The 57671-nt window shown below is 35.3% G+C and carries 41 protein-coding genes and 2 tRNA genes (1 of these 43 running past the window's edge); 24 read left to right on the top strand and 19 right to left on the bottom strand.

The window, feature by feature from the left end:
• The 4 genes from AC27VX_RS13200 to radA form a co-directional block, all read right to left on the bottom strand.
• Window positions 1-499: the 5' portion of an acyl carrier protein phosphodiesterase gene (locus tag AC27VX_RS13200; protein WP_236856072.1), read on the bottom strand. It extends 95 nt beyond the left edge of the window; the window shows 499 of its 594 coding nt (coding positions 1-499); it begins with the start codon at window positions 497-499; its stop codon lies off the left edge, out of view.
• Window positions 496-1203 (bottom strand): VanW family protein, encoded by a 708-nt coding sequence (locus tag AC27VX_RS13195; RefSeq protein ID WP_236856071.1) that lies wholly within the window; start codon window positions 1201-1203, stop codon window positions 496-498. The genes AC27VX_RS13200 and AC27VX_RS13195 overlap by 4 nt, the downstream gene beginning before the upstream one ends.
• Window positions 1200-1868, bottom strand: coding sequence for a class I SAM-dependent DNA methyltransferase (locus tag AC27VX_RS13190; RefSeq protein WP_236856070.1), 669 nt, complete (start codon window positions 1866-1868; stop codon window positions 1200-1202). The genes AC27VX_RS13195 and AC27VX_RS13190 overlap by 4 nt, the downstream gene beginning before the upstream one ends.
• A 223-nt stretch (window positions 1869-2091) precedes the next feature.
• Window positions 2092-3441: a DNA repair protein RadA gene (gene radA, locus AC27VX_RS13185; protein WP_236856069.1), complete on the bottom strand. Its 1350-nt coding sequence runs from the start codon at window positions 3439-3441 to the stop codon at window positions 2092-2094.
• Window positions 3442-3570: 129 nt separating this feature from the next.
• On the opposite strand from radA, the gene AC27VX_RS13180 reads away from it, so the two are divergent.
• Window positions 3571-4140, top strand: coding sequence for a YceI family protein (locus AC27VX_RS13180; protein ID WP_488695985.1), 570 nt, complete (start codon window positions 3571-3573; stop codon window positions 4138-4140).
• Window positions 4141-4196: 56 nt separating this feature from the next.
• Here AC27VX_RS13180 and AC27VX_RS13175 read toward each other — a convergent pair whose 3' ends face one another.
• Complete coding sequence (locus AC27VX_RS13175; protein ID WP_236859472.1) at window positions 4197-5048, bottom strand: IS3 family transposase; 852 nt, start codon at window positions 5046-5048, stop codon at window positions 4197-4199.
• Between the two features lie 14 nt (window positions 5049-5062).
• Window positions 5063-5497 (bottom strand): transposase, encoded by a 435-nt coding sequence (locus AC27VX_RS13170; RefSeq protein WP_488695983.1) that lies wholly within the window; start codon window positions 5495-5497, stop codon window positions 5063-5065.
• Between the two features lie 283 nt (window positions 5498-5780).
• On the opposite strand from AC27VX_RS13170, the gene pyrG reads away from it, so the two are divergent.
• Window positions 5781-7388 carry a CTP synthase gene (gene pyrG / locus AC27VX_RS13165; protein ID WP_236856067.1) on the top strand — a complete coding sequence of 536 codons (1608 nt, stop codon included), beginning with the start codon at window positions 5781-5783 and terminating at the stop codon, window positions 7386-7388.
• A gap of 179 nt (window positions 7389-7567) precedes the next feature.
• Window positions 7568-9391: a membrane protein insertase YidC gene (yidC, locus tag AC27VX_RS13160; protein ID WP_236856066.1), complete on the top strand. Its 1824-nt coding sequence runs from the start codon at window positions 7568-7570 to the stop codon at window positions 9389-9391.
• A 127-nt stretch (window positions 9392-9518) separates the two neighbouring features.
• Here yidC and rnhB read toward each other — a convergent pair whose 3' ends face one another.
• Complete coding sequence (rnhB, locus tag AC27VX_RS13155) at window positions 9519-10103, bottom strand: ribonuclease HII (RefSeq protein WP_236856065.1); 585 nt, start codon at window positions 10101-10103, stop codon at window positions 9519-9521.
• Window positions 10104-10404: 301 nt separating this feature from the next.
• On the opposite strand from rnhB, the gene AC27VX_RS13150 reads away from it, so the two are divergent.
• From AC27VX_RS13150 to AC27VX_RS13130, 5 genes are all read left to right on the top strand, one after another.
• Window positions 10405-13434: a SusC/RagA family TonB-linked outer membrane protein gene (locus tag AC27VX_RS13150; protein ID WP_488695980.1), complete on the top strand. Its 3030-nt coding sequence runs from the start codon at window positions 10405-10407 to the stop codon at window positions 13432-13434.
• 15 nt (window positions 13435-13449) lie between these two features.
• Window positions 13450-15033: a SusD/RagB family nutrient-binding outer membrane lipoprotein gene (locus AC27VX_RS13145; protein WP_488695978.1), complete on the top strand. Its 1584-nt coding sequence runs from the start codon at window positions 13450-13452 to the stop codon at window positions 15031-15033.
• Between the two features lie 421 nt (window positions 15034-15454).
• Window positions 15455-18412 (top strand): SusC/RagA family TonB-linked outer membrane protein, encoded by a 2958-nt coding sequence (locus tag AC27VX_RS13140; RefSeq protein ID WP_236856060.1) that lies wholly within the window; start codon window positions 15455-15457, stop codon window positions 18410-18412.
• A gap of 3 nt (window positions 18413-18415) precedes the next feature.
• Window positions 18416-19876 (top strand): SusD/RagB family nutrient-binding outer membrane lipoprotein, encoded by a 1461-nt coding sequence (locus AC27VX_RS13135; RefSeq protein WP_236856058.1) that lies wholly within the window; start codon window positions 18416-18418, stop codon window positions 19874-19876.
• A gap of 54 nt (window positions 19877-19930) precedes the next feature.
• A complete protein-coding gene (locus AC27VX_RS13130; protein ID WP_236856057.1) occupies window positions 19931-20380 on the top strand; it encodes a lipocalin-like domain-containing protein in 450 nt (149 codons plus the stop codon).
• A gap of 62 nt (window positions 20381-20442) precedes the next feature.
• On the opposite strand, the gene AC27VX_RS13125 is transcribed toward AC27VX_RS13130, so the two are convergent.
• Window positions 20443-20598: a bacteriocin-like protein gene (locus AC27VX_RS13125; protein ID WP_236856056.1), complete on the bottom strand. Its 156-nt coding sequence runs from the start codon at window positions 20596-20598 to the stop codon at window positions 20443-20445.
• Window positions 20599-20818: 220 nt separating this feature from the next.
• On the opposite strand from AC27VX_RS13125, the gene argS reads away from it, so the two are divergent.
• Window positions 20819-22579, top strand: coding sequence for an arginine--tRNA ligase (gene argS / locus AC27VX_RS13120; protein WP_488695974.1), 1761 nt, complete (start codon window positions 20819-20821; stop codon window positions 22577-22579).
• A gap of 85 nt (window positions 22580-22664) precedes the next feature.
• Here the strand turns inward: argS and AC27VX_RS13115 are convergent, their stop codons facing one another.
• From AC27VX_RS13115 to ccoN, 5 genes are all read right to left on the bottom strand, one after another.
• Window positions 22665-23597, bottom strand: a complete 933-nt coding sequence (locus tag AC27VX_RS13115; RefSeq protein ID WP_488695972.1) for a YihY/virulence factor BrkB family protein — start codon at window positions 23595-23597, stop codon at window positions 22665-22667.
• Window position 23598: 1 nt separating this feature from the next.
• Window positions 23599-25926 (bottom strand): translocation and assembly module lipoprotein TamL, encoded by a 2328-nt coding sequence (gene tamL / locus AC27VX_RS13110; RefSeq protein ID WP_300688658.1) that lies wholly within the window; start codon window positions 25924-25926, stop codon window positions 23599-23601.
• Entirely contained in the window at window positions 25926-30956 is a 5031-nt protein-coding gene (locus AC27VX_RS13105; RefSeq protein ID WP_488696190.1) for a translocation/assembly module TamB domain-containing protein, read from the bottom strand. The genes tamL and AC27VX_RS13105 overlap by 1 nt, the downstream gene beginning before the upstream one ends.
• A gap of 292 nt (window positions 30957-31248) precedes the next feature.
• On the bottom strand, window positions 31249-32136 hold the full coding sequence (locus AC27VX_RS13100; RefSeq protein ID WP_488695970.1) for a cbb3-type cytochrome c oxidase N-terminal domain-containing protein: 888 nt from the start codon (window positions 32134-32136) through the stop codon (window positions 31249-31251).
• Window positions 32137-32155: 19 nt separating this feature from the next.
• A complete protein-coding gene (gene ccoN / locus AC27VX_RS13095) occupies window positions 32156-34435 on the bottom strand; it encodes a cytochrome-c oxidase, cbb3-type subunit I (protein WP_236856051.1) in 2280 nt (759 codons plus the stop codon).
• 185 nt (window positions 34436-34620) lie between these two features.
• On the opposite strand from ccoN, the gene AC27VX_RS13090 reads away from it, so the two are divergent.
• From AC27VX_RS13090 to AC27VX_RS13065, 6 genes are all read left to right on the top strand, one after another.
• A complete protein-coding gene (locus AC27VX_RS13090; RefSeq protein WP_236856050.1) occupies window positions 34621-34914 on the top strand; it encodes a helix-turn-helix domain-containing protein in 294 nt (97 codons plus the stop codon).
• Between the two features lie 291 nt (window positions 34915-35205).
• Entirely contained in the window at window positions 35206-38175 is a 2970-nt protein-coding gene (locus AC27VX_RS13085; protein ID WP_488695967.1) for a sensor histidine kinase, read from the top strand.
• Window positions 38172-38786: a response regulator transcription factor gene (locus AC27VX_RS13080; RefSeq protein WP_488695965.1), complete on the top strand. Its 615-nt coding sequence runs from the start codon at window positions 38172-38174 to the stop codon at window positions 38784-38786. The genes AC27VX_RS13085 and AC27VX_RS13080 overlap by 4 nt, the downstream gene beginning before the upstream one ends.
• 180 nt (window positions 38787-38966) lie before the next feature.
• A complete protein-coding gene (locus tag AC27VX_RS13075; RefSeq protein ID WP_488695963.1) occupies window positions 38967-39908 on the top strand; it encodes a hypothetical protein in 942 nt (313 codons plus the stop codon).
• 206 nt (window positions 39909-40114) lie between these two features.
• Window positions 40115-41533, top strand: a complete 1419-nt coding sequence (locus AC27VX_RS13070) for an amino acid permease (RefSeq protein WP_236856046.1) — start codon at window positions 40115-40117, stop codon at window positions 41531-41533.
• A gap of 292 nt (window positions 41534-41825) precedes the next feature.
• A complete protein-coding gene (locus AC27VX_RS13065; RefSeq protein ID WP_236856045.1) occupies window positions 41826-42458 on the top strand; it encodes an HdeD family acid-resistance protein in 633 nt (210 codons plus the stop codon).
• Between the two features lie 64 nt (window positions 42459-42522).
• On the opposite strand, the gene AC27VX_RS13060 is transcribed toward AC27VX_RS13065, so the two are convergent.
• From AC27VX_RS13060 to AC27VX_RS13050, 3 genes are all read right to left on the bottom strand, one after another.
• Window positions 42523-43775, bottom strand: a protein-coding gene (locus AC27VX_RS13060) for an IS3 family transposase (protein ID WP_488695961.1) whose coding sequence is annotated in 2 segments (ribosomal slippage) — window positions 42523-43448 and window positions 43448-43775 — 1254 coding nt in all. Because the reading frame shifts where the segments join, the coding sequence is not laid out codon by codon here.
• 239 nt (window positions 43776-44014) lie between these two features.
• Window positions 44015-44085: transfer RNA gene (locus tag AC27VX_RS13055), tRNA-Gln, on the bottom strand.
• A gap of 156 nt (window positions 44086-44241) precedes the next feature.
• Window positions 44242-44312 (bottom strand) — tRNA-Gln (locus tag AC27VX_RS13050).
• Window positions 44313-44410: 98 nt separating this feature from the next.
• On the opposite strand from AC27VX_RS13050, the gene AC27VX_RS13045 reads away from it, so the two are divergent.
• The 5 genes from AC27VX_RS13045 to AC27VX_RS13025 all read left to right on the top strand — a co-directional run bounded on the left by AC27VX_RS13045 (window position 44411) and on the right by AC27VX_RS13025 (window position 48448).
• Entirely contained in the window at window positions 44411-45439 is a 1029-nt protein-coding gene (locus AC27VX_RS13045; protein WP_488696188.1) for an AMP-binding protein, read from the top strand.
• A 47-nt stretch (window positions 45440-45486) separates the two neighbouring features.
• On the top strand, window positions 45487-45879 hold the full coding sequence (arfB, locus tag AC27VX_RS13040) for an alternative ribosome rescue aminoacyl-tRNA hydrolase ArfB (RefSeq protein WP_488695959.1): 393 nt from the start codon (window positions 45487-45489) through the stop codon (window positions 45877-45879).
• 51 nt (window positions 45880-45930) lie between these two features.
• On the top strand, window positions 45931-46575 hold the full coding sequence (locus tag AC27VX_RS13035) for a hypothetical protein (RefSeq protein ID WP_488695957.1): 645 nt from the start codon (window positions 45931-45933) through the stop codon (window positions 46573-46575).
• A gap of 298 nt (window positions 46576-46873) precedes the next feature.
• A complete protein-coding gene (locus AC27VX_RS13030; RefSeq protein WP_236856042.1) occupies window positions 46874-47254 on the top strand; it encodes a GreA/GreB family elongation factor in 381 nt (126 codons plus the stop codon).
• A gap of 219 nt (window positions 47255-47473) precedes the next feature.
• Entirely contained in the window at window positions 47474-48448 is a 975-nt protein-coding gene (locus tag AC27VX_RS13025) for a deoxyhypusine synthase family protein (RefSeq protein ID WP_076354641.1), read from the top strand.
• Window positions 48449-48646: 198 nt separating this feature from the next.
• On the opposite strand, the gene AC27VX_RS13020 is transcribed toward AC27VX_RS13025, so the two are convergent.
• Complete coding sequence (locus tag AC27VX_RS13020; protein WP_236856041.1) at window positions 48647-48793, bottom strand: hypothetical protein; 147 nt, start codon at window positions 48791-48793, stop codon at window positions 48647-48649.
• Window positions 48794-48890: 97 nt separating this feature from the next.
• On the opposite strand from AC27VX_RS13020, the gene AC27VX_RS13015 reads away from it, so the two are divergent.
• Both AC27VX_RS13015 and AC27VX_RS13010 read left to right on the top strand, forming a co-directional pair.
• Entirely contained in the window at window positions 48891-49187 is a 297-nt protein-coding gene (locus tag AC27VX_RS13015) for an MGMT family protein (protein ID WP_236856040.1), read from the top strand.
• A 107-nt stretch (window positions 49188-49294) separates the two neighbouring features.
• Window positions 49295-50092 (top strand): alpha/beta hydrolase, encoded by a 798-nt coding sequence (locus tag AC27VX_RS13010; protein WP_300686828.1) that lies wholly within the window; start codon window positions 49295-49297, stop codon window positions 50090-50092.
• Between the two features lie 67 nt (window positions 50093-50159).
• Here AC27VX_RS13010 and AC27VX_RS13005 read toward each other — a convergent pair whose 3' ends face one another.
• A complete protein-coding gene (locus AC27VX_RS13005) occupies window positions 50160-50555 on the bottom strand; it encodes a helix-turn-helix transcriptional regulator (protein WP_300686830.1) in 396 nt (131 codons plus the stop codon).
• Between the two features lie 378 nt (window positions 50556-50933).
• On the bottom strand, window positions 50934-52826 hold the full coding sequence (gene htpG / locus AC27VX_RS13000) for a molecular chaperone HtpG (protein ID WP_488696186.1): 1893 nt from the start codon (window positions 52824-52826) through the stop codon (window positions 50934-50936).
• Between the two features lie 155 nt (window positions 52827-52981).
• Between htpG and AC27VX_RS12995 the strand changes: the two genes are divergently transcribed.
• Both AC27VX_RS12995 and AC27VX_RS12990 read left to right on the top strand, forming a co-directional pair.
• Window positions 52982-55882, top strand: coding sequence for an alpha/beta hydrolase family protein (locus AC27VX_RS12995; RefSeq protein ID WP_488695953.1), 2901 nt, complete (start codon window positions 52982-52984; stop codon window positions 55880-55882).
• Between the two features lie 186 nt (window positions 55883-56068).
• Window positions 56069-57502, top strand: coding sequence for a hypothetical protein (locus AC27VX_RS12990; RefSeq protein ID WP_488695951.1), 1434 nt, complete (start codon window positions 56069-56071; stop codon window positions 57500-57502).
• The last annotated feature ends 169 nt before the right edge of the window (window positions 57503-57671 follow it).

Here is a 57671-nt window from a genome sequence, read left to right as displayed (position 1 = left end):
TCTCTAAAAAAGCTTCAAAAACAGGGATATCTTTGTCCAGATATTTGGCCTTATTAAGCACATTTTGAATACTGAATTTAATTCCCCAGTCTTCACGGTAGTTATAAAGCCAGTCGTCATGTTCCATCTTAACAAGCATTCCTTTAAAATTATCCGGCAGCCATTTTTCATGGGCATTCAATACACGGTAAACCTGGAGGGAATGATTTTTCCATTCTTCCGGAGAGTGTAAAGAAAGATCGTTTGCTACAAAATAATCCATGGAGACGTCTACAAATGCCCCAGCATAAAGCCTCACCAGTGGAGCAAATGCATGCTTTGCCTCAAGAATTGCAGGATGTGAATCTGTAAAAGTATCTATGGCTCTGTGCAGGGTAATACCGTCCTGAATATCTTTCGGAAAAGAAAAACGGTCTTTGTTTCGGATAAAATCTTCCAAAAACTGACCCACGATCTGCCCGTCAGTGAAAGAAAGAAAAGAGTGAGCCAAATAATTCATAAACGAATATAGAAATTTTTAAACAAAGTTTTACTATTGCTTAAGGTTTCTACCCAAATACCTTTTTCTGTTTCAATATATTTAAATTGAATTTCCTGTAAACCTAATTCAATGGCAGAAATCAGGCTGAGGTGAAGCTCGTCATCAGTAATCGTGCATTGAAGCTGAACAGGAAACGGAAAAATATTTTGAATTTGCAGATCCTTATAGCCATAAACCACTGTACAGTCTGAACCCAGGGGAGTAAAACGTTCCTCTTCCTTATATATATCTATAGAATGCGGAAATCTTTCTAAAATTTTCAATCCTGACTGAAGAGCGAGATAATATAAAATTGAAGAAAATTGACAGATTCCACCGCCAATATCACTTGAAATATGGTTTTTAATCAGGTTTCTTCCCTCCTTAAAATTATTTTTTTTACTTGGTTTTCCTGTTATTTTCCAGAAAGAAAATACTTCATCGGGATAAATCACCAGATTATTGATCTTATTTCCTACAACTTTTAAATTATGGATTTTATTCTGATGAAATGTCCCTTTCTTAATGATCTGCTGAAGTCTAATAGAATGCGTACCGATGTTTTCTGAAATATATTCCTTAGGGTAGGAATGGTTGTTTTTCCTTTCATCAGCATACCGCTGCAGAAGCTTCAATTTTAGTTTCCACGAGTGGGGTATCCAGTTTTTTAGTTGCTGTTTCATATCTTTTCTAAAACTGTAATATGATAAGATGCCCAGTTTCTCAGGAAAGTTCTGCACAGTAGAATATCCAGTGGCAGAAAGAATTTTCTTACGGCCTTTGGTAATCTGTGAATTGGAAAAAAGAGGATTCCTGTTGTATTTTTTACTTTCCACAGGTCTCCTGAAAGCCGTAAAATTTCTGAGGATGAAAAGCTATTTCCCGCATGCCAGTCTTCCTGTGGAGAAATTCCTTTTTTTCTGGTTTTCACAGGGTAATCGAAAATTAAAGTTCCGTTTTTACTTAATTTCTGATGACATTCATTCAGGAAAGATTTTGTCTCTTCCTGGTTTTGGTGCATAATGACATGGAAACAGAAGATGCAATCAAATTCGCTGTTAAAAGGAATACTTGAAATTTCCCCTGCAGCCAGAATCTTTTCAGGATGTTTTCGACGGGCAATATGCAGCATTTTCTCGCTGAAATCTGTTCCATGAGTAGCAAAATTAAGCAGCCGGCCTGTTCCGCACCCCAAATCCAGAATCTTAGTATATTTTTTATTTTGAAAATATGAGGTTAAAAATGATCTTTCCTGTTGATCAATATATTTTCCATAGGAATTCCCGAAACGGTTTTCATCATAGGATTCTGCAAGGTTGCTGTAATATTCACGGATATTTGCTTTCATGATTTAAAAAGTCCTCTGTTAAGATCTTTAATTTTGCTGACTTCTACAATATTTGTTCCGATGTATTGAAGTTTAAAACCGGAAGACCTGCTATCTCAAACCTTTTCCAAAAATACAACACTGAAAAAACAGAAAATTTGGTATGAAGATCTGCCTCACAAAATCAAGAGTATTTTGCGAAATGAAAATAACCATTCTTCATTTTTAACTTTCAATTTTCACCTTAAAAAAGTCTTTCATGAAAATCTTCAATCTTACTCACTTCCTCAATTTTGATTCCGAATTTTCTCTTCGGAATTTTGTTAAGATTAGAGACAAATATCTTTTCATATCCCAGCTTTTCTGCTTCAGTGATTCTTTGCTCAGCTTGAGCTACAGGGCGTATTTCGCCACTCAATCCAATCTCTCCGGCAAAGCAGTAGTGCTCTGAAATAGCAATGTCTTCATTGGATGAAAGTACGGAAGCCACTACGGCAAGATCTAAAGCCGGATCATCTGTTTTTATCCCTCCGGTAATATTCAGGAAAACGTCTTTCGCTCCAAGTTGGAAACCTGCTCTTTTTTCCAGAACAGCCAAAAGCATATTCAGTCTTTTAGAATCAAAACCTGTGCAGCTTCTCTGAGGAGTACCATACACTGCTGTACTTACCAATGCCTGAATTTCCAGAAGCATAGGACGGTTTCCTTCCAAAGTGACCGCAACAGAATTTCCGGAAAGTTCTTCAAATTTTTTGGTAATAAGAATTTCTGAAGGGTTTTTAATTTCTTTCAATCCCTGGGATACCATTTCATAAATTCCAATTTCGGAAGTGGAACCAAAACGGTTTTTATTCGCTCTCAGTAATCGGAAAAGGTGATTTCGGTCTCCGTCAAAATTTAAAACGACATCCACCATATGTTCCAATACTTTTGGGCCGGCAATCTGACCATCCTTAGTGATGTGTCCTACCAGAAATACAGGAGTATTGTTTTCTTTGGCATACTTTATAATTTCATTGGAACATTCTCTGATCTGCGAAACTGTTCCGGGTGAACTTTCTATCAGCTGGGATTGCAGCGTCTGAATAGAATCTATGATCATGAAATCCGGTTCCAGTTTTTTGGCTTCATGGAGAATTTTTTCCAATGAAGTTTCAGTAAAAAGAAAACAGTTGGGGTTTTGAATATCAGTTAATCTATCAGCCCTCATTTTAATCTGAGAAGCACTTTCTTCACCGGAAACATAGAATATTTTTTTCTTCATTTTCAACGCAAGCTGAAGAAGAAGAGTAGACTTTCCTATTCCGGGTTCACCTCCGATAAGAGTAACAGATCCCAGAACAATGCCTCCGCCCAAAACACGGTTCAGTTCCTCAGATGGTGTTTTGATTCTTGGTTCTTCACTTGTTTCTACTTCAACAATATTGATGACATGTTGCTTAGTCTTTGAAAATGGAGGTGTTTTATGGGATGGTTTTTCAACCACTTCTTCTACTAATGTGTTCCATTCTCCACAGTTTTTACATTGCCCCATCCATTGAGGATACTGGGTTCCGCAGTTTTGACAGAAATATGCTGTTTTCAGTTTTGCCATACTGCGAAGTTATAAAAAAAGCATTTCTTTTAGATCTTTAATATTAAAAACTGACACATATACATTCTGTGAATTTCTTTCATATCTTAGCTTCATTCAATTTAAATAGTAATGTAAAATATAATTACAATGAAAAAAGTTTTTTTATCTTTTGTATTTGCCCTTTTTAGTGTTGTAGCATTTGCACAAGGGAGCTGGGAAGTTGATCCAATGCATTCTTCAGTTAATTTCAATATTAAACATATGGGAATTAGCTTCGTACAGGGAAGATTTGATAAATTTGAAGGAAGAGTGAATAACAACGGTGCTAATTTGGATAATGCCGATTTTAAATTCGGGGTAAGTATTCGTTCTATCAACACTGGAGTGGATGCACGAGACAGACACCTTGTAAGCCCGGATTTTTTTGATGCTGAAAAATATCCTGCCATTGAATTTAAGAGTACTTCCATTACGAAGGATAAGAATAACAACTATATTCTGAAAGGGAAGCTGAATATGAATGGAATTGAAAAAGAAATCAGTGTTCCTGTAATATTTGGTGGGATTACAAAGAATAAAGAAGGAAAGGAGATCATGGGGATTCAGGCAAAATTCACGGTTAACCGTTTAGATTATGGAATTAAATATGATCCAACCGGAGCGGGAATTGCAAAAGACGTTGAAGTAAGTCTTTATTATGAGCTTATTAAGCAATAACTAAAAAATGACTAGTCCTGAAAATCTGATACAGATTATAAGACAAAAATAAATAATTAAACCAGAGCAAATTTTCTTTTGCTTTGGTTTTTATTTTTATAAGTTCTCATTTTAATTTTCGACTGTGTATGCATCTGATTTGGTGTTAAATAATAATTCGAAAAATGAGGACGCAGACCATTGTAAATTTCAATGGATTCATCCACTAATTTTCTTCTTAAAGCATTGTTTATAGAATTCCTGTCAATATTAAATTCCTGCTTTAAAATACCATTAATCCTTTCTGCTACTGCATTTTCATAAGGATCAGAGTTTTGTGTCATACTGCATTTTAATTGATGTTTTTGCAAAACTTTCTGATATTCATTCGAGCAGTATTGTAAGCCACGATCAGAATGATGGATTAATGAGCCTGCCATACCTTTGTGTTTCTTTAAAGCTCTTTTCAATGCTACAAGACTACTCTCTGTATTTAAATTATCTGCTACAAAATGTCCCACTATTTTCTTGGAATATGCATCGGTTATTAAACTTAAATAACTTGGATTTTTCCTGTTCCCAATATAAGTAATATCTGCAACCCAAACCTGATTGGGTTTTGTTATCTGATAGTCCAGGATCAAATTTTTATGCTTTCTGAAACGATGATGGGAGTTGGTAGTAACATGGTAATTTTTCTTGGGTATAATCAATAAATGATTCGCTCTTAGGATGTCAAAAAATTTATCTCTTCCTACTTTGATAGAACTTAGTGATTCTTTTAAAATAAAATATAGTTTCCTTGCTCCTAATCTGGGCATTTTAATACGAATACCCTCCACCAGATCTACAACCTCTGAAGCCCTGTTCCTACAGACTTTTGTACGCTTGATACTTCTATAATAGATTTGTCTATTTAACCCTAACAATCCACAAGTAAAAATCAAAGTTTCTTTTTCTTTACTGCGGAAGTAATCGATTGTTCGGGTGGTGAATTTTTTCGAATATCAATGTGATATTCTTTCTCTGCAAGTTGAATCATCATATCAAAAAATATCACTTTTTTATCAGCAATATAAGCCTGTTTTTCCAAGAAGGCTTTCTGTTTTTCAAGAAGCTTAACTTCTGCTTCTAATTCCATAATACGTTGTTCAGGTGTCTTTTCCATAGCATAAGGTCTTTGGTTTTCCCAATCAAAGTTACCATATTTTCTCAGCCAATTTAAAATAGTCCCGTGGGATTGTATACCATACTTCTTGCGACTAGTGGTAATGGTAGATTCTCCAGATTCAACTTCTTTTACTATTTGAAGTTTTAAACTTAAACTGTAATCTTTTTGTGTACGTTTGATGTACACAGATTTTAATTGTTCTTCCATAACGATTTGTTTTTATGTATCGCTATTTCAGGACTAGACAAAATATAAAGCTATAAAAAGGGTTTCCAAAAGGATTGGAACCCTTTTTTTTGTCGCAGGTATTTAAGGTTTAATTGATCTGTCGAAATGATGATGATTATAGCTTTGTTTCATTTGCTTATATGTAACGCAGATATTTTTTTTATCAGGTTTTATAATTGTTTGAGAGATGTTTTACCATTTTCAAAATGTAAAAGATTGCTTTGTATCTCTTTTTCCCATAACTTTGCACAAACCTAATCTAATGAGTAAAAAGAATACAAAGTACATCTTTGTGACAGGAGGTGTAACTTCATCTTTGGGAAAAGGAATCGTGTCTGCTTCTCTGGGACTATTGTTAAAATCACGTGGTTTTAACGTTACGATCCAAAAACTTGATCCATATATCAATATCGACCCGGGAACGCTGAATCCTTATGAGCACGGAGAGTGTTATGTGACTGAAGATGGTGCGGAGACGGATCTGGATTTAGGCCACTATGAGCGTTACCTTGATGCTCCAACATCCCAAAACAACAACGTTACTACAGGAAAAATCTACCAGACTGTTATCGAAAAAGAAAGAAAAGGAGACTTCCTTGGAAAAACAGTTCAGGTAATTCCTCATATTACTAACGAAATCAAACGTAGAATTAAAATCCTTTCAAAACAGAACTACGATATCATCATTACAGAGATCGGAGGTACTGTAGGGGATATTGAATCTTTGCCATACATTGAAACTGTTCGTCAGCTGAAGTGGGAATTGGGAGAGAAAAATACGATGGTAATTCACCTTACTTTATTGCCGTATCTGGCTTCAAGTGGTGAATTAAAGACAAAACCATCTCAGCATTCTGTTCGTCAGTTGATGGAAAGCGGAATTATGGCAGATGTTTTAGTATGTAGAACTGAACATAAAATCCCTAAAGATCAGAGAGCTAAACTGGCTCAGTTCTGTAACGTTCCTTTGGATAACGTTATTGAATGTAAAGATATGGAGACGATCTATGAAGTTCCAATGTATCTTCAGAAGCAGAACTTTGATGATGTAGTATTGAAAGAACTTGATCTGAAGAGCGATAAAGATGCTGATCTGAAAGACTGGAAGACCTTTGTGAAGAAATTCCAGAATCCAAAGAGAACTGTAGAAATTGCACTGGTAGGAAAATATGTTTCTCTTCAGGATTCCTATATTTCTATTGCTGAAGCCTTCAAGCATGCTGGTGCAGACCTTGAAACCGAGGTGAAAGTAAGATGGGTATACAGTGGAGATATCACAGAAGAGAATATTACAGAAGTACTAAAAGGAGTGAATGGTATCCTTGTGGCACCTGGCTTCGGAGACAGAGGAATTGAAGGAAAAGTTCTTACTGCAAAGTATGCAAGAGAAAATAAAATTCCAATGTTGGGAATTTGTTTAGGAATGCAGATTATGACTGTAGAGTTTGCCAGAAATGTTTTAGGACATACAAAAGCGAATTCAGTAGAATTTGATACAGCGACTCCAGATCCTGTGATTTCATTAATGGAAGAACAGAAAAATGTAGTAGATAAAGGTGGAACAATGCGTCTTGGAGCATGGAAGTGTGCTTTGAAAAACGGATCTAAGCTATCAGAAATCTACGGAACCAAAAATATTTCTGAAAGACACCGTCACCGTTATGAATTTAACAGTGAATACCTTCAGGAATTTGAAAAACACGGTTTCCTTGCTACAGGTACCAACCCTGAAACAGGATTGGTAGAAGCACTTGAACTTCCTGATCATCCATTCTATGTGGGGGTTCAGTATCATCCGGAATATAAGAGTACGGTAGCTACACCGCATCCTTTATTCAGAGCTTTCATTAAGGCTTGCGAAAAGAAATAAGGTAAATTTTTATCATAAACGTCTAAACATAAACTCAGGCTGATTATTCTCAGCTTGAGTTTATTATATAGTAACGTGGTAAAGCATAGAGTTTTGATAAAAAAACAGTATTTTTGTCAGCTCAAAATTATGTACATAGAAGGTACATCCTAAGTTTAAAATTTTAATATAAAAATAAAATGCAACAAAACAACGGAATCGATAAGAAGCAAATGATTAGTTTCGCGGTTTTATGCCTGGTTCTCTTTGGTTTTATGTTCTATTTCCAGAACAAACAAGCGAAGGAAGAGGAGTTAAAAGCTCAGCAGCAGAAAACGGAACAGGTAAAAAATGCCGTAAAACCAACTCAGGCAAGCAATATCAATCCAGGTGTAACTCCTAATGCAATCCAAACGGCAAGTATTGGAAATAATGAATTGAAACTTGAGTTTTCAAGCCTGGGAGGTCAGGTTTCCAAAGTAGAGCTTTCAAGATACAAAGCATACGACCACAAAACGGATAACGCAGATCAGCCACTTTATCTGATCAACAAAAATAACTCAAAGTATGGGTTCCAGTTTAAGGATAAAACGGGAAAAATAATCAATACTAAAGATTTAGTTTTCTCTCCTACAGTGAACGGAAGCTCTGTTACATTAACGGCTGATTACAATGGAGCAATCATTCAGTTCATTTATACTTTAAATAACGATCCTAAAGCACCGCTAAAAGATCAGTATGCTTTAGATTTTAAAGTAAGAACTCAGGGACTTTCCAAAATTACTTCAGACAACAAAGCTGATTTCATCTGGGATTATAATGTAAGAAACTTAGAAAAGGGTAGAGCTCAGGAGCAGTCACACTCAGAATTCTCTTATGCTTTCAATAATTATAAAGACTATGATTATGATGGGAGAACTACAATGGAAGAAGAAAAAGAAACGCTTAACTGGATTGGGGTAAAACAGCAGTTTTTCTCTTCAGTAATCGAAGCTAAAAACGGATTTACTCATAGTAAAGGAAATCAGGAAAGTGTAGAAGAAGGAGAATATCTGAAAAAATTCAACTATGAAGGTTTCGTTCAGATGACCGGAAGTGAGTTGAATCAGGATTTTACCTGGTATTTTATGCCATTGGATCTTCCATTACTAAAATCTTACGATAAAAACTTTGATGAGATTCTTCCATTAGGATGGTCATTCATTGGAGCAATGAACCGTTATTTCTTCATGTGGTTGTACAGTATTATCGCTGCCTGGGGATTATCTGCAGGTTGGGTAATTTTTGTAATGACTATCATTGTTAAATTGATCCTGTCACCAATTATGTATAAACAGCATAAATTGAGTGCAATGATGAAGGTGATCCGTCCGGAAATTGATGAGGTAAATGCTAAATTTAAGGATGCAGATCCGATGAAAAAGCAGCAGGCAACAATGGAGGTTTACAGAAAGGCAGGAGTGAATCAGATGGCGGGATGTTTACCGGCATTGGTTCAGATTCCGATCTTCTATGCATTGTTTCGTTTCTTCCCGAACTTTATTGATTTAAGAGGGCAGGGATTCTGGTTTGCAAAAGATTTGACAGCATATGATGATTTGATCAAATTACCATTTAAAGTACCTTTCCTGGGAGATCATTTGAGTATTTTTGCGCTGGCTTGTACAGTGGTGATTCTAATATATACTGTAATGACTTCAGGAAATATGCAGCAGCCTCAGCAAGAGGGAATGCCAAATATGAAGGTGTTAATGTATATTTTCCCAATTACATTCCTATTCTTCCTGAATACTTCAGCATCTGGTCTTTCATGGTATTATTTTGTATCGAATGCAATTAATATTCTTATTATTCTAGTTATCAAATACTGGATTTTAGATGAGAAGAAAATTCATGCTCAGATTCAGTCGAATAAAGAAAAACCAAAAACAGAAGGTAAGTTCCAGAAAAAAATGAGAGAAATGATGGAAAGCGCTCAACAGCAGCAGCAATCTCAGGAACAGCAAAGAAATAAAAAGAAATAATTTATTATTCCTTTATGATTCCAAAAAGAGAAGCAATTAATAATTGCTTCTCTTTTTTTTGTTATTTAGAAAGAATTCAAATTTCTGATGCAGCTATGGAAATACAATAATTAATAATGAGCTGTTTTTAGTCATATTTCAGTCTGAAAGACTGTCTGTGATATTGGGTCGGGCCATATTTTATGAGAGCTTCCTGATGCTTTTTCGTGGCATAGCCAAAGTTCGTATCCCAGCCATATTCAGGGTGTTTATCATGAAGTTCGATCATAAGTTTATCCCTGTAATTTTTTGCAAGAATAGAGGCCGCAGCAATTGATAATACTTTAGAATCTCCTTTTATGATACATTGATGAGGAATATAGTTATAGGGATGGAATTTATTGCCATCTACTAAAATAAGCTCTGGTGTTATGGCTAATTTGTCTAACGCACAATGCATAGCATGAATACTTGCATTAAGGATATTATGCTCATCAATAAAGGAAGGAGGGAGCTCTGCTATAGCATAGCTTTTTACATTTTCCTTGATATAGCTGTCCAGTTCCACTCTGGTTTTAAATGTTAATTTTTTTGAATCATTAACCAGGTTTTGTTGAAAATCATCATCCAAAATTACGGCAGCTGCAACTACCGGCCCGCTTAAGCATCCTCTTCCCACTTCATCACATCCCGCTTCGATATAAAGATTTGACCAGTTTTTTATTAACTCCATGAAGTTGTTTTTTGATGCTGCAAAAGTATGGAATTTAAAAAGAAACGGTATTATGGAGTTTTAATTGGTTTTTATATTATGGTAAAAGTATTTCATTTTTAGGTGTTTTATTTGTTTTTATTAATAATTCTATTGGATTTTATTTTTTTTAAATATTGTGTTTTTTTGTTGTTTTATCGGCTATTAGCAATTGTTTTTTTTGTAGTGTTTTAGTGGAATTATGAAAAATTAACACTTTTACTTGGTGATTTTAAGAAAGTTTCACATATTTGTAGGCAATAAAAAAATAATCAAAATAAACATGAAGAAATTAACAACAAGTGTACTTATTGTAGCACTTTCTTCGCCGTTTTTTATCGTTAGTGCCCAGCAAAAGGGAGATACGATAAAAACTAAAAATATTGAAGAAATAGTAGTTACAGGGGCACTGGGATTAAAAAAGAAAGCTGATGCTGTTACTAATGCTCAACAAATAGTAGGATCCAAAGAATTAAACCAGGCATCATCCCCTAATGCTGTACAGGCATTAACGGGAAAGGTTTCTGGATTGCAAATTACACAAACAGATAATAGTGTAGGTGCTACGAGTAGAATTATAATCAGGGGAAATAAATCCATTTCAGGAAATAACCAAGCTTTAGTTGTCATTGATAATGTTATTTCTAGTGCCAGTATTCTTGCTCAGCTTCCACCAGATATCATTGAAAACGTAAACGTTATTAAAGGATTACAGGGTGCTGCACTTTATGGGCAGCAAGGAGTAAATGGTGTAATTATAGTAACTACTAAGAGGGGAACAAAAAGCGAAAAGATGCAATTTACTTTGACCTCTTCCGTTGAGATGACCCAAGCTTTCATGTTTCCAAAAGTTCAGACTAGGTACGGTAAAGGGGTTACAGGAGAACAAGTATATCCAGGTGGAGATATAGATTACAATGGAACCAGCTATGTACCTTGGGAGAATACGTCATGGGGGCCAGCATATGATGATCCTAGAATTTCAGGACAACTTATGCCATCAGGACTTGCACAGGCAGATAATCAATTTATCTATGAAAAATATGCTCCTATAAAAAATCATTTTTCTAAATTTTTTAAAAATGGACTTATTTTACAGAATGGTTTAACAGTTACTTCTGGAGGATCTGATTCTTATGCAACCTTGTCTTTAAATAGAGTAGAGAATAACTTTGTTGTTGATCAGGATAAGCTTACGCAAAACAGCTTTTTATTTAAGGCAGGTAAAAAATTTGATAAGTTAAGAATTGATGGAACGGTAAATTATATCAGTAAAATTATTGATCAAACCAGTTCGGACTTGTACAGTGATGTTCTTCAGGTACCAACGATGAATGATATCCGTAACTATAGAAATTCGGGCATTGATGGGTTCCTTTCTGCATTTACAAAGAACCCTTATTATCAGATAGAACATACAAGACAAAAAACGGTAAATGACTATTTATCGGGGATTTTATCGTTACAATATGATTTTAATAAAAATATTAATTTAACCTATACGGGGAACGTATTTTTAAATAATTCACGTCAGGACAGCCATGATGATGGTTTTGTTGCTAGCAGGGTATATGAAAATACAGGAACAGTGCTGGATGGTGGTACTATTCAGGATTATTCTCAAAATGCTAATTTCGCTTCTTACTACATAAATCGTACTGTTAGCACACGTAGTTATTATGGAGATTTAATGTTAAATTTTAACTATGATCTTACGGATGATATCAATTTGAAGTTAAATATTGGTAACAACATCCAGGATAGCTATAGAACAGCAAGATCAATGGGAGGAAGCGGATTGATTGCTCCAGGTTGGTATGATATTAGAAATGTGAAAAATCTTATTCAACCTGGAAATCCAAAGGGGGCTAATGTATTGGATAATTTAGGGTTTGAGAATACCACTACAAGACAAAGAATTATTGCAGGGTTTGCCAATTTAGATTTATCATATAAAGATTACTTATTCTTAAACTCTACCATTAGAATTGAAGAAAGTTCCGTGTTATCTACGTTTTATAATAACGAATTACATAATAAACCATACCCTTATTATTCAGTAGGTCTTTCATTCATTCCTACAAAAGCTTTTGAAGGGCTTAAGGGAGGGGTTATAAATCATATTAAAATTGCACCAAGTTTTACGAAAGTAGGAAACACATCGGCAATATTACCATATGATACTTCAAATGTTGGGATTGCTCCTGCAGGATTTCCTTACAATGGTCTGCTTGGTTATGCTATCAATACAAACCCAACGAATAGAACAATTCAGCCAGAGTTTATATATACCACTGATTTAAATGTTCAGATTGGTTTCTTTAATGACCGTATTACTCTTGAAGGGTCAATATATCAGTCTGATACCCAGAATTTAATTACGAATGCCAGTATTTCTAATGCATCAGGGATTGCTCAATTAAAGGACAATTTTGGAAAAACAAGAATGAAAGGTTTTGAAATTGATTTAGGAGCTACTCCATTCAAATCAAAAGACTTTACCTGGAACTTGAGAGCTGGTATTGCAAGTTCAAGAACTAAAGTATTGGAACTTCCAGAAGGATTGGATGAGGTTGCACTTGCCATACCGTATGCAAATTTTGGTATTGGAGTGTTTGCTGTAAAAGGAGAGGATTTTCCAGTTCTTAAAGCCACTAGTTTTGAGAGAGATGATCAAGGTAGAATTATTGTAGATAAAGATGGTGTTCCACTTATTGGCAGTCAATTTAAAAATATGGGTAGAGTAACTCCGGACTACACCCTTACCTTTAATACAAGTTTTAGATATAAAAACTTTACACTTTCGGGAACAATGGATTTCCGTAAGGGAGGTAAGTTTGCAGCAATGGGGAAAAACGTTCTTCAGTTTGCAGGACTTACAGACGAAACGGCAGGTTTTGACAGATCTCAGGGATATGTAGTTCCGAATTCTGTTCAGCTTGTTAATGGACAATATGTAGCAAACAATACACCTGTAAATGGAACAGCGGACTATAATGGGGTTGTTAACTATTATACGTCACAGGCTATGCAGTCATTAGGAGAAACTATGGTCTTGGATGCAACAGCATTTAAAGTAAGAGAAATTGCATTATCATATGATTTACCTAAATCTGTTTTAGCATCTACTTTTGTGAATAGTCTGAGTGTTGGGCTTTTCGCAAGAAATCCATTCTTTGTGTATTCTAAAGAAAATAGAAATTATGCGGATCCGGAAAGTGCTTATTCAAGTGGTAATGGTGCAGGTATTGCCATTACAGGACAATATCCATCCCAGAGATCTTTTGGTGTTAACTTAAAAGTTTCTTTCTAATAAATTAAAAACAATATGAAAATTATAAAAATAGCAACAGTATTTTTATCTCTGTCAATGATGTTGACAACAGTGTCTTGTGATAAATATCTTGATATTAATGAAGATCCTAACAATATTCCGTTAGACCAGGTTAGTCCGAATGAAATGCTTCCAGCTGGAATTACTTTATGCTACTATACCCAAGGAAGAAGTTTAAATAAGTTTGGTAGCGTAGTAATGAATGCTACAGCAGGAAATTCATTGGTATATGGGGCTCCATTTGTAGATGATTATAAACCTAATGTAACCAATATATTTTATAATAATGTTTGGGACGGTTTATATAAAGGAATCGCCAATTTGGATAAAATCAATTATTATAATGATCCGACCAATAAATTTGTTCAACATAAGGCAATGGCGAAGATCATGAAAGCTAATTACATACAGATTTTAACAGATCTTTATGGAGATATGCCATATTCACAAGCATTTCAGGGACAAAACCTATTGACTCCAAAGTATGATAAAGGTGAAGATATTTATAAAGCTTCTATTGCTGATATAGATGCTGCAATTGCTACCTTAGAATCAGGAGCTGGTGAAATACCGGAAAATGATATTGTATTTAAAGGAGATACGGATAAATGGATAGAATTTGCTAATACTTTAAAGCTGAGATACCTGTTGAGAATGTCCAATGTTACAGGAAGTATGGCAGCTTATAGAGATCAAAAGCTGGCAGAACTTAGTGGTGCTGATTTCATTGATGAAGATGTTCTGGAAAACCCTGGATATTCTTCTGCCAATGATGACCAGCAGAATCCATTTACAAACTTTTATGTAATTCTTTCTTCGGGTACTCAGGCGGCCAATTTTTCTGAAAATGTAGCCTCTGAGAATGTAGCCATTATTTTGAATGGGAATGTAGAAAACGATTCTCGCCCTGTTTATCAAAAATTTAATGGAATTGTTGATGGAAGGAGAGCCAGAATGTTTGGTCTTGTTGGAGGAAAAGTTTTAGGAATCAGACAAGGAAATGTACCTGGCCAGCCAGGAGTGCCATCAGGAACAGCAGTCTCTAGATTTGGATACGGAATTACTATTGGAAAAACTTCTCCTACAAGCACGAGACAACTTATTGATATGACATCTGCAAAGTCTGGACCTATCATGACAAGAGCTGAATCTAAATTCTTACAGGCTGAAGCTGCTCTAAGATATCCTAGTCTTTTCTCAAATGCTGCCGGTAATTTTACCGATGGTATTACAGCTTCTTACAGCTTCTTTGGGGCGAGTGGATCTGGAGCATATATTACTGCTATACAGAATGTTCCAGGTTTAGGATGGACAGGATCTAATACTAATAAAATTGAAGCGATTATGACTCAAAAATGGATTGCTTTAACAGGAGTTAATCCGGAGCAGTCGTTCTTTGATTATACTAGAACAGGATTCCCTGTTACGCTTTCTGCTACTATTGCAAGTAATCCGAAACCAAATAGATTAATGTATCCCCTGTCTGAGTACATTGCTAATGCAAGTAATGTTCCAGGGATTAGTAATTCTGATGTGTTTTCAAAAAATCAGTATACGCCATTCTGGGCGAGAAACTAATTTAGATTTAAAATTTTAATATATTTTTTATAACCGCCTTCGGGCGGTTTTTTTTGTATAAATAGGTATACTACCAGATCTTTTTTCTGGTAAATACTATATGTGCAGCATTGTAATTTTATGATGATAATTTTATTTTTATTAATAAAATTAGTTCACTGTATTGAGAATCAGTATTTTGTATAGATGTTTGTGCTAATGTTATATAGATAATATCAATTTAAATAACTGTTATTATTTCTTAAAAAAATGTAGTATATAAATATTTGATTTTTGTTAAATGTGTTGTTTTTAACATATTTTATTATTTTTTAATCACTTTTTGTTTGTGATTTTTGATTATATAATATTTTTTTGAAATTTTTCTTTGTGATATTAATAAAGTTTTACAAATTTGTACAGTCACAAAAATTAATTTGATATGAAGAAACTAACAACAGGTCTTCTTGTTTTGGTGTTGTCTTCCTCTATTGCTGTTGCTCAGGCTCAGCAAAAGAACGACACTCTTAAAACAAAAGAAATTGAGGGGGTAGTAGTAACTGCACTCGGCATCAAGAGGGAGAAAAAATCTCTGGGTTATGCTTCAGAAGAAGTAAAAGCAGCAGAATTAACCGGTGGAACAACTAATACCGGTAACGTAGCATCACTTCTTTCAGGTAAGGTAGCCGGACTACAGGTAAATACAAACAATAACTTTGGCGGATCAGCAAACCTTCTAATCAGAGGGTACAAATCTTTATCCGGAGGATCTCCACTTATTGTTATTGATGGTTCACCTGTTAATAACACATCAATATCTACAGGTGCTTCATTTGATTATGGTAACTTTCTATCTGATATCAATCAGGAAGATATTGAATCCATTAACGTTCTGAAAGGTGCAGCTGCCTCTGCTTTATATGGTGAGAGAGGTAGTGATGGGGTAATCTTAATTGTAACTAAAAGTGGAAGAGGAAATAATGACGGCAGTTGGGGAGTAACTTTGACTTCAGGAATTACAGCTGGTTTTATTGACAAATCTACTTTCCCGAAATATCAATCAAAATATGGTGCAGGATATACCAGCAAATTTAATAGTCAGCTTTCTCCTGATGGATACAACTATGCCAACTTTGGGGATGATGCTTCTTATGGACCTGCATTTGACCCCAGTCTTTTAGTCTACCAATGGGATTCATATGATCCTTCTTCTCCTAACTATGGAAAACCTACACCTTGGGTTGCTGCTAAAAATGGACCTATAAAGTTCTTTGAGACACCAGTTACATACGTTAATACCGTTACTATTGAAAAGGGGAATAAAACTTCCAATTTGTCCCTTTCATATTCCAATATGCTTTCTAATGGCTTAATGCCAAATTCTGAACTGAGAAAGAATACCATATCTGCAAAATTTAATCATGATTTTACAGATAAATTACATGCTTCAGTTTTTACTACTTTAACTTTACAAGACACAAAAGGACGTAATGAAACAGGGTATTCAGATAATATTATTTCAGGATTCAGACAATGGTGGCAAACAAATGTGGATGTAGCTGCATTAAGAAGTGCTTATGCGAATAATGGGAACAGTAATTTTTCATGGAACAGAACTTCACCAACAAATGGAACCCCACAGTTTTGGAATAACCCTTATTTTCAAAGATATCAGAACTATCAGTCCGATGACAGAACAAGAGTATTTAGCTATGCTCAGTTGAAATACGATATATCTAAAAACTTTGGAATCACAGGTAAATTATCTTATGACGATCTGCAAATGGTAATTGAAGAAAGATTAATGAACGGGTCTTTACCACAGCCTTTTGGTGCTTCAGGTCTGAATGTAAACTCGGGATATGCCAGAACTAATGTAAAAAATACAGAGCTTAACTTCGATTTATTCGCTAATTACAAATTTAATATTACTACTGATCTGAATGTGAGTGGTATTGCCGGAGGAAATGTTAGAAGAAATCTTATTGATAACATATATATGAGCACTGAGGGAGGTTTATCAAAACCTGGATTATTTGCCATTTCAAATTCAGTAAGAACAATACTTCCTCCTGATGAAAATTATGAAAGATGGCTTACTTCCAGTTTATATGCTACAGCATCTTTTGGATATAAAAATTTCTTGTTTGTGGATGGTACCTATCGTGTTGACAAATCTTCAAACCTGCCAAAAGGTAACAACAGCTATGGCTATCCTTCTGTAACTGGAGCAATCATATTATCTGAATTTGTGAAACAACCATGGATGAGTTTTTGGAAAATAAGAGCAAACTATGCTGAGGTGGGATCTTCCACGACAAATTACAGATTAGTCAACATATTTAAAGCAAGAGGTGAAGGTCTGTTCGATCAGCCTTATTTCTTAGCTAATCCCAACCTAAAACCACAAAGATCAAAAGAAACAGAATTTGGTATGGAGGCTCAGTTTTTCAAAAACAGACTAGGGTTCGATATCGCAATTTATAAAACCAGAACATTTGATCAGATCATCAATTTACCAGTATCTCCTGCTACAGGATATAGAACATTTTTGGTAAATGCAGGTCAGATTGATAATAAAGGTGTAGAAGTACAACTAAATGGAGCTCCTTTTAAAACTAATGACTTTTCATGGGACGTAAATATTAACTGGTCTAAGAATGAAAATGAAGTTATCGCATTAAACGGAAATTCTCAGAATTACTTATTAGCAAGTTATCAGAATAACGTATCACTGAATGCTAGAGTTGGACAAGCTTTTGGAGCTTTGGTAGGGTCAGATTATGTATATGATGCCAATGGAGAAAAAGTAATCAATGCAACTACCGGAAGATACTTGAAAAATAACAACCAGATTATTGGTAATATCACCCCGGATTGGGTAGGAGGTATTAGAAACAGTTTCCGTTATAAAGATTTCTCATTTAGCTTTCTTATTGATGTGAAAAAAGGAGGAGATGTATTTTCACCAGATATGGGATATGGAATTTCAACAGGTCTGTATGAAGAAACTGCTGACTATAGAGTAAACGGAATTGTATACCCCGGTGTTAACCCTAATGGAAATGTAAATACCACTCCTACTTCTCAACCTGGAATAAGTGGTCGTGTAGATGGGTACAATGCAATGCCAAATAAGAGATTTGTATATGATGCTTCATATGTGAAACTAAGAGAAGCTAGTATTGGTTATAACTTACCAAAGTCACTTTTAGCCAATACCGGTATTCGGGATGCTAAAATTTCAATTGTGGGAAGAAACCTTTGGATTATTCACAAAAATTTACCCTATGCAGATCCGGAAACAGGGACAGGTAACGGTCTGGCTGCTAAAGGTCAGTCGATAGGATCATTACCTACGACTCGTGATATTGGTATTGATGTAACTTTAAAATTCTAAAAAATGAAAAAATTATTTTTAATTATAGGTTTTGCTTCATTAACATTAACTTTTACCTCGTGTGAAAGAGATGTTACTTCCTTAAATGAAGATCCAAAACATCCAACAGAAGTTCCTTCAGGGGTACTTTTTGCAAGTGCTGAACAGGCCTTACTTAATCAGACATTAAATGCGAGCGTAAACCGTAACATAACAAGATTTTTTACTCAGCAATGGGCAGAAACTACGTATGTAGATGAGAGTAATTATAATATGGTATCCAGGCCAATTCCGAGAAATCATTACAGTCGTATGATGGCTTCTTCTTCGGCTACGGTAAGTTCTCCGGGAGTTCTTTCTGCATTAAGAGATGCCAGAAGATTTTTGGACACCGAAGGAGTGGATCCTGTTAAAAAGAATAATAATATAGCCATGATAGAATTGGTGAATGTGTACGCATGGGCCAATTTAGTTGATACTTTTGGTGATATTCCTTATTTTGGAGCATTGAAAGCTACAGCCGAAAATCCTGGCGATGCAGAAATTCCTTATGATGATGCTAAAACAATTTATTTAGATCTTATCAAAAGAATCGATGCTGCAATTGCCATGATGAATATTTCTACACCTGGATATTCCAATGATATGATTTATAAAGGAGATATGTCTAAATGGAAAAAAATGGGAAATTCTTTGAAATTTAGACTAGCAGTTAGTTTAGCAGATGTAGAACCTGCACTTGCCAAAACTTTTGCAGAAGCTGCTTATAATGGAGGTCTATTTACAGAAAAATTAGATAATTTTGGATTGCAGACTTTCCCGTCAGGACTCTTGTCTAACCCTGTTTATCAGGATGTAATTCAGTCAGGACGTAACGACTTTATTCCTTCGGATGTTTTGATGAACTTTATGAATGCTAAAAATGATCCAAGGAGGGATATTTGGTTTACAAAAGTTGGAGGAGCTTTTGTAGGTGGAGAATATGGTTCTGAAAATGAATTTAATGATTTTTCCCATTTTACAGATGCTATTTCCGGAGAAAATGCCCAAGGATATTTACTGGATTATACAGAGATCATGTTTTTAAGAGCAGAAGCGGCTCAGAGAGGATTTAGTGTAGGAGATACAGCCCCCAATTTATATTCTGCAGCAATCAGAGCTTCGATGGAAGAGTATGGGGTAAACAATGCTAGTGCAACGGCATATATCGCAGCTAACCCGTATGACGCTGTCAACTGGAAAAAATCATTAGGAGAACAGTCTTGGATAGCTATGTTTAATAAAGGATTTCAAGCTTGGAACTTTACTAGAAGGTTAGATTTCCCGGTATTTGTAAATCCTGCGGGCTCATTGGTAGAAGGAGTTCCTGTCAGAATGTTCTATTCAGACCAGGAATATCTTTTAAATGCAAAATATGTGAATGCCGCTGCAGCAAAAATTGGAGGAGATAAGGTAACCACAAAAATATTTTGGGATAAGTATTAATAAAAATAATAAGATATTTAGACAATTTTTTGTTTAATAGTATAAATATAATATATGAAATTTTTTATAGGAATTCTTTTTTTATTAAGTTTTGCTTCATGTTCTAGTGATGATAATAGTGATGTATTCAATGAAGAAATAAAGATAAACGGAAGCTGGAAACCATATAAGTACGAATTCAGAGGCAAAGATATTATGGTAAATGATTGTACACGCAGAGGACAATTGTTTATTAATGCAAATTTCTCTGGCCTCTATGAAAGATATGATATGGTAGAATCATCAGGGAACTGCAATAAAGTTGATTCCTTTACAGGTAGCTGGAGTTTTGATAAATTATATAGTACCCTTACTCTTAGCTATATGGAAGCAGGCGTTTCTAAAATTATGAAAAAAGAAATAGATTCATATTCAGATACTGAACTTAGGTTATATGATAACAGTCAAAACCTTGATAATGTGCCTGGAAATGATGAAGCAATACTAGTTTTTAGAAAAGAGTAAATTATTATAATACGTACCACGTAGCACAAAAGATCGCAGTAATGCGGTCTTTTTTTACTTTTTTATCCTCCACAAGTTACTGAGTTTGGAAGGCAGGCTCCCCAGGCATGGCATTGTTTGTAACCTTCAGGGCAGTTTCCCCAGGGTTCACAGCAAGGAGCATTTCCAGCAGTAATTTTTTTTAGTTCAGTTTTAGTGATTTTTTTTAGATTTTTCATGATAATTATGTTTAATTGGTGATATGAATATAGATAAAATATAAATAGTATGTCATTTTAATAAATAAATAGTCGAAATTAGAGGTGGATAATTGGAGGTCTGTTATCTTGTTGTATAGGGTGGTCTTTTTTATTTCACTAAATTTGTACTTCAAAATTCTGAGATGGGACATTATAAAGAAGTGTTTTGTCTTTAGCCATTAAAATTGAACGTAAGAACATGAATATTAAAGATATTATAGAAGAAAAACTTTCAGAGGTTATTTTAAATGTATTTCAGTTAAAAGACATCAAGCTGGAAGTTCAGGAAAATAAGACGGAATTTGAGGGTGACTTTACAATTGTTACTTTTCCGTTGGTGAAGCAATTGAAGAAAAATCCTGAAGCTATCGGAGTAGAATTAGGTGGAGCTTTGACAGAGCTGACAGAGCTATTGGAAAGCTTTAATGTTGTCAAAGGATTCCTTAACGTTAAAGTTAAAAATCAATTCTTTGTAGATAACTTCAGATCTGTAAGCAAAAACTTTTCTGTTATAGAAAAGAAAAATGCTACCGTAATGGTAGAATATTCTTCACCAAATACCAATAAACCTTTACACTTAGGGCATATCAGAAATAATTTATTAGGATTCTCTGTTGCACAAATCTTAAAAGAGGCAGGATATGATGTGATCAAATCACAGATTATTAACGACAGAGGAATTCATATTTGTAAATCAATGTTGGCATGGGAGAAATTCGGAAACGGAGAAACACCTGAAACTACCCATACCAAAGGAGACAAATTTGTAGGAAATTACTATGTGGAGTTTGATAAAAACTACAAAAAAGAAATTGCAGACCTTGTAGCTCAGGGAGTAGAAGAGGAGCAGGCTAAAAAAGAAGCGCCTATGATCAAGGAAGCACAGAAAATGCTTTTAGACTGGGAAAGTGGAGATGAGACTGTAAGAACGCTTTGGGCAGAAATGAATTCCTGGGTATACAAAGGATTCAATGAAACCTATAAAAGATTAGGGGTAGATTTTGATCAGGTTCAGTACGAAAGCAATACTTATATTTTAGGAAAAGACCTTATTCAGGCAGGTTTGGATAATGGAGTTTTATATCAGAAAGAAGATGGGTCTGTTTGGTGCGATCTTACAGATGAAGGACTTGATCAGAAACTATTGTTGCGTTCTGACGGTACATCCGTATATATGACTCAGGATCTGGGAACTGCTGTTGAACGTTTTAAGGAAAATAATATTCAAAAGCTGATCTATACCGTAGGAAACGAACAGGACTATCATTTCCAGGTTTTATTTAAAGTTTTAAAGAAACTAGGATATGAGTGGGCAGACCAGTTATATCATCTTTCTTACGGAATGGTAGAACTTCCTGAAGGAAAAATGAAATCCCGTGAAGGAACAGTTGTTGATGCTGATGATCTGATGCAGGAAATGTATGAAACAGCAAAATCTAAAGCACAGGAACTTGGGAAACTGGAAAACCTTTCCGAAGAAGATAAGGAAACATCCTATGAAACCGTAGGATTAGGAGCATTGAAATATTTTATGCTGAAAGTGGATCCAAAGAAAAAAATGCTTTTCAACCCTGCAGAAAGTATCGATTTCAACGGAAATACAGGGCCGTTCATACAATATACCTATGCGCGTATTCAGTCTTTGCTGTCTAAAGGAAATAATGTAAACAAAGAAACTGCTGATATTGAGTTAAATCAGTCAGAAAAAGAATTGATTATGCAGGTGGCGAACTTTAAAACGGTAGTATCAAGAGCTGCAGAGACTTTAAGCCCTGCTTTAGTAGCCAATTATGTATATGACCTTGTAAAAGCATACAATTCTTTCTATCAGAATAATCCAATTCTGAATCATGAAGATGAAAACGTAAAACAATTCCGTTTGAATATTTCAGACCTGACCGCCAAGACGATCAAAAAATCGTTAGAGCTTCTGGGAATCGGAACAGTAAACAGAATGTAAAAATAGAAAACCTCCTGAATTTTCAGGAGGTTTTTTTGTATTTATGTAAAATGTATTAGTTTGGTAATGATTTACAGATACCTGATCATTCCTTCTCTTTATTAGTCTGTTTGAGGCTGTCCTCATACAGCTTGGCAGGAGTCCATCGTGCATGTTTGGAAAGAGTGACTTTGTATCCTTTTTTATAAGTATAAACCTTGGTAAATTCGGCACCAAAGAATATCAGCATACAGGAATAGTTAATCCACATCATAATCAGAATTACAGTTCCGGCAGCACCAAAAGCTGAAGTAGGTTTGATCTGATTAAAATAAAGGCTTAACAGGAACTTCCCCAGGGTAAATAATATAGTGGTCAGAAAAGCTCCTTTCCATACCGACTTCCAGGTGATCACCACATCTGGCAGTACTTTAAACATTAAACCAAACAAAAGCATAACAAGGGCAAAGCCTACAGCAAAATTAACAAGCTCTACTAGCATATACGTTTCAAAGCCAAAATATTGGGTAATAATTTGATTGAAAAAACTGATGAACGAAGATAAGAGCATTGTAATCATCAGTAGAAAACCCAGAATAAGGATCATTCCCAAAGAGTTCACCCGGTCCAGCAAAAACTTAAGAAGTGCCTTTTTAGGAGCAGCTTCTACTTCCCATAACGCGTTTAAAGAATGCTGAAGCTGAAAGAAAAGGGTGGTAGAACCAAATACTAATGAGCCGACACCTACTGCTTTCATGAAAATATTCTTTTTGTCAATCAAAGCACCGGCAAGCATTTCTTCAATACTTTTGGCAACATCCTGTCCCATAATACCACTGATCTGTGTGCTGATCTGCCCTCTGATAGCTTCTTCACCAAAGAAATTTCCAAGGATCCAGATAATAATGATCAGTAGTCCCGGGATGGAAAATATGGCATAATAGGCAAGACTTGCTGAATCTTTTGATGCAGAAGAATTGTTCCATTCCGTAAATGTGTCTTTTAAGACTTCCCAGAAAAATTTTGCATTTTTTATCATATTAAAAAGGATATCCGATGGCAATATTTAAAACAAGATTATCTTTTCTCCAGCTCGGGTCTCCGAAATTGATTTTATCGAAAGCCCATCTGCTCCCTTTTTCATAATAGGGAACTCTTAGTGGCATTGCCAGGTCCAGTCTCAAAATCAGGATAGAAAAATCCAGTCTCAGACCAACGCCGGCTCCTACAGCAATTTCATTCAGAAAATCTTTTGAAAATTTGGCTCCCGGTCTGTCTTTATCATTATTGATCAGCCAGATATTTCCAGCATCAACAAAAACAGCTGCATTTAAAAATTTATAAAGATTAGCCCGGTATTCAGCATTTAATTCCAGTTTAATATCCCCCGACTGATCAAAATAAGCTCCCTCCTTTATAGTTCTCGGGTCAAAACTTCCCGGACCTAGTGTTCTCGCACGGAAAGCCCTGATACTGTTACTTCCTCCAGAGAAAAACTGTTTAGAAAAAGGGATAAATTCCGAGTTTCCGTATGGATAAGCCAAGCCTCCAATAAATCGTGTTGCCAAGGAAGATTTTTCTGTAAATTTATGATAGAACCTGACATCATTTTCAATCTTTGCATATTGACTGAAAGCGATTCCAAAAATATCTTTTTCTTTATCTTTTTTTACATTAGCACCGGTAATCAGTCCTGTGATATTTCCTGCAAGATCAAGGGTTCCTTTATAATAAAAGGTATTTCTTCTTGGCAGCATAGTGTTGGTATACGTATAAGAATAGGTTGGACCAAAAATAAGCTGCTTTGCTACGATCCTCTGCATGGCAGGATTATTTAAGGAAATTGAATCATAAAGGGCAGTGACCTTAGCTGGAGAGACTAAAGTAATGTCAAGCACTTTCAATTCATGTTCTTTCTTCACATTTTCTTTCCATACATATCCAAATGAACCCGTGAAATTGTTGAGGGTATAATATTGTGTTCTGTTCTGAAACTCATATCCCAATGTAATATTGGTTCTTGGTACAAAGGCACTGGAAGAATGAAACCGGAACGGAGCCACAATTCTGGGAATGGAAAGCTGTACATTTGCTCCTGCACGGAACATATTATTCGCGTTTTCAGCTCCACCCATCTGGAAATCAAAAGCACCAAAGATAGCCGCTTTAAATTGTTCTGCACCCCTGAAGAAATTTCTATGGGTCCAGTTGAGGTTAAGCTCACTACCTGCATAGTTAGCAGAATTTGTCCTTCCTAAAGCTTCCAGACGCAGTGATTGAATTTGCCTTGGTGTTAATAGATAATAAGCATCAAATTTATGGTTTAAAGAATCTGAAGTAATAAATTCATTTTTTACAAACTTAAAAACTCCCAGGCTGATAAGCCGGTTGAGTGTAAGGTTGTGATTGGAACGGTTGTAAAGATCCCCTGTTTTGAAATACAATGCCCTGTCAAAAATTTTCGGTTTGAATTTATGCTGTGGATCGATCACATAAATGTCATCAAAAGCATATTTGGAAAGAGAATCTTTATTCATCGGAATATTATATTTCCCGTCCTTTACATCCTGAATATTATAATTAGGAAATACAACTACCTTGTCAATACTGAATTGCTGAGTGGCCAGATCCGGAGTATTGTCTTTCAGTTTTACATTAAGTTCAACTTTATGGTTTTTGGTTACCGTACTGTCAGCCTGTACAATGATATTGTCAGAATGGAAATAATAAAAACCTCTTTCTTTTAGGCCATTATCTATTCTTTCTCTTTCCGATTTAATGACATCAAGATCAAATGGCTTTCCATTTTTAAGAAGCGTTCTGCGTGTTAAATTCTGAATTTCCTGATTAACGAGGGTGGAGTCCTTCTGAAACTTTACTCCCTCAATCAAATATCTGGCACCAGGTCTTAAGGTATAAATAACCTGAGCTTTTTTGTTCTTTGAAATGGTGTCATAAGTAGCTCTTGCATTGAAATACCCTTTGTTTTCAGAATAATTCTCAATAATATCTTTATTGAATTCACGGTCTACATCGCCTAATAATACAGGTTTCTCACCTATTTTATATTTAAGCCAGTAATTAAATCCTTTATCTTTTTTAGGTTCTTTGGCTATATTATAAAAATACAGCTTAGGGCGCATTCCTAAAAATGTAGAATTGGGTTTTGGAGTGAGATTAGCTTCCAGTGCAGACTGAAGATCCTTTTTTTCTTTTTTTGAAATAGTATCGTTTTCGATATTGATTTTACCTCCGGTGTACAGCATCTGGCCTTCTTTCAAAAATCTCGTATTGCTGCAGGAAATCGTAACGGACGTAAGCCCGGAAACAAACAGATATTTACAATATGTATGGAATGTTTTACTCATTATTTAAATTCTACCACTTGATTGTTTTTATTCTTTTTTGGTTTCTTCTCTTTAGATTTTTCGAAAATCTCACGGAATTTGTCATAATCCAGCGTGATGATAAATCCAACACCGGTTTCTATGATCTGCCCCTGAAGAGCCACCTGATATTCATCTTTACGGTACGCACGCAGCATATATCTTCCGTCCCTGGAAAGGCTGTAGTCTACAGAAACATTACCGGCAATATTAGTCATACTTTCATTCTGGCGGGCCTCGCCTTCCAGTCCAAAATTACTTCCAACAGTAACTTTCAGTCGGTCGTTCAATAATTTTTTACTGATATCTACATTAAGATCGGTTCTTGTATTTTTTTGTCCGGTAGAATAATCTTCAGTAGAATCAAGCCCGAAGTTCAGATCCACTCCTTTAATCAGGTCGGAGGCAAGATTATTTAACTGCTGAGAAAGGATTTTACTTACACTCTGTCTGGCCATAGTTTCGGCAGACATTCCGGCACTGCTTTCAAAAGGGTTCTCCCCAATGAAGCGGTTCAGAAGAAGGAGGGCAAATACCTGCTTATTCAGTTCAGACTCCTGTGTTCTGAGCTGGGCGAGCTTTTGATCAACAACATCTTTTACATTAGTTGATACAGAGTTATTTTTTTCATCTGTAGTAATGTCAAAAGTAAGCAGAGGTTTCAATAGTTCACCTTTCATTTTCAATAATGTATTGAATGGCATTCTCTGTTTAAACTGATTGATTAACGAGGCACTGCCATCACCACTTACCTGTTGCTCTACAAGGTCAATAGGCGGAGCTTCCGTTTTATAAACAGCAGTAATATCCATCTGAGCCATGGTAGGTTCTCCGGTCCAGGTAATCGTACTTCCCTTCTGAATATCAAATTTACGTTTAAGCAAACTTACAGAAAGATCATAACTTCCTTTTTCTACCTCATATACACCTACTAATGTCATTTTTCCTGAAGGATCTATTCCACCTGTAAGCTCAGCATCACCCTGAAGTTTTACAAAATCGCCGTTTACTTTATCAATAATGATAGAAAGCTTGGCTTCCTTGCTTACCTCAATATTAACACTTACGTCCATGCCCTGGATACGGCTTTTATTGTTCAGAGAATCTGTTTTAATCGTTTTATTCAGTACTACCTGATCCTGATCGATAAACTCTACAATACCATCTCTTTCCTGCAGAGAAGGGCTTGACTGAGGCAGTACAAAAGTGAAATCTGTATTGTCGGCAACGCTTAATCGTCCGTCTACTTTTGGCAGATCCAGATTCCCACGGATGCGAAGTCCGGCATCAATTGCCAAAACTCCATACATCATCGCATCATTTGATTTTTCTGAGTTAACAACTTTGAAATCTTTGGCACTCACATTAAGGTTGAATGCAAAATCTCTATAGGTCTGGGTGAGCACCTGTCCATCTATGACAAGAGAATTCCCATCTTTATCATTGATTTTAAATTTGTTGAATTCTATACCACGGCTGGTAAAATCTATCTCATCATTCAGCTTTCTGAAATCACTTCCTGTTTTGGCTATTTCCAGTCCGGCATCATTGAATTTTACTTTTCCGGCAATATTCGGCTGAGTGGTATTTCCTGTTATTTTTAAATTTCCTGAAAGATATCCTTCCGTATTGGTAATCGCATTCATAGAGAATCCCTGAATACTCTTCATCTGAAGCTGGTTGATTGCCATATTCAGGTCAAAAGTGCTGGAAGAAGTGTTATAATCTCCAAGGATTTTTACATCATTATTATTTCCGGAAAGAGCGATATCAGCATTTAACAGGTTTGGCGACGAGTTATTTACTTTTATAGCAAGGTTACCTACAGGACTTCCGTAGACAATCAGATTAGAAACATTTAAATCAGACGTGAAAGTCATTTTTTTCATGACGTCTCTCAGCTGAGCGGTTCCGTTGATTGTTCCTCTTGCCAGAACAGTGTCTTTTTTGATAAGCTCTGTAATAGTTTCAATTTTAAAATCTTTCAATGAAATATTCAAAGGACTCGTAGGGCTGTTATTTTCAGATTGAATGGCAATTTCGCTTTCTCCATTAGATAGAATGAAATTGTCAGCCAGAATCCCTTTATTACTGATCTGGATTTTATTATTTTCGGCAACATTCCAGTCGGCATAGTTTAGTTTTAAGCCATTAGGATTCAATGATATTTCAGTAATATCATTTAAAGATTTTGCATTCCCTGCAATAAGGAACTGGGTAGTATCTTTTTCATCCTTGGTGGTAATATTATAATTGATGATATTATTGGCTACATCACCGTCAATATTGACTTTATTTAAGGAAAAACTGGAGCTTTTTAAAGCGGCTACATTCAGACTGTATTGCAGCGCCTGATTTTCATTGGTTACTTTTAATACTCCTTTTTCAATGGTATTTTCACCATATAGTAATTGCGGAATCTGTCCGTCAATTTCAATTTTTTGGGAATCTGCATCATAGTTACCGGTTAAATTGATAGTTTCAAAACTTTTCAGATCCGGAACAAACTTTCTGATCAGATCATCATTTTTTACTTTAGCTGTAAGGGTGAAGTGCTGACCCGGATCAATTTTTTGCGCTTTGTCAGGCTTCTGGAATTGATAATACTGATTGATAGTCTTCGTTAAAGCTCCAAAGATTTGAGTAAGTTTATATTTACCTTTCATTTCAACATCAGCAATCTGTGAATTGAAAATGATCTGAGTAGAATCTGCAGTTGAAGATGCTTTCAGATTGATTTCCTGTACAGGATAAACTTCTTTGGTGTCAGAAAATGCAAAATCTTTAAGGTTTAAATATCCATTCAGATTATTCGGGTCAAGGCTTGTGAAGTCACCATCAATTTTTCCTGCAAGAATCATAGGTTTGTCATAGAAACCAAGCTTATTGACATCCAGTTTGATAACTTCACCATTGACTTTTATGGTAGGATTTTTTTCATCATACATACCGGAAGCAGTCAGTTGTAAATCTGCATTCGGATCTTTTGAATTTAAAATAACATGATAAGCTCCTTTATTGATCTTACCTGTCAGATTCATATTTTGATAACGATAACCTTTATAAACGGCAGAAGCAACGTGTCCTCTCAAGTTGGCATTGGCATTTTTAAAATCAAAACTTTCTCCTTTAGCTGAAATCTGTGCCGTAACCGGACCAATATCTTTATTCTGAATAATTTTCCCAATCTGTATTCCCTGAAGATTAGCTTTTACATCATAAAGTTCATGATTTTTTCTTCGCATATCAACATTGGCAATTACTGCTGCATTTCCGAGAGTAGAGTAGAGGTTAAGATCTGCATTCACTACTTTTGTTGTTCCTTTAGCAGTTCCTTTGATACTGAAATTGGAAGGAAGAGAAATGTTAGACGGGATTGTATTTTTCGGAACAAGATTAAAAATGGTTTTTGCATTGGAAGAAAACTCTGCAATTCTCAAATCGTAATAGAGCTGATCAGGATTCATTGCATTTTTAATCTTTCCAGATGCCAATACTCTTAGCTGGTCAAGACCGGAAACTTTAAGATCCTGAATTAACAGATCATTCACGCTTCCTTTTACATTAGCATTCACGTTAAGGACTGCGTTCGGATACTTATTAAAAGGAACTGTATTTTTTAAAGTAGGAACAAGATTTAAAATATCAGAAAAACCGATTTTAGAGTCTTTGATATTAGCTGAAACTTTTACTGCACCAAGATTAGAAGTAAGTTCATCAATGGAGTTATAATTTAAAATAACCTCATCACGCAGTAATGTTTTTGGAGTCTGAAGATAAAGGCTCTTGAGATAAGCCTCCTTTTCCGCATAGACAAAATCAGTGTTGAATTTCTGGATATCGAGGCCTCTTGCTTCCTGAACTTCTGCAGAATTTACAGTCCCTGCAAAGGTATTATTCTCCATTTTAAAACTTCTTACCTCTACATTCATTTTTGAAACCTTAAGGTGATTGAAGTCCATTCCCTGTTTGGTAGGAGCAATGGCGGTATTGTTGTAAGTTGCTTTTACATCATTAAGAACCAGTTTCCCTAAAAGTACTTTCATAGCTTTATCCTGTTCAGATGCTTTTGAAACGTCGGGGGCATTTTGTTTTTTCGGATTGGCATTTTGAGCCGGGAGATAAAGATTGGCATCTATATCTGCTCCGGAAAGAAATACGTTGGCAACATTATAGGCATTGTTTTCAAGATCAAGCTTGTTCACCTTTGTGCTCAGCTCTTTGAATATAACTTTTGCAAATGTTTTAGTATTATCATCACCGTAATTAATGTCAAAATTGGTAAGCTTGATTCCTCTCAACCCAATGTTCATTGGTTTTTTTTCATTGAGTGAATCCACTTTTTTCTCAACTTTTTTAGAAACCTCTTCTAGAAGCCCCTGTTTTAAATTTAATTTCAATCCGTCAAGATTAATATCATTGACAGCATAGTTGTTTTTATTGAGATCAAAAGTTTTGACTCTGGTGTCGAAGGACTTAAAATATAGTTTAATATCATTCTTCGACTGTTGGTCATTGAAGGTGACTCCAATATCTTTTAAATTAATTTTATCAAGGGAGATAATAAATGGTTTGGAGGGGCTCTCTTCTTTATCATTACTGGCAAAAGCATCAATAATATAATCAAAATTGAATTTGCCGTCCGGCTTTCGTACTACATTAGCCCGGGCTCCTTCCATATCCACAGAAGTAATATCTGCCGTAGAATTGATGAGTTTCAGCATATGCAGGCCTACATCCAGTTTTTTGACTGCCAGAAGGGTATCTACATCCTGTCCTTTCAGATAAAGGTTCTCCATGACAAGGCTGTTGGGGAATCCGATGTATACTCTTTCCAGACTTACTTTAGTCTTGATTTTTTTCTCAAGATAAACAATCAGTTTGTCTTTGATAAAGTTTTGGACAGCAGGGAGTCTTAAGCTTAAGATCAACAGGGTAAGAAGAACCAATATAGAAATAAAGGTTATTAGAATACGCCTAAATAGTTTTGTAGTGTTGATTTTCAGTTTCAAATGCGATATGGTTTGTAACAAAGATAATAATACTATTTTTATTTGGTCTCTGTTGTGGTACCTTTTTGCAAATGCAAAAACCCTGCCTTGGCTGTCTTATTATGGAATTTTAGTGTGTAGTTGTCAAGTGAATAGTTGAGAAAGACGAGCCAAGGTAAGGATTGTTATTGTTAAAAAGCCCCCTTTATATCATTTTTAATGTTGAAAAGGATAGTTAGCAAAAATGAAAATTCAAATGTTAGTATGTGTAAAGGGGGCTTGGCATGGCGTGGTTTAGTTGATAATAATAATTTTAATTGTTTCCGTTTTCCCATTTCACCTCTTCTCCCTGAGGAGCAGCACCTCCTTGAGCTACTGTGATTGGAGAAGTTTCCTGGTTAATATGATAAATATAAGCTGCAATTTTTTCAGCATCTCTTCCTGTGATGGTTCCTTCTTTAATGAAAGGTCTCATCGTAGGATTATTTGGGGAGCCGTTTTCAAGCATCCAGAAAACATTTTTAAACAAACTTTTTTCTTTGATGTTGATCCAATGAGTATCGGTAAGATTAGGTCCAATACCTCCCTTTCCCCCATCTCCGTGGCAGGTTACACAGTTGGTTTTGAAAAGTTCCTGGCCTTCTGCTATATTATCTGCACTGTATTTGGCTGATTCCAGATTGATCTGAGGGGCTGTTTTTTCATACTCTTCAATAGAAGCCAGCATTGTCTTGACCTCTTTGGTATATTCTACTTCAGGATGAGCATAATCTGTAAATGCAAAAGCTGTTAAATATACTACACAGAATATGCAACCGAACCAGAACAAGCCGATCCACCATTTAGGAAGAGAGTTGTCAAGCTCTGTGATTCCGTCAAAACCATGGTCGATAAGAATATCTTTTTCTTCAGTGACAGATTGTTTTTTGAAAGCAGAGTTCCAAAGTTTCTGATAATAAGGAATATTTTTTTCTGCCAGGTACTTTTTTTTCTCCTCTTCCGGTAACCGGCTGAAGCTTTCATTCTCAATTAAATCTCCAATGGAGTTCATGATGAGAAGAAGAATAATGGCAATCAGAATCAACGCCCAGAAAAATGGAGAAGAAAAGTAGCCGGAATCGCTTGCGAACATTTCAAAGGCCATAATCGTTAAGCCTATCGTTGTCGCTATATATATTGAAATTGGGGTTCTCGTTTTCATTACAATACAATTTTAATGATTACTCTACGCTTGCTGTTTGGATCTGAGTTGTTTTGATGTCGGTACCTAATCTTTGAAGATAGGCGATCATCGCTACAATTTCTCTTTGTTCAAGAGGGATATAAGAAGCTCCTTTTGCTGATTTTTCCTTTACCATCTGGTCTTTCACATCCGCAGCTTCTGAGTAGATTCTCTGTACAATCGCTTTCGATTGGTTATTTGCCCATAAATTGGCAGAATCAATCTGAGCTTTTGTATACGGTACATCAAATGCATTTTTCATCAGTTTCATTTTATCCACCATCTGAGCACGGTCCAGTTTATTGGTGATTAACCAGGGAAAACGTGGCATAATGGAACCTGCAGAAGTAATTCTTGGGTTATACATATGTTTAAAGTGCCATGAATCCGGATTCCTGCCCCCTTCTCTGTGAAGATCCGGTCCGGTTCTTTTAGATCCCCATAAGAAAGGTCTGTCGTAGATGAACTCACCGGCTTTAGAGTACTGCCCGTTTTTTCCTTCAAATCGTACCACCTCATCTCTGAACGGTCTGATCATCTGAGAGTGACATGAGTTGCATCCCTCACGAATATATAAATCTCTTCCTTCAAGCTCCAGCGGAGTGTATGGTTTTACAGCAGTAATGGTTGGAACACTTTGCTTAAGTGATAAGGTAGGAACAATTTCCACCAGTCCGCCTATTGCTATCGTAATGAAAGCTAATATTGAAAGCAGGGTAGGTGTTCTTTCCAGCCATAAGTGAGCACCTTCACCTTCTTTTCTTGTACTGCCGATATTCGCCAGTGCAGGGGCTTCTGCTGGAACTTCTTTCTGGAATGAGCCTGCTTTTACTGTTTTGATGACGTTGATCACCATTAAGACTGCTCCTGACAGATAAAGAATACCTCCTGCGAATCTCATTTTAAAGTAAGGAATGATTGCTGTTACAGTATCCAGCCAGTTTTTCCATAATAAAGTTCCGTCCGGGTTGAATTGTTTCCACATCAGTCCCTGCGTGAATCCTGAGATATACATCGGAACAGCATAGAAGATAATTCCTAATGTTCCCAGCCAGAAGTGCCAGTTGGCTAACTTTTTAGACCAAAGCGGTGTTCTCCACATGATCGGAACCAGATAATAGATAACCCCGAATGCCATGAAACCATTCCACCCAAGCGCTCCTAAGTGTACGTGGCCAATAACCCAGTCGGTATAGTGTCCAATTTTATTTAAAGATTTTGTAGCCAATAAAGGACCTTCAAAAGTGGCCATCCCATAGCAGGTAATAGCTACCACAAAGAATTTCAGAATAGGATTTTCTCTTACTTTGTCCCATGCTCCTCTTAAAGTAAGAAGACCATTCAGCATACCTCCCCAAGATGGAGCGATCAGCATAATAGAGAATCCTGTTCCTACTGCCTGAGCCCATGCCGGTAATGCTGTATACTGCAGGTGGTGAGGCCCGGCCCAAAGATATACAAAGATCAACGACCAGAAGTGAATAATGGATAATTTGTATGAGAATACCGGCCGTTGTGCCGCTTTTGGCATAAAGTAATACATAAGACCTAATACAGGGGTAGTTAATACAAATGCTACTGCATTGTGCCCATACCACCATTGTACTAATGCATCTTTTACACCTGCATATACAGAATAAGATTTCCAGCTTGTGAAAGATAACGGAACTTCAAGGTTATTGAAGATATGAAGCATTGCCACTGCAATCCATGTAGCGATGTAGAACCAGATCGCAACATATAAATGTCTAACTCTTCTCTTGGCAATTGTTCCAAACATATTGATCCCGAAAATGATCCATGAGAATGCAATTAAGATATCTATAGGCCATTCGTGTTCAGCATATTCTTTAGACGTATTGATTCCCATCAGGAATGTGATCACTACACTTACAATCATAATCTGCCATGACCAGAAATGAATCCATGAAAGCGTGTCACTGTACATTCTTGTTTTTAACAGTCTTTGCATGCTATAGTAAGCACCACAGAAAAAGGAATTACAGACGAACGCAAAAATTACGGCACTGGTGTGAAGCATTCTGATCCTTCCAAAGCCCATTGCTCCCTGAGTATTGATCAGTCCCTGAATATTTCCCGAGGCTAAACTTTTAATAGTCGTATCATCTGTACCGAATAAAAATTCAGGCAGTTCAGGATAAAAAAGCATCAATGCGGCTGTAAGCCCCAGCAGAAATCCGACAAGTCCAAATGCGATAGTAGCATAGAGGAATGCTCTGACAATATTATTGTCATAATTAAATTTTTGCGTCTCCATAAATTCCAATAGTGTTTACCGAAGTGATATTTTCTCTAGAAAAAGGTCTTACTTCAGGCCTTTTTACAGGTTGAAAATAAATATCATGTAACGTGTATAATGTTTTGCCAAAGGTATTTATTAACTTTGTTAGAGGCTAATAGATAATCTTCTAAAATATACCGAAAACTACTAAAACAAAAACGATGAAAGTGTGTGGACAAAATATCAGGAAAATACGTAGGAGTAAAGATTTTACGCAAGAGTATATGGCTTTTGAAATGGGAATTTCACAGAAGGCTTATTCTGACATCGAGAACTCTAAGGTGAAAATAAACATTGAAATACTTACGAAAGTTTCTAATATTTTAGATATCAAGCCTTCCGATATCTGCAGCATATCGCATAAATGTGGAACAGATGGTTATGAAGATAAATATCAAAGTCTCCTTGAACACTTGAAAAAGAACAATATTTCAATTCCTAAGGAATATTTATAAAGAGGACCAGACCCGGGTTTTTGCATTACTTTGATTATCCCAATCGTAAACAATATAGAATAATGACCTCTTCATAAGGAAGGAGGTCATCTTTTTGTGCTTCCAGCAATATGCCTGATTATTATAGTAGCCGGAATGGAGAACAAGTATTGGTTATTCCAAATGTACTGTAATTGATAAAGTAGTAATAAAGAATTATGTAAAAATAAATTCACATCATTGTGGATAAATATTTACAATAATTTTGATTTTCTATAATATATTTGCCATGAATCTAATGTAGCCCACTGGATGAAGCCTGTATATTTTATTTCACTCTTATTTTCTCTATGCATTTATGGGCAAAGCTATACTACGCAATGGTATACTATGGATAACGGGCTCCCCCAAAACAGTATCAAGGATATTGTAAAAGACAAATATGGTTTCATCTGGCTTTCAATGGAAGGGCGAATCCTGCGTTATGACGGAAGCAATTTTGTAGAATATAAAAATTTCAATTTTAAAAATTTTAGTTTTGGTGATTTTTACGGGAATATAAAAAATGATAGTATCGCTGTCTTTAATAACTCCGAAAAAAATGCTCTTCTGATTTCTCGCAGATATCCTGAAACTATTGTTTCTAATGGAATTTTCAATCCTGGAGGTTCCAAAAATAATTTAATTTATAAGAGGCTTGTTAAAAATAATATTACAGTTAGATTTATTTCTTATATAGACTCTTACTTTATTCAGGTACCTACAGGTTCTTATTATTTTGAAAATAATGGTATTATTTATGTCGATGAGAAAACTAAAAAAACTTTAAAAATAAACCTTAAATTTCCAAGGAGTAAGTTAAAGCGTTTATTTGTTCATGGAGATCATGTCTTTGTTGCTGATGCAGAAAATAAGAAAGTTCTTCACCTGTATCAGGGGAAATATTCCTACACCAGTGCCCCGGCTCTCTATACAAATCCCGAAACAAAAGTCTACTGGCAGCAGATCACCGGACAGGTATTTATGATCAGTCATGGTAAGGTATACAGGAGCCGGTTTTCTGCCGGGAAGCTGGAACTAACCTATCTTTTGGAATATAAGGATATTGATAAAGATATTTCCGGAGCTATGTTTTATGATGAGATTTACAATAAATTATATATCGGAAGTTCCATCAACGGGCTTAAAATTCTCAGTCTTTCAGATTTTTCTGTTTCGAAAAAAAATATACCTTATCAGGATGAGGTATGCTATGCTGCAATTCCTTATGAAAATAATTCTGTACTGACTCAGGAAGGAATCAGGTATTATCATATGACCTCGCAAAGAATATATTCAGCTCCTCAGTCATATGATAAGCGTTATATTTTTCAGGATGATTCCGGGAATCTTGTATATAGGGAAAACAACTCCATTCATGTAAGGAATAAGAATTCAGGTTTTACAAAGTATGATTCTATTACTTTTAAAGGGAAAGGAATTGACGGACTGTATAAGAGCGGAGGATTGTATATGGCCTCTGTTATAGAAGGAGAAAAATCTTATCTCTATCTATTTAATCATGACAATTTTAAGAAAACCGCCCGGATTATTTCCTGTAAAGACAATATAGATGCTGTTTTAAGATACAGTGAAGATCTTCTCTATCTGGGAAGCAGCGGTGGAGTGTATGTTTTTTCTCTTTCTAAGAATAAAATAGTACAGCAGATTGGAAAAAATATTCCCATAAAACAGATGATAAGAACAAAGGATGGGAATATATGGCTAACCACTTACGGTAGAGGTATTTATTTATTAAAATACCAAAAAATGATCAGAGTTCCTCCCGATAAAAATGATTTCCTTGCCAATGCTCATTATATCCTGGAAGATAAAAACTCAAATTTATGGATCTCCTCTGATAACGGATTGTTTAAAACGGACAAGAAAAGCCTGTTACACTATATAGAAACTTTAAAAGGGATTGTTTCCTATTACCGATATACTAAAAATAATGGGTTTTTAAATAATGAATTCAATGGCAGTGCGAATCCCTGTGCCCATGAGCTGAAAGATGGACAGTTTGTATTTCCTTCTATGGAAGGATTTGTATTCTTTAATCCACAAAATATTAAAACTTACTATCCCAAAGCTCAGGAGGTGTACCTGGAAAGAGCAAAAATAAAAGGAAAGATGCTTCAGCTGAAAAATAAACTTTTTCTCCAATGCGGCTATAAAAGTGCGGAAATTTATATAGACCTTCCTTACTATTCCAATTTGGAGAACATAAACCTTCAGGCTAAACTTGTGGAGGATGAAAATAGTCCATGGATAAATATTAAGAATGATAAAACCTTCCATTTGGCTAATATATCCCCGGGTAAGTATAATCTTCAGATAAAATTTTTATCGGCTCACAATGGCAAGCTTGTTTACAAAAATCTTCCAGTAGAAATAGAAGCTTATTTTTATCAGACCCTACTTTTCAGGCTCCTGATTGTTGGCGGTATTATTTTAATTTTTGTATTGATTATTCAGATCAGAACCAATTTTTTAAGATTAAAAAATAAAGTCCTGAAAAATACAATCGTTCATAAAGATAAAGCATTACAGGAAGCCAGTACCAAGCTTGAAAATGAATCCGACTATCAAAAAAAACTGGTAGAAAGTATAAGCCACGATATTACCACACCTGTAAAATTTATTTCACTTCTTTCCCAAGAACTCGCGCAATCAGATGATCCTAAGGTTCAGAAAAAATATTTTGACAGTATTTATAAAACTTCGGAGCAGCTATACAAATTCACTTTAAGTCTTAAAGAATACACAGAACTTTACAAACAGGAAAATACATCAATAGAAGAATATGCGGTCTATGATCTTGTCGAAACTAAAAGATTGCTGTTTGAAGAAATTGCGGTGCAGAAAAACACGTTTATTTATAATTTTTGTGATCATCATCAGAAAATACAGCTTAATAAAAATATTCTTCTTACTGTTTTTCACAATATTATAGATAATGCAGTAAAAAATACTTCAGATGGAGAAATTATTATTACCTCTTGTCGTACAGCATCTCATTTGGAAGTCTCAATTACTGATACCGGAAATGGAATGTCTGACGAGCAGATAACTTACTATTCCAGGCTTTTTAAGAAAAAAGATCATGAACATCTGATGTTTAAAAATTACGGATTAGGTCTGCATATGGTTGTTCAGCTGATGAGAAAAATTAATTCTGAAATGCTTTTTTATAAAAACAACCCAAAAGGAACCATCATTAAAATACTAATTAAAATATGACAAAAAAAATACTGATAGCAGATGATCATCATGTGGTAAGAGTAGGGACCGCAATGATCCTAGAGAAAAGTTTTGATGATTTTGACATTGATTTTGCAGAAACTTATGGTGAGGTAAAACATAAATCAGAAAAGGAAAAATATGATCTTGTTATTCTTGATATTGAGCTCCCCGGAAGTATTCTTAAATCAATGGTAAAAGAAATTAAAACCATATCCCGGGATACTCTTGTTCTGATCTTTACTTCCTATAAAGAAAATATTGCGCTGCAATATATAGAAGAAGGAGCTGATGGCTTTTTAAATAAACAGAGTGATCCGCAGGTTTTTGTAAAAGCGGTTGAATCTATTTTTAGAGACGGCTATTATTATACACCAGGAATTGTCGCTGAGCTGATGAAAGGAAGTGCTAAGAAAAAAACTTCAGAAATTTTATCAGAAAGAGAGCTTCAAGTCTTTAATCTTTTGGCAAAAGGAAACGGGAACCTTGAAATTGCCAATGCTCTTGAGATTGAAGAATCTACAGTTGGGACATATAAAAGAAGAGTGTATCAGAAATTAAAGATCTCCAACCTGATTGAACTGCTGGAAATTTATAATGAAATACATTAAGAAAAATATCCGTTAATGTCATAATACCCGTACAGTTTTGTGGATAAATGCGTACAAGATCTATACTTTAAAAATTCAATTTTCGCAGTAGGTTAGTACCTTGGAAATTTCTATTGACCCATTGGAACTAAAACAATCGGTTAAAATAGGCTTTTATAGATTCTAAATACGTATTTGTTTATGAAAAAAAAGATGCTTTTCATTGCCTTTTTGGCAGGTTTTAATTGTATTTTGGTCAACGCCCAGGTAGGTAATGTGGGGGTTAATACGGTAAGCCCTGGTAGTAGTCTTACAGTTAACGGCTCATTTGCAGCTACATATAGAATTGTTACGGCAAGCAGTGCTATAGGAGCTAATGATTATTATACTGCTTACAATGGAACTGCTGATGGAATATTAACTTTACCAGCAGCTATCAGTGGTACAGGTAATTTTGCCGGACGTACTTATCACTTCAAAAATACGGGTGGAAAAACACTTGCCATTTCAGCGGCAGGTTCTGAATTAATTGATGATCAGAATGTTACAGGGGTTGGCGTACCTGCAATTACTGTTCCTCCCGGATACTATGCATTTTTAGTAAATAAAGGAACAACTGCGGGGACGACATGGGAGCTGGTATTGGTTTCAAGCTCAAACAGTATGCCTTCCGTCAATCAGGCCTATCTTTTTTCTTCTGCACAGCAGAATGCTTTTAAGCAGACTTGTATTGCTACAACAGGCTCAGCGTGGCAAAAAACAGAAATAAAATACAATCAGGGAATGGAAATCAATACAGGAAATGTATTGGATGTATCATCAGGAAGATTCAAAGCACCTACAGATGGATATTATATGATCTATGGCTCTGCACAATTCGATAATTCAGAGATTTCGGGTCAGCCGGGTTTTACATGGTGTGTACTGTATCTGGTAAAGAACTTTGTAACAACTCCAAACAATCAGTTGGTACAGAACTTTCATACCAATCCGGGAATCTTTGCCTCCGGTATTGTTTCTGCGGTAGTTCATCTGAACAAAGATGAAACCGTAAGCATGGCTTCTGCTGCTCAGTTAAACAGTGGAGGTGCTCAATATCAGGTGACAGCAACATCTATTTACGGTTATAAAATAGCCAACTAATACCACTCCCCATTTTACAGGATATGCAGCCTTAGCCCATTGGTTTAAGGCTGCTTTTTTATAATCATCTTTTGGCCTTCAACAGCCTTAATAGAAATAGAAAATAGTCTTTACTCATTGGCAGAGCCTGAATTGTCAATTTACTCCCTGGAATTTGAATTCCTCTGAAAAGTTTTTATATATTTAGCGACCGAATAATTCATTCAATGAACAACGAAAATAAAAAAGGAGAAAACGAGACTTTAGTTAGAGGATTAACAAATCGACACATACAATTAATTGCCCTTGGTGGTGCCATCGGAACCGGCTTATTTCTGGGAATCGGGCCTGCAGCAGTGTTGGCAGGACCATCAGTTATTCTGGGTTATGCTCTAGCAGGGATCATAGCCTTTTTTATTATGCGTCAGCTTGGTGAAATGGTTGTTCAGGAACCGGTATCGGGAAGTTTTAGTTACTTTGCTTACAAATATTGGGGAAATTTTCCGGGATTTGCTTCCGGATGGAACTACTGGATTCTCTATATTCTGGTAAGTATGGCCGAACTTACAGCCATTGGACATTATATTCACTTCTGGTGGCCGGATATTCCGCTTTGGGTGTCCAGTTTATTTTTCTTTATAGTTATCAATGCTCTTAATCTTGCCTCTGTAAAGGTGTATGGTGAAACGGAATTTTGGTTCTCCATCATCAAAGTAGTAGCTATTATTGCAATGATTATTTTTGGAATCTATCTTTTAGTAAGCGGAACCGGTGGAGATAAGGCTACTGTTTCCAATTTATGGAATGATGGAGGATTTTTCCCAAAAGGGCTTTTCAATAAAACGGAGAGTGGATATTCAGGATTATTTGCTGCAATGGCAATGGTAATGTTCTCCTTTGGAGGCTTGGAGTTGATTGGTATTACAGCGGCAGAAGCTAAAAACCCGGAAAAAACTATTCCACAAGCTACCAATCAGGTGATCTACAGAATTTTGATTTTCTATGTAGGAGCTTTGGTAATCCTGTTCTCACTAAGCCCATGGAGAGATATTACTGAAGGATCAAGTCCGTTTGTAATGGTATTTCAAAATCTGAATGGTCTTGAATTTACTGTTTTTGGAAAGGTTGTTCAATTTAATACGTTGATAGCCAATGTTCTTAATTTAATTGTTCTTACAGCAGCATTATCAGTATACAACAGTAGTGTTTACAGCAACAGCCGAATGCTTTTCGGGTTATCCCAGCAGGGAAATGCACCGAAATTTTTGAAAAAACTCAATAAAAACTCAGTCCCTATCAATGCAATTCTTGTTTCATCATGCTTTGCAGGACTTTGTATTATCATTAATAAATTAGTGCCGGAGAAAGCCTTTGAATATTTAATGGCTTTGGTGGTTTCTACATTGATCATCAATTGGTTAATGATATGCTATACCCATTTAAAATTTAAAAAATCGATAAACAAGTCCGGAATTCAATCCAAATTTCCATCCATATTTTATCCTGTATCCAATTATATATGTATCATCTTTTTGGTTCTGATTTTAGGGCTGATGAGCATTACAGGAATGGAAATTCAGGTTATTCTGATTCCGGTTTGGATAGCATTTTTATTTGTCATGTATAAGCTGTACAAGCCCAGCTAACCCATAAAACCACTATCAGGTGTTTTGAAAGATGAAAATTATTATAATTTTCATCTTTTTTGTTTTATAGTGTCTAATATGGGAATTTATGATGAAGTAATTCAGGGTGATCACTGTATATTATTTCTTTTTTCAGGAATGATTCATATGTGATCTTAATGGCAGCTGCACTATTTTTTGTATCTTAGTAAAGGTGATATTTTTAAATTAAGTAAAAATATGACCTTTTTGCAGTCATTGCGGAAAAGCCGAACACCGTTACACAAAGTAGGCAAAATCTAAAAAGACACCTATGGCCAATTTATTTCAAACCCTTACCAATACCGTAAAGCACTGGTATATCCCTTTGATCTTCGGAATCATTTTTCTTATCTGTGGATTTTATGTATTCAGTGTGCCACTTGCAACGTATGTAACCCTTTCAATTTTTTTCAGTGTTTCATTCCTATTCTCCGGAATTACGGAAATATTCTTTTCCTTACAAAATAGCAAATCCCTGCAAGGATGGGGCTGGTTTTTGGTAAGTGGATTATTGACTACCGCAATTGGGGTTTATCTTATTGCGAATCCTCAGATCTCGATGACTGTACTTCCATTTGTGATTGGATTTACTTTACTTTTTCGTTCTTTTCAATTGCTGGGTTTTGCTTTTGATCTCAAAAGTATGAAAATAATGAGTTGGGGAAATGTAGCCCTTGCCAGCGTTGGAGGAATTATATTTTCTCTGTTGCTGATATTCAATCCCGTGTTTACAGGAATTTCATTAGTTACCTTAACGGCTGTTGCTTTTATTTTTATGGGCATTGCTTCTATTATGCTGGCTCTGGATTTAAGAAAGGTGAAAAAGTTCCCGGGAAAAATAAGTCAGGAATTAAGAGATAAAATTAAATCAATACAGGACGAGATTGATGATCTTAGAAAATAATCATTTAAATTAAGATAATGACTAGTCCTGAAAAAGGTTGACTAGTTTTATAAGTTAAATATACTTAAATCAGAGTAGGGATTTTCCTATTCTGATTTTGTTTTTTATAGGTTTTTAATTTCACATTATTTTTCATGTGTACTTGGCTTGGAATATTATAATGTAATGAAAAATGGGGTCTCAAATTATTATAATAGTAAATTGATTGATCAAGCTGTCGAGAGAGATTTTTAAAATTTTCAAAAGTACCAATCAATCCAAATTCATATTTTAGAATGCCATTCACTCTTTCTGCTACAGCATTTTCATAAGGATCCGAGTTCTCTGTCATACTGATAAGAATATCATTCTTCTTTAGCATTTCGGTATATTCTTTACTACAATACTGTAAACCTCTGTCTGAATGATGAATTAAGGGATGTTTATATACCCGATTCCTTATGGCTTGTTTTAATGCCTTCAATGTAGAACTGGTCTGTAAATTATCACTCAATTCATATCCTACAATTTTTTTTGAATAAGCATCAGTAATCAGGTGAAGATAATAATTCCTCTCTTTAGTTTTCAGATAGGTAATATCTGCTACCCAAACCTTCTCTGAACATTTCAATTCTTTTTCTTTGATGATATTGGGATATTTCTTCATCCAATGTCTGGAGTTCGTTGTTTTAAAGTAACTGTGTCTTCTGGGAATTAAAAGATAATTTGATCTTAAAATCTTAAACAATCCATCTCTTCCTATTTGAATGCTTTCTTTGTTAAAATCATTTTTAAGTAAGAAATAAAGTTTCCGAGTACCTATTTTAGGCATCTTTTTGCGAATTGATACTACTAATTCTATAATTCTTTCTTGATTATTATTTAAACTCGGCCGGCTCCTTCTTTTGTAATAAGCTTGTTTACTGTATCCAAACAATCGGCAGATATCTTCTACTGGAAGATTCGTATGTGCCTTTATTTCCTGGATTGATTGGAACCAGACTTTTTTACAATTTCAATCTTTAATTCACGTTCAGCGATTTCTATAAATTTCCTAAAGACCTTGAGTTCTTCTTCCTTTTTTGATAAAGCTGCCTCAAGCTCTTTAATCTTTTGTTTCTGTGGGTCTTTCATGGGCCTGCCTTTACTTATTTGTTTTTCATAAGTAAAGTTACCATATTTTATTAACCATTTCGGAATACATGAATTACCACGGATATTGTATCGTGTTTGCAATTGGGATTTTGTATATAATCCCCGTTCATATTCAGAGACAACTTGTCTTTTGAAGGCCTCACTGTACTCATGTACAGGAGCTGATGTTTTTTTTGAATCCATAACGCTGACTGGTTTTATTGTTTTTTAGTCAACTTTTTTCAGGACGAGACATAACTACAATTAATCCGTCTCAAAAAGAGGCGGATTTTTTTTGAAAAATATAAATTTCAAAATGTTGTTGAATTAGTGGATTTTTTCTAAAAAAGAAAATAAACTTTAAAAGAATTGTTTCATCCTTTCTAAAAAACATTAAGAATTATAATAAAAAAACAAAAACCATCCTAAAAAAGGATGGTTTGTAGACCCACAGGGATTCGAACCCCGACTGACGGTACCAAAAACCGGAGTGCTACCGTTACACTATAGGTCTGCTTTATTTTGGTTTTGCAAATTTATATATTTTTTTCTTATTTACAAATTCCTCTCTTGAAAATTTTGATTTTTTTATTGAAATAAAATCTGATTTTTCTATAAAAATGATATACTTAGCCTAAAAACAAAAACCATCCTAAAAAAGGATGGTTTGTAGACCCACAGGGATTCGAACCCCGACTGACGGTACCAAAAACCGGAGTGCTACCGTTACACTATAGGTCTGCTTTATTTTGGTGGTGCAAATTTACATCTTTTTTCTTTACTTACAAGAACTTTTTGTTTTTTTTTCTAAATTTACGGTGGATTTATTTACGGAAAATATGCTGATAGACTTCAATAATCTCAATATTAATAATTTATCGTTCAATACTGAATTTGAAAAAAAAGTAAAAATCTTTCTCAAAGAATGGTTTTCAGAAATACCTGTGGTAGATGTTCAGACTTCTGGTTCCACAGGAAAACCTAAAATTTTTGAAATTGAAAAGAAGAAAATGCTCAATTCAGCAGTTATGACCTGTAACTTTTTGGGATTAAAAGAAGGAGATAAAGCATTGCTTTGCCTTCCTATAGAATATATTTCGGGAAAAATGATGGTAGTACGTTCTCAAGAAAGGAAATTAAAATTAATAATAGCAGAACCATCTCTAAAACCTCTTGAAAAATTAGATGAAGAAATAGATTTTTGTGCGATGACACCACTACAGGTGGAAAACTCGTTGGATAAACTCCACTTGATAAAGAATCTGATCATTGGAGGTGCTGCTACTTCAGAAAGTCTTAAAAATAAAATTCTAAAGATAAATCTTAGTGCTTCCAATCGAATTTTCGAAACCTACGGGATGTCAGAAACACTTTCCCATATTGGTTTGAAACAGCTGATGCCGGAGTCGGAAGATTTTTTTACCGTTTTTGAAAATGTAACCATTTCTTTGGATGAAAGAGGCTGTCTTAATATTTATGCTCCTAATGTGAACGATGAAAAATTACAAACGAATGATTTAGTTGAAATAAAAAATGATAATCAGTTTAGATTTTTAGGACGGATAGATAACGTGATCAACTCAGGAGGAGCTAAAATTTTTCCCGAAACCCTCGAAGCTTTGGTAAAAAAAGAAATTACCAATGAAGTGATTTTTACCGGTTTGCCGGATGAAAGCCTGGGGCAGAAGCTCGTATTGATCATAGAAGGAAGTGAATCTGATGAGATAGTAAATAAAATTTCAGAAATACCGTTTAAGAAAAGTTTTCACAGGCCCAAGAAAATTATTTTTATCAAGGAAATTCCAAGAACACCGAACGGTAAGGTAAACAGACTTGAACTACATAAACTCGTTGACGAAAATATTTAGTTATCCGGGCTCCAGGTTACACACTTTTGAATCTCAAATAAAAAACAATGAAAAACTTTTCAAAGGAACTTAGTTTTAAAACTTCCCGAAGCAGCGGAGCAGGAGGCCAAAATGTAAATAAAGTGGAGACTTCGGTTACTGTACTTTGGAAAGTGGATGCATCAGAGTTTTTCGATGATGACGAAAAAATAATGATTCAAAACAAATTGAAAAACAGGATTAATGCTGACGGTTTCTTATTTCTGACGGTTTCTGAAAGCAGAACCCAGCTGATGAATAAAAATAAAGCTATTGAAAAAATAATAGAGATCGTCAATAAAGCATTGATTGTTCCTAAAAAAAGGACTGCAACCAAACCATCAAGAGCCCAAAAACAAAAAAGATTAGACAGCAAGAAAAAAAATTCTGATAAAAAAGAGAACAGACGTTTTAAATTTTAAGTTGGTTCTTTCCCGAAAATTTTTATTTTTGCCGGAAATTTTTTAAAAACCATGATAAAAAAACTAATACTATTAGGAGTTATTTCGAGCTCTTTACTTTCTTTTGCCCAGGAAAAAATAACCATCATGCCTGCTGTAGGATATGCCTGGAGGGTTGCTGAAACAGGACCGGGACTTTCAAGAGAAGAAAAAAACTATATTAAAGGATTGAAAAACGGAGTTCATTTTGAGATCGCTGCTTATTACCATGTGAAAAATATAGGGATAGGTGCAAAATTCTCCAATTACAGTGCTTCCAGCAGTGGTACATTGTACGGATATGATATGAGCGGTCAAAAGATTGGTTTGCCTGTGAGTACTAAGGATAATATCACTTTCTTTGGTCCATCCATTATGGCTTCGAACTATAATGAATCTACGAAACACAAATTTATTGCCGACCTATCTCTTGGGGTAATTACTTATACTACGAAAACAGCATCTGTCAATGGTACTGGGTCTAATCTTGGTCTGGAAGCAGGAATCGGCTATCAATACGCTACTTCCAAGAATTTTATGATTGGTCCTAAAATTGGAGTTACCGCAGGAACATTGACTAAAATGAAAATGAACGGACAGTCTTATGACCTTCCGGATGATCAGAAAGAAGGCTTAACTAGAGTTTCTTTAAGTGCAGTCGCTGCATTCCGTTTTTAAGTTCTATCTTTGTAAGAATTAAAAAAATAATTTAATAATGGCAGCAACAATCCTTTTATCAGCAGAACGACGCCGGTCAGGACTGTTGTTGTCGTTACTTTATCTTCATACAGATTCTTTTCTGAAAAGTTCTAAGGACTTTATCAATTAAGCCCTGCCAGGGTCCAAGGCAGGGAAGCTCTCCGGATTTTTATTTATTGCTTTTTTGCGGTTTTCTATAGAAGAAGGCTTGTTGATGCCTGTATTCTACATTGGATCATCGGGAACAACTGCATCTTAATTTTAAAAATTTTAAAAAATGTCCAATCATATTATAGTAACCACCGGAATTTATGATGCTATAAAAGATACACTCAGAAGAAAAAAAGTGAGCATCGAGGAAGAGAAAAGACTGACTGAAGAACTTAGAAAAGCTAAGCAGGTTCTGAGAAGGGATCTGCCTGCTGACATTGTGACGGTAGAAAGAAAAGTGACTTTAAGAGATCATACATTAGACTTTGAGCATGAATATATTTTTGTACCTTCAACCAAAGCAAAACTTAAAAAAAATAAACATTCTATTCTTTCAGATATTGCTCTTGCAGTAGTTGGCTATAAAGTAGGAGATATTATTGACTGGCCTTTTAAAGATGGAGAAAGAAAAATTGAAATTGTAAAAGTGGAAGCCTGGGAAGGATAAACTTTTTCTGAATATTATTAAATTACATTGAAAGCGTGGCTTATTTTTAAGCTGCGCTTTTTATTAATGTACTGTTTTTATCTTATAAAACTCTTCTATCTTAGCTATACTTGGCATTTCTATTTAACAAATGATAAAAAAGAACCCCTCCGTGAGACTTTCTTGAGGTGGGTTGACTGCATTCCGTTTTTAAGTTTTATCTTTGCAAAAATTAAAAAAATGAACAAACCAATTTCTGAATTTATAGAAAAATATTTTCTGCATTTCAATGCGGCAGCGTTGGTAGATGCATCTAAAGGATATGTGGCGCATCTTAAAGATGGTGGAAAAATGATGATTACTTTAGCAGGAGCAATGTCTACTGCTGAATTAGGAAAAATCCTTGCAGAAATGATCCGTCAGGGAAAAGTGGACTTCATCTCTTGTACAGGAGCAAACCTTGAAGAGGATCTTATGAACCTTGTGGCTCACTCTCACTACGAAAGAGTTCCTGATTATAGAGACCTTACCCCTCAGCAGGAATGGGACCTATTAGAAAGAGGACTAAACAGAGTTACAGATACTTGTATTCCTGAAGAAGAAGCATTCAGAAGATTGCAGAAGCATATCGTTGAAATCTGGAAAGATGCAGAAGCTAAAGGAGAAAGATATTTCCCTCACGAATTTATGTACAAAATGATTCTTTCAGGGGTGCTGGAGCAGTATTACGAAATTCCTAGAGAAAACTCATGGATGATTGCTGCTGCAGAAGCAAACTTGCCAATCGTAGTTCCGGGATGGGAAGATTCTACAATGGGTAATATTTTCGCTTCTTACTGTATCAAAGGAGAGCTTACTGCTACGACAATGAAGTCAGGTATTGAATATATGACTTACCTTGCAGATTGGTATACTAAGAACTCAGCAGGTAAAGGAGTTGGTTTCTTCCAAATCGGAGGAGGTATTGCAGGAGATTTTCCAATCTGTGTAGTACCAATGCTATATCAGGATATGGAAATGCATGACATTCCTTTCTGGTCTTATTTCTGCCAGATTTCTGACTCTACTACATCTTATGGTTCATACTCAGGAGCAGTTCCAAATGAGAAAATCACTTGGGGTAAACTGGATATCACAACACCGAAATTTATCGTTGAAAGTGATGCGACGATCTGTGCACCATTAATGTTCTCTTATATTTTAGAGAATTCTTAAGAATAAACGATCTCGAAAGAGAGTAAAAATATCAGCGCTTCAATTGATTTGGAGCGCTTTTTATTTGTGCTGTGATAAGTTTTTTACAGTATACAATTTTATCTTGATAAAATCCTTTGAGCCTTCCAATGTTTCGAAGATCTACAGCTCAATACAGACATAAATGCATTGAATATTTTACAACAATACGGTATAACGTCACTCTAAAGAATTGACCAATACAAAATACCTGTAGGCCATAATACCTTTCTCAACCTTCGTCAGACTATTAGGATCTTTATTACTCAGCTTCGGAAGAACTTTTTTATTGACCGCATTCAGCAGCCGGAAAAATGATTTTTTCATATCTTTATCTTTTAATGAAACATCATTGAGTAAATAAGAGTTCAAAAATGATGCAAAAATAATCACAGCTTCCTAAAAACTTTAAAAAACAATAATAATGGATGAAATTTTCAAAAAGCAGGTATATGAAGTCGCAAAGCTTATTCCTAAAGGAAGGGTTTCAACCTATGGAGCAATAGCAAAAGCTGTAGGATACCCTAATCATTCGCGCCATGTAGGAAAAGCGATGGGAGGTTGCCCAAAAGATGTTCCGGCGCACCGCGTGATTTCCAGTTCAGGAATTTTGTCCGTTCCGGAATTTCAGCCAAAGCTGGAAGCAGAGGGAATTGTGATTGAAAATTTTAGAATAAAAAATTTTAAAAAATTGTTTTGGGACCCATTGAATGAAATTTAGGGTCTAAGTTTTTACGATTCAGGTAAAGAATTATACAGTTCAGGTATATATTTTTTCAAATGGCCAGCCACCACAATACCTTTGGTTCATAATTAAAAACTAACATCATGAAACCAAACTCAATTCTTACCCTTGTATTTCTTTTTCTTGCCGTATTTTCAAAAGCACAGATGGATGATAAATTCTATCAGCCTCATAAGACAATGAAGCCTTTTGAAATGAAGATTTCAGATTCGGTTAAATTCCCCGTAGAAGATAATATCATTACTGCCTTCATCGCAAAGCCGAAACAAAAAGAAATTAAAAAGACTATTTTCTTTTTTCATGGCGCTGCGGGAAATGTAACTACCTACCAGTTTATGACAAAACCTTTAGTGGACGCAGGATATCAGGTTGTAATGATCGATTTCAGGGGATACGGAAGATCAACAGGAAGACCAACTCATAAAAATGTAGCAGAAGACGGGCAGAAATTTTTTGATGAGCTGATGAAGAGACCGGATATAAAAAATACGAAGGTTTATTTCTATGGAGCATCATTGGGGACTCAGATTGCAGCACACCTTGCTAAAGATAATGCTTCTAAAATTTCCGGATTAATTTTAGATTGCCCAATGGCTTCTTTTACTGATATTGCCGCACATTTTTCGCCACAGTATAGAGATATGATCTTGCAGACTTTAATTTCTCCCTATTCAGCTAAAGAAGATGTAAAAGCTTTAGGACAGCTTCCTGTACTCGTTATTCATGCTAAAGATGATCAAACCATTCCTTATGAACAAGGGAAACTTGTTTTCGATAATACATCATCGGCGGCTAAAATTTTCATTGAGTCTAAAGGAGATCATATTGAAGGGATAATAAACAATAAAGAGGAGATTTTGAAAGCAATTGAACATCTGTAATATAAAAGAATCCAGCCGCCGCTGGATTCTTTTTATCATTAATTAATCCCTCTGTGAATCTGAAAAATTATTTTCTGATTCTTTGGGAGGCCTTTAATTCCTCTTTAAGCCTTTCATTTTCTTCTCTTAATAAAGCAATATACCCTTGTAGGTTTTCAATAATAGATTCCGGAATATTACTGTAATTACTTTGAGTATTAATTGAACCAGCTGAAGTCCCTGAATTGTCATTAAATACAGGATGATCATTATTCACAACTAATTTAACTTCTTCATCTTCATAAATTTCCTCTACAGGCACATTTAAAAAACGGGCAAGTTTTTCCCATTCATCAGAGATGATTTTTACATCACCATTTTCCTTTCTGCTGTAGTTGGATACATCTGTTGCTATAAAATCAGCCACTTGCTGTTGCGTGTAGCCTTTTTGTTTTCTGAGAAGACGTAATTTTTCTTTTTGCATATCCGGCATTTTATACAAAAATGGAGAAAAAGTACAATGTATACAACTTAAAACAGTAAAAATGTGCATTAAAATAATAAAAACTAAAAAACAGAATCAAAAGGTTCATATTATCAATATTTTCAAATCATATTACTAATTATTTTTAGAAGTTTTTCATATTTACAGAAGTTTAAAAGCTCAAAAAAATGAAAATTTGGGAATTTAAATAATGGTTGTTGATTGATAATCAGTGTTATTCTTGATTTTATTTAAGATTAAACCCTTGATTCTTAAAAATATGATCTGTTACGAAACTTACACATTTGCTTTCCTCAATAGCTCCCTATATCCAACACAAAAAAAAGACTGTTTCATTTCGAAACAGTCTCTTGTATATTATTTTTCGAGTTGCTTATAGCTTCTCTGTACAAAATCTGTCAGGTCTTTTCCTTTCAGTAAGTTTTGCGAAAGTTTTGCAAGGTCTAATGCATATTTGATCAGACTTTCTTTTTCCTCAGTATTTTCAGTCTTTAAAATCTGATTAGAAAGTTCACTGTTGGAGTTCACAACAAGATTGTACATTTCCGGAAAACCGCCCATTCCGAACATACCGCCACCGCCGGTAGCCTGCATTTCTTTCATTCTTCTCATGAATTCCGGCTGGGTAATGGTAAACGGAGCATCAGTGCTGTCAAGATCTTCCAGTTGTACAGTAAACTTAGAATCCTGAATGGCTTCTTCCACATTCTTTTTTAAAGATTCCTTTTCAGTTTCATTCAATTTTGAAATGACAGGTTCATCTTTTTTGATAAGGTTGTTTATGTGGTCAGCATCAACTCTGGCAAAGGAAATCTTCTCTTTTGATGTTTCCAGTTTTTGAATCACGTGAGATACAACAGGAGAATCTAATAACAGGACCTCGTAACCTTTATCATTTGCTGCCTGAATATAGCTGTGCTGCTCATCTGCATTGGTTGCATAAAGAATTACCGTATTACCGTCTTTATCTGTGTGGGCAGGCTGGATTTTTTCAATCAGTTCATTCCACAGGAAGTATTTTCCGTCTGTTGTAGGGTATAATGTGAATTTATCTGCTTTTTCAGCAAACTTCTCTTCTGTAATAATTCCGTATTCAATTACGATTTTGATATCATTCCATTTTGTCTCATAATCTTCACGGTTTTCGTTGATTAGAGAAGCCATTTTGTCGGCTACTTTTTTAGTGATGTAAGAAGAAATCTTTTTTACAGCACCATCTGCCTGGAGATAAGAACGGGAAACATTCAATGGGATATCCGGAGAATCAATTACTCCTCTCAGAAGCATTAGGAAATCCGGAACGATTCCTTTTACTTCATCCGTTACGAATACCTGATTCTGATACAGCTGAATTTTATCCTTATCTATATTTAAGTTGTTGCTCAGTTTTGGGAAGAATAGAACTCCGGTAAGGTTGAAAGGATAATCAACATTCAGATGTATATTGAATAAAGGTTCCTCAAACTGCATAGGATACAGCTCGTGGTAGAACTTCATGTAATCCTCGTTCGTTAGTTCACTTGGAGCGATCGTCCATGCCGGCACCGGGTTGTTGATAATATTGTCTACTTCTTCAGTTTCAGCAACAGCATCTTCCGGAGCGTCTTCCGGTAATGGAAGGGTATGTGTTTTAGTTCCGAACTTGATCGGAACAGGCATGAATTTATTGTATTTTAATAATAACTCACGTATTTTGGCTTCTTCTAAAAATTCTACAGAATCTTCTGCAATATGAAGAATAATTTCTGTTCCCCTGTCAGTTTTGTCATTAGTTTCTTCAAGAGTAAATTCCGGACTTCCATCACAGATCCAACGTACAGCCGGTTCATCTTTATAAGACTTGGTAAGGATCTCTACTTTTTCAGCAACCATGAATGCAGAGTAGAATCCAAGACCGAAATGTCCGATAATTCCTGAGTCTTTTGCAGAATCTTTATATTTCTCCAAAAATTCTTCAGCTCCTGAAAATGCAACCTGATTGATGTATTTCTCAACCTCTTCACTTGTCATACCGATTCCCTGATCGATGATGCGTAGTGTTTTCTGGTCTTTATCAATTTTAACTTCAAGTTTCGGATTGCCATATTCTACTTTTGCTTCTCCAATGCTAGTAAGGTGTTTCAATTTCAAAGTAGCATCAGTAGCGTTAGAAATTAATTCTCTTAAGAATATTTCGTGGTCACTGTAAAGAAATTTTTTAATAAGCGGGAAAATGTTTTCCACAGATACATTAATATTTCCTTTCGTCATCATATTTAGATTTTTTAATTTTCAAATATTTCTCAAAAAAAATACCACTCAGAGGAATATGACAGAATGACATTGTTTCTATTTATAATGAAACAAATGCATCATGTGGATTTATCAAAGAAATATAGTACTTTTAATCCTTAAATTTTTTTAAAATGAAGTTGAAATGTACAGTTTTTATTCTGCTCATAATGACCTGTTGTGTGTATGGACAGAAAAAGCCTTTAGACCATTCTGTCTATGACAGCTGGCAGAATATAGGCACGAGAAAAATCTCAAATGACGGAAAATGGGTAGCCTATTCTGTAGATCCTCAGGAAGGAAATTCTAACCTTCTTTTGTATTCAGTTAAAAATAAAACGTCAAAGAAGTTTGCCAGAGGAACAAAAGTAGCTTTTACGGATGATTCGAGATTTGCTGTTTTTCAAATCCGTCCATTGTATAAGGATATAAAAGCAGTAAAAGATAAAAAGCTTAAAAAAAATAAATTAACAAAAGACAGCCTTGCAATAGTAGATTTTCTGAGTGGTCAGACGGAAAAAATTCCTAATGTAAAATCATTTAAAACTCCTGAGAAGACAGCTTCTTATATTGCTTATATTCTTGAAAATGTAAATGATAAATCTTCGGATGATGCTTCTGATAAAGATGATGGAGACGAGAATAAAGATGATGATAAAAATGTAAAGCCACTGCAGTTGGTAGTACGTAATCTTTTGAATGGTAGGAGTACTACATATGATAATGTAATCCGCTATGAATTCAGTAAAAACGGAAAGCAGCTTGCTTTTGTGACCAAAAAACCTGAAGAGAAAATCAGCAAGGATAAAAAGGGTGACAAAGATGCAGTAGATGAAAAACCTGCTGATAAAAAAGATAATGACAAATCAAAGCCAAAGAAATATGCATTTCAAACCATACAGGTAGTAGATCTGCAGAAAGGATCTGTAAATAAGATCTCGGAAATGGAAGGTGATTTTTCTCAGCTGTCTTTTGATGAAGATGGAAACCAATTGGCATTTGTAGGAACTTCTTCTGCACAGAATGATCTGGTGAAACTGTATCAGTTGTATTACTTTAATTTTAAAGGAAATAAAAAAGAAATTGTAACCAATGACCATGCACAGATGAAAAAGGGTTGGGTAGTTTCCGAAAACCGTTTACCCTTATTCAGCAAGAATGGAAAGCAGCTGTATTTTGGTGTTGCTCCAAAACCTATAGCGAAAGATACCGCAATGATTGCAAATGACCATGCTGTTGTAGATATCTGGAATTATAAAGAGGATTATCTCCAAACGGTACAGCTAAAGGAATTGAAAAATGATCTGAAAAAATCGTATGCTGCAGTAATGCAGACAGAAAAACCGGATTTCTTTAGAAATATTGACGCAGAGGATTTGGATACTTTACGATTGGTAAACCAGGGCAATGCTGCCTTTACCATAGGTATTACAAGTTTGAATAACCGTATTCCTTCACAATGGGAAGGGGCAACAAAGAAAACGTATTTCCTGATCGATAATAAAACAGGAGAAAGAACGGAAGTCATTAAAGATTTAGACGGATCAATTGCTGTATCTCCACTTGGGAATTTTGTTGTGATTTTTGACATTGAGAAAGGGCAATGGTCCAGTTATAATGTTAAAACAAAACAAACTCATCCTCTCAATATCGGATTGCCGGTTTCTTTCGTTGACGAAGAGTTTGATATGCCGGATTTTCCAAATGCTTATGGTATCGCATCGTGGACAGATAATGATGAGTCTGTGATTATCCGGGATCGTTTCGACCTTTGGGAGTTTTTCCTGAACGGGTCGAAAAAACCGAGAAATATTACCAATGGATTTGGACGTAAGAATAAAATAACATTTGATACCTACGACTTAGATAAAGATATTAAAAGTTTAAACCGAAAATCACCTATCTACTTGTCAGCATTTGATAATACATCCAAGGCGAACGGAATTTTTAAAACATCTATTCAGTCGAATTCTGACCCAGTGAAAATCCAAATGGAAAATGTCTGGGGATATAGAAGTCTTCAGAAAGCGAAAAATACGGAAGAATATATCTTAGTAAAAGAGTCCTATACTGATTCTCCAAACATTTTTGCTACATCTGATTTCTTGGAACAGCAAAAACTGAGCAATACAAACCAGCAACAAAGCCTTTATAATTGGGGTACTGATGAACTTGTGAACTGGACAACGCCAAAAGGAAATACCTCTACAGGTATTTTATACAAACCGGAAAACTTCGATCCGAACAAAAAGTATCCTATGATTGTCTATTTCTATGAAAAACTTTCGGATAACCTGAACCGATATGTAGAACCGGCTCCAACACCTTCAAGATTAAATATTTCTTATTTTGTGAGCAACGGATATTTGGTTTTTACCCCTGATATTTCTTATGTAGATGGTCTTCCCGGGGAATCTGCGATGGATTATATTAATTCCGGAGTTGAAAAGCTGAAGCAGAATGCATGGGTAGATGGATCTAAAATCGGAATTCAGGGACAGAGCTGGGGTGGTTATCAGGTAGCTTATCTTATTGCTCATACCAATATGTATGCAGCTGCCTGGAGTGGTGCTCCTGTTGTGAATATGACTTCCGCGTATGGAGGAATCCGATGGAGTTCAGGAATGAACAGACAATTTCAGTATGAAAAATCACAAAGCAGATTGGGGAAAACTTTATGGGAAGCCCCTGAGCTTTATATTAAGAACTCACCGCTTTTTGCCATTGACAAAGTAAAAACTCCGGTAGTGATTATGAGTAATGATAAAGATGGAGCAGTGCCATGGTATCAGGGGATAGAAATGTTTACAGCATTGCGCCGCCTCGGAAAACCTGTATGGCTTCTGAATTATAATGGCGATGATCACAATCTTATAAAGCGCCAGAATAGGAAAGATATCCAAATTCGTGAACAGCAGTTTTTTGATTATTATCTCAAAGGAGCTAAAGCTCCGGTCTGGATGACAAAAGGTATTCCAGCGATCCAAAAAGGAAAAGATTGGGGATTTGAGCTAACAGACGACAAACCTAATTAATTAAAAATCGGTGAAGCCCTGAGTTTCACCGATTTTTTTATTAATAATACCTGCACCTATTTTAATAAGTGGGAAATATTTTTCGAAAAAAAATACAACGGGAGATAAACTGACAGAATGACATTTTTTTTATGATGAGCCTATTGATCCCTTTTATTATATTTACCGCCAATTATAAATAACAGTATGGGAATCTTTGATTTTTTTAAAAAGAAAAACAATAAACAGGAGAATGTAAGCACTTCGGTTGATGTGGTGGAAATGCCAGAGGAAAGAGTAGTGGAGGAAGTAGTGGAAGAATTTGTAGATACAATACCAGAAGCTCCTTCACAACCAGTAGAAGAGTATAAGGTAAATGAAGAGTACGAGAAGATCAAGATTTATAATGATTATATCGTGTATTCTATTGCACTTCAGTTAAGAGGAGAATATACTCCTATTTCAGCTTTTGAAAAAGAAAATGGCGAAGTAGAAGGTTTTGCCTATATGGTAACAGAAGATGCTTATGCTCTTCCCCCTCAGGAGGCAGTCTCCAATATGGAAGAGAAGTTTGAAAATGAACTTCAGGCAGGTAAGATCAAATCTTATATGATCCTTTATCACTCTCAGTTTGATGATAACGGTAATCATAATCCGGCAGCCAAAGAAGAAGAGTTTAAGGCAATTTCAATTTCTTATCATTTCAAAGGTAGTGATAAAGCGAAAACAGGATTACCTTACATTTTTGAGAATAATAACGTTACTTATAAAGGTTTTGCTGAATTTTCTCATGAAGAAAATAATGAGATTATGAATACCCAGCTGATCGACGGTAAAGATTATTTCCCGAATATGGAAGGTATCAAAGCTCCGGAGACTACTAACGAAGCGGGAATTATCATAAGAAAATCGAATATTCATAATCTTGTGAATACATGGAGCGGGATTTTTGGTCATGAAAATTTTCAGACTAAAGATTACGGGCAATATCTGACGAATGTTTTAATGCAGTCCACCGTTTCTGATCCGTCTGATGAGGGTAAAAGCAAAACTGAATTTGAAGATGTAAGATTTAAAACCGTTTTTACAGAAGAACTTAGTACAATAATTCCGGAAGTAAAAACTGATTATACTTTAGATTTTGAAACAAGATCAATCCGGGAATGGGAAAATGCATTGAATTTGCAGGCAATCGTGGCTGGTCCGGCTAGAAATACTTTCGGAATTTGGTTCTTTGCAACCGATTATGCTGAAAATAGAAACAAATATCTGACACAGCCTCATTTGAATGTAAATATCAGTGGTATTGTTCTGATCCTTGATGTTCATCAGAGTTTTGATTTACCTGAAGGAACTTCTGTGAGTGAAGATTTTACCACTTATGCACCAAGTAATGATGTTCCGAACTATGCATGTTTTGATTTTATTGGTCAGCTTGTAGACTTCAAAGAAACAGAATTGTTGGATGATGGAAGCGTTAAAGGATATATCCTGAAGCTGAAGCTGATTACCAATGAAGAAAGAGAAGATTACTTCACTATTGACGCCTTTGTGAATAAGGAAAATATGAAATTTGAAACTCCTGTAAAAGGAATGAAGGTTGCCGGGGCATTACAGCTGCAAGGTAAAATTGTAGAATAATAAAAATATTGACTAGTCCTGAAAATCTGATACAGATTATAAGACAAAATGAGGCTGTTCTATAATGTTCAGCCTCATTTTTTTATAAATGTCTTGTTCTGTTGCCAAGAATTTGCTAATAAAAGAATTGGTGAATGTATGTCCGGAACAAAAAAGGCAATCCGAAGAC

The sequence above is a fragment of the Chryseobacterium sp. 14P4.3.2 genome (assembly GCF_057799275.1).
The sequence above is the reverse complement of the archived record's forward strand: the minus strand, read 5'-3'. Positions and strand labels throughout refer to the sequence as shown.

Excerpts from the sequence above, each read along its gene's own strand:
- AC27VX_RS13195 (WP_236856071.1), bottom strand. The coding sequence starts at position 1,203 with ATGAAACAGCAACTAAAAAACTGGATACCCCACTCGTGGAAACTAAAA.
- AC27VX_RS13190 (WP_236856070.1), bottom strand. The coding sequence starts at position 1,868 with ATGAAAGCAAATATCCGTGAATATTACAGCAACCTTGCAGAATCCTAT.
- radA (WP_236856069.1), bottom strand. The coding sequence starts at position 3,441 with ATGGCAAAACTGAAAACAGCATATTTCTGTCAAAACTGCGGAACCCAG.
- AC27VX_RS13180 (WP_488695985.1), top strand. The coding sequence starts at position 3,571 with ATGAAAAAAGTTTTTTTATCTTTTGTATTTGCCCTTTTTAGTGTTGTA.
- AC27VX_RS13170 (WP_488695983.1), bottom strand. The coding sequence starts at position 5,497 with ATGGAAGAACAATTAAAATCTGTGTACATCAAACGTACACAAAAAGAT.
- pyrG (WP_236856067.1), top strand. The coding sequence starts at position 5,781 with ATGAGTAAAAAGAATACAAAGTACATCTTTGTGACAGGAGGTGTAACT.
- yidC (WP_236856066.1), top strand. The coding sequence starts at position 7,568 with ATGCAACAAAACAACGGAATCGATAAGAAGCAAATGATTAGTTTCGCG.
- rnhB (WP_236856065.1), bottom strand. The coding sequence starts at position 10,103 with ATGGAGTTAATAAAAAACTGGTCAAATCTTTATATCGAAGCGGGATGT.
- AC27VX_RS13150 (WP_488695980.1), top strand. The coding sequence starts at position 10,405 with ATGAAGAAATTAACAACAAGTGTACTTATTGTAGCACTTTCTTCGCCG.
- AC27VX_RS13145 (WP_488695978.1), top strand. The coding sequence starts at position 13,450 with ATGAAAATTATAAAAATAGCAACAGTATTTTTATCTCTGTCAATGATG.
- AC27VX_RS13140 (WP_236856060.1), top strand. The coding sequence starts at position 15,455 with ATGAAGAAACTAACAACAGGTCTTCTTGTTTTGGTGTTGTCTTCCTCT.
- AC27VX_RS13135 (WP_236856058.1), top strand. The coding sequence starts at position 18,416 with ATGAAAAAATTATTTTTAATTATAGGTTTTGCTTCATTAACATTAACT.
- AC27VX_RS13130 (WP_236856057.1), top strand. The coding sequence starts at position 19,931 with ATGAAATTTTTTATAGGAATTCTTTTTTTATTAAGTTTTGCTTCATGT.
- AC27VX_RS13125 (WP_236856056.1), bottom strand. The coding sequence starts at position 20,598 with ATGAAAAATCTAAAAAAAATCACTAAAACTGAACTAAAAAAAATTACT.
- argS (WP_488695974.1), top strand. The coding sequence starts at position 20,819 with ATGAATATTAAAGATATTATAGAAGAAAAACTTTCAGAGGTTATTTTA.
- AC27VX_RS13115 (WP_488695972.1), bottom strand. The coding sequence starts at position 23,597 with ATGATAAAAAATGCAAAATTTTTCTGGGAAGTCTTAAAAGACACATTT.
- tamL (WP_300688658.1), bottom strand. The coding sequence starts at position 25,926 with ATGAGTAAAACATTCCATACATATTGTAAATATCTGTTTGTTTCCGGG.
- AC27VX_RS13100 (WP_488695970.1), bottom strand. The coding sequence starts at position 32,136 with ATGAAAACGAGAACCCCAATTTCAATATATATAGCGACAACGATAGGC.
- ccoN (WP_236856051.1), bottom strand. The coding sequence starts at position 34,435 with ATGGAGACGCAAAAATTTAATTATGACAATAATATTGTCAGAGCATTC.
- AC27VX_RS13090 (WP_236856050.1), top strand. The coding sequence starts at position 34,621 with ATGAAAGTGTGTGGACAAAATATCAGGAAAATACGTAGGAGTAAAGAT.
- AC27VX_RS13085 (WP_488695967.1), top strand. The coding sequence starts at position 35,206 with ATGAAGCCTGTATATTTTATTTCACTCTTATTTTCTCTATGCATTTAT.
- AC27VX_RS13080 (WP_488695965.1), top strand. The coding sequence starts at position 38,172 with ATGACAAAAAAAATACTGATAGCAGATGATCATCATGTGGTAAGAGTA.
- AC27VX_RS13075 (WP_488695963.1), top strand. The coding sequence starts at position 38,967 with ATGAAAAAAAAGATGCTTTTCATTGCCTTTTTGGCAGGTTTTAATTGT.
- AC27VX_RS13070 (WP_236856046.1), top strand. The coding sequence starts at position 40,115 with ATGAACAACGAAAATAAAAAAGGAGAAAACGAGACTTTAGTTAGAGGA.
- AC27VX_RS13065 (WP_236856045.1), top strand. The coding sequence starts at position 41,826 with ATGGCCAATTTATTTCAAACCCTTACCAATACCGTAAAGCACTGGTAT.
- AC27VX_RS13045 (WP_488696188.1), top strand. The coding sequence starts at position 44,411 with ATGCTGATAGACTTCAATAATCTCAATATTAATAATTTATCGTTCAAT.
- arfB (WP_488695959.1), top strand. The coding sequence starts at position 45,487 with ATGAAAAACTTTTCAAAGGAACTTAGTTTTAAAACTTCCCGAAGCAGC.
- AC27VX_RS13035 (WP_488695957.1), top strand. The coding sequence starts at position 45,931 with ATGATAAAAAAACTAATACTATTAGGAGTTATTTCGAGCTCTTTACTT.
- AC27VX_RS13030 (WP_236856042.1), top strand. The coding sequence starts at position 46,874 with ATGTCCAATCATATTATAGTAACCACCGGAATTTATGATGCTATAAAA.
- AC27VX_RS13025 (WP_076354641.1), top strand. The coding sequence starts at position 47,474 with ATGAACAAACCAATTTCTGAATTTATAGAAAAATATTTTCTGCATTTC.
- AC27VX_RS13020 (WP_236856041.1), bottom strand. The coding sequence starts at position 48,793 with ATGAAAAAATCATTTTTCCGGCTGCTGAATGCGGTCAATAAAAAAGTT.
- AC27VX_RS13015 (WP_236856040.1), top strand. The coding sequence starts at position 48,891 with ATGGATGAAATTTTCAAAAAGCAGGTATATGAAGTCGCAAAGCTTATT.
- AC27VX_RS13010 (WP_300686828.1), top strand. The coding sequence starts at position 49,295 with ATGAAACCAAACTCAATTCTTACCCTTGTATTTCTTTTTCTTGCCGTA.
- AC27VX_RS13005 (WP_300686830.1), bottom strand. The coding sequence starts at position 50,555 with ATGCAAAAAGAAAAATTACGTCTTCTCAGAAAACAAAAAGGCTACACG.
- htpG (WP_488696186.1), bottom strand. The coding sequence starts at position 52,826 with ATGACGAAAGGAAATATTAATGTATCTGTGGAAAACATTTTCCCGCTT.
- AC27VX_RS12995 (WP_488695953.1), top strand. The coding sequence starts at position 52,982 with ATGAAGTTGAAATGTACAGTTTTTATTCTGCTCATAATGACCTGTTGT.
- AC27VX_RS12990 (WP_488695951.1), top strand. The coding sequence starts at position 56,069 with ATGGGAATCTTTGATTTTTTTAAAAAGAAAAACAATAAACAGGAGAAT.